Here is a 56,946-nt window from a genome sequence, read left to right as displayed (position 1 = left end):
CTGCAGCACGCCGATCTGTCCTGCCCCCATGTACAGCAGGATCGCCGCCATCAGCGCCATGGCCACGCCCCAGAACGCGCGCAGTGCGGGTTGCGGCTCGTCATGACCGGCGTTGACCACGGAAATCGCATAGCTCATGGAGTCGCCGGTGGTGGCCACGAAGATCGTCGTCAGCACCAGTACCGCCAGCGCCATCAGCTTTCCGCCCGGCAGTGCCTGCGCCACCGTCAGCGTGGCAACATCGAACTGGAAGTTGTTGAGCGCTTCGCCGAGATCGATGGCACCGCTCATCTGGTAGAAGATGCCCGAGCCGCCCAGCAGCGTGAACCACACGGAGGTCGCCAGAGGCGCCATCACCGCCACGGCCACGACCATCTGGCGAATGGTGCGTCCCCGCGAGATACGCGCCACGAAGATCGCCATCAGCGGCGCATAGCCGATGAACCAGGCGAAGAAGAACACCGTCCACCACTTCATCCACCAGTCCGGCGCGGTCTGCGAGGTCATGGTGGCCATGTCGAAGAACGAGCCCACATAGGTCCCGAAGCCCTGGAACCAGCTATCGAACAGGAACTGCGTCGGCCCCAGAAGCAGGATCGTGGCGCCGATCGCCAATGCCAGCATGACATTGAAACGGCTCAGCATCTGGATGCCCCGGTCGACCCCGGTGATCGCCGAGGTCACATAGACACCGCCCAGCACGAGCAGGATCACCAGTTGCGTGCCGTAGCCCTCGGCCACGCCGAACAGCGTATGCAGGCCGAAGCTCATCTGGGTCGCCAGAAAGCCGATGGGGCCCACGGTACCGGCGACCACGGCGATGACGCAGACCGCGTCCACCACGCCGCCGAACACGCCGCGCATGCGCGCCTCGCCCAGCAACGGCGCCAGCAGGGTGCGCGGCTGCAGCGGCAGGCCACGGTCGTAATGGTGATGCGACAGCACGATGGCCGCCAGGGTGCCGAGCACCGCCCAGGCCAGAAAGCCCCAGTGCATGAAGGACTGCGCCAGCGCGTTGGATACCGCCTCCGGCGTACTCGCCTCGCTGGAAAACGCGGGTGGCGTGACCACGAAATGGTAGACCGGCTCACCGGCGGCGAAGAACACACCGCCCCCGGCCAGCAGGGTGCACAGGATGATCGACACCCACTTGAAGGTGCCCATGTCCGGCCGCTCGCGGTTACCGATGCGCGCACGGCCTGCCGGCGAGGCAGCCACGCCCACCGCGATCAGGAAGGTCAGCAGCAGCAACAGCTGGAAATAGGCGCCCAGCGTCTTCGCCGTCCAGGCGAATCCGGCACCGATCACCGCCGTCATGCCCTCGGGATCGGTCAGCGAGAACGCCACGAATAACACGATAAAGCCAATCGTCAGCCCCAGCACCGTCGGGTCGCCATAGCGAATTCCCGAGCGCATGGCACTCGTGTCGTCTTGAGTCATCTGGTCTTGGTTCCGGTCATCGAGTGAGGGGCGCACCCTACCGACCTTGATGGTAGACGGCAAATCGCGATTCTCGACGTCCGATACCGATCTCCCTCCGACGCCTTCGCCATGCCGCGCCGTTCAGGCGCGCGCGATCTTCCAGTAGCGTGCGACGCGCTTGTTCAGTGCCTTGGGTGATTCCGCGAACAGCCGACGCCCGAGCGTCTCGGCCTTGCCCTGCAGGACCTCCCGTCGGCGTTCGACGAGCTCATGCAGGGCCTCGCGTCGCGCGGAATCGACGCGCTGCATGTCCTCGGCGTCGAGGGCGATGGCGAGCATCGCGAGGTCGTGGTCCTCCCCCAGCAGGTCGGAAAGCCGGTGGGCCTGTTGCGCGCGCATCTTGAACGCGGCCGGCCACAGCGGGCGCAGCAACTCGCATTGATGACGGTGATACTTCACGCGCTTGCGCCATTCGTGCAGCGTGGCGGTGGAAGGCAGGCGCCGTGCCGCGCCCAGCGCATCGCGGGCCTGGGCATAGCTGGCCGACCAGCCGCCCGACACGGCGGCATAGCCCTGCGCTGCCAGCGTCCAGTCGGCGACCGCCTCGCGCGCCTCGGACAACGCCGATGCCAACCCCTCCCAGTCCGGGGTATCGGCCCCCTCCAGCGTGGCGTCACGACGCACCACCAGCTTGCGGCGAATCGCCGTGTAACGACGACGGTCGAGGTCCGCCTCGTGCAGGCTCATCAGGTGCTCGAACGTCTCGACGAGCACCTGATCGTCGCGGTTCCCGGCCACGCGACGCGCCAGGTCGCGAAAGCGCCGATTCTCCCGGCGGTAGCGCTTTTCGCCCAGCGCCGGACGCACCAGGCGCAACAGCGCCCGCAGCTTCTTGCAGCGCTGGCGCAGCGCATGAATGGCGGTGACCGGGTCCGCCTCGCGATCGCGCAGCGCCGCCTGGGCGTGTTCGATCTGCTGGATGGCGATACGCTGAACGCTCGCCTCGGTCGGCTCCTGCATGGACACGCGATAGGACACGTCGCTCTCCTGAATCGGGACGATATTCCCAGTCTAGACGCCGCCAAGCGAAACCGACCACGTGACGTCCTTCAATGACGCCGATTAGCGTCGCGCGAGCAAGCGCCGCATCGCGGCGGTCGGGGCTTCGATCTGATGGTGGCGACGGCTGGAGGCGTAGCTTTCATTGAAGACTTCGAAGTAGTCGTCGAGTGCGCCAGAGGCATCGAGGTCACCGCTGAGGCGAAGTAGCTCGACGGCGACTTCGGCGGTGCACAGATGCTCGCTGGAGGCCGCCTTGCGCAGTCGATAGCGCGACAGGCGCCGGGTCTTGAGCGGCAGCACCGGCAGGCGGTCGAGGTAGGGGCTGCGACGGAAGATGCGCCGGGCCTGACGCCAGGTACCGTCGAGCAGGAGAAACACCGGAATACGTGAGTCCGCGAGCGCCTCCTCGACGGCATCGGGCCCCACCACGCGCTCGGCGTAGTCGGCCTGATCGTCGGGAAAGATGATGAACGGCGCGAAGCGCGCGTCATCGAGCAGCGCCAGCAGTCGCGGGTCCGGCTCGGTGCGGTACCAGGTGAAGACCTGGGTGTCGGGCAGGATGTCGCCGATCAAGCGGCCGGTATTGGTGGGCTTGTAATGCTCGAGCGGGTGCGTCAACAGCCAGAAGCGCACGCGGCTCTCGGCCGTGACACGGTACGGACACAGGCAGTTGAGCCTGGGCAACCGGCACTCCGGGCAACGCGAGACGAAGCTGCCACGCGCGTTGAACGGCTTGCGCGGCGGCGCGTCTTCATCGGGAACCAGCGTGGCGGTATCGGCCGGTGCATCGTGGGATTCATGCATGAGGTATCAGGCTGGGTCGAGAAGGCCGGGCATTCTAGCATGCCCGGCCGGGCGTTCATCCACGTGACGTCGAGGCCGCCGGGGGCGCGTTCGACACATGGCGGCGCTTCCAGTACCCCGCCAGCAGCGAACCGGACACGTTGTGCCACACTGAGAACAGCGCTCCGGGCAGCGCCGCGCCTGCGGTGAAGAACTGATTGGCCAGGGTCACCGCCAGCCCGGAGTTCTGCAGACCGACCTCGAAGGCGATGGTGCGCGCGGTGCGCGTGTCGAAACGCAGCGCCCGCGCCAGGCCGTAGCCCGCGGCCAGGCCGATGCCGTTGTGGGCGATGACCGCCAGCGCGACGACCGGCCCCAGGGTGCTCAGGCGACCGGCATTGAGCGCCACCACGATGGCGATGATCAGCACGATGGCCGCCATGGCCAGCGTCGCCAGCGCCGGCTCCACGCGCTGGATATGCGTGCCCAGCAGATGATGGATCACCACCCCCAGCACGATGGGCGCGACCACCAGCTGGGCGATGCTCAGCAGCATGCCGAGTACCGGCACGTCGATGCTCTGGCCCAGCAGCAGCAAGGTGATCAGCGGCGTGGCGACCACCGAGATCAGAGTCGAGACCATGGTCATCGACACCGACAGCGCCACATGGCCGCCGGCCAGCCAGGTCATCACGTTGGACGAGGTGCCGCCCGCCGTGGCGCCGACCAGCACCATGCCGATGGTCAGTTCGGGCGACAGGCCCAGCACCCGCGAGACCAGCAGCGCCGCCAGCGGCATGACCAGGAACTGCAGCAAGACGCCCACCGCGATCGGCTTGGGTGTCTTCACCACCCGGACGAAGTCCTCCTTGGTGAGCGTCAGCCCCATGGCGAACATGATGATCACCAGCAGCGTCTTGATGTAACCGGCCAGGCCGGTGAAGAACTCGGGCGCAAAGGCGGCGATGACCGCCAGCAGGATGGCCCAGACGGGAAACAAGCGGTTGATGCGTTCGAAAATCGACATGTATGTGTCCTAGCGTGTCGCGTAGGTGCTCGAGCACCTTGTTGTGTCGAGGGTGTGTTGAAGCTTGTATTGGCAATCGGGGCAACGATTGTATTCCACTCAGACCCAGTCCGGCACCCAGAGCGCCCCGACCTGGCGCCAATGCTCGACCAGCGGCGGCACGCCCTGGCTCGCGAACTGCGAAATGGCGCGCACGCCACGCGGCACGAGCGATTCCGCCTGGGGGTCGACGAGCAGGCACGGCGCCTCGATGGGGGCCTGATCGAGCAGCATCGCCGCCGGCATCACCGCCAGCGAAGTGCCGACCACCAGCACCAGGTCCGCCTCGGCGACGATCTCGCATGCCTGGGCGTAGCGCGGCACCGGCTCGCCGAACCACACCACGTCCGGCCGCAGCTGGCTGCCCTTGTCGCATAGATCCCCCAGGCGGATGCCCTTGCGCCCCACCGGATAACGCAGGTTGGGGTCGGCGCTCGAGCGGGACATGAGGATCTCGCCGTGCAGATGCAGGACATCGCGGGACCCCGCACGCTCGTGCAGGTCATCGATGTTCTGCGTGATCACGCTGACCTGAAACCCGGCCTGCTCCAGTTCGGCCAACGCGCGATGCGCGGCGTTGGGCGTCGCCTGGCGCGTCTGCTCGCGACGCGCGTCGTAGAAGCGCAGCACGGTTTCGGGGTCGCGGGCAAAGGCCTCGGGCGTGGCGACATCCTGCACGCGGTGGTTTTCCCACAGCCCGTCGCCGTCGCGAAACGTCTTCAGGCCGCTTTCGGCGCTGATCCCTGCCCCTGTGAGGACGACGAGATGCGGTCCCTGATGTTCGCTCATGCCTACCTCGTGATCTGTGGTTCGAGAAAGTGGTTGTGAGGCTCAACCCAACTGAAATAACACGATTGCGCCCGCCATCACCACCGCGCACGCCAGGCGCTGATAGAACACCCGGCCGCGCTTGAGCGGGTCGGCGAGCCCCAGCCCCAACCGCGTGGCGAGCAGCGCCAGGGCGATCGACAGGATGCCCCGCGACGACTGGATGATGTTGCCATGGACCGCGCCCAGAATGCTGAAGGCGATGAACATCAGCAGCATCGAGACCAGCCAGGCGCTCGCCACCGGCCATGTCTTGAAGGCCTTGCGCCACTGGCGCCTGGACAGCCCGATGCCCACCGGGGCCACCAGCAGCCCGGCCACGCTATACGCCAGGAACACCGACAGCAACGCCCCATGCAGGCCCGGCACCTCGATGCCGCGGGTCAGCGCGACCACGCCCAGGTCGCAGCCCGAATAACCGGCCACCGCGAGCAGGATCCACCCCGCCGCCGAGGGCTTGAGCCGTCCGCCCGCCAGACTCATGGCCAGCGCCGCGCCGCCGCACAGGATCACCGCCGTCCACTGCAGAACGCTCAACGTCTCCTCCGCCGCCAGCGCCGTCACCCCGGCCAGCAGCACGACCTTGAGCCCCAGCAGCGGCGAGACGCGTGATGCCACGTCGCGCCGCAGCGCGCGAAACAGCGCCGCCTGGCCCCCGAGGTAGCACACGTTCATCGCCAGCAGCGGCATCCACACCGCCTCCAGGCGCGCGCCGCTGCCCGGCAGCAGCAGCGCCACCCCCAGCAACGAGGCACCGCCCATCAGCAGGTGGGAAAACACCAGCATGGCCCGCGTGGAAAGCGTGTAACGGCTGCCCACGTAGGCGGCCACGAAATAATAAATCGCCTGGCACAAGGCCCCCAGCAGGCCCGTGACGACACCCAGGATCATCGGCTGTACATCCTATGTGGCAAGGTCGACAATAGGCGCCCTTCGAGCTGGCCGAAGGTTCCCCTCATGTCGTTGGAATTGCCCGTACTTTATCAGGACGAGCGCATGGTTGCCGTGCAAAAACCGTCGGGGATGCTCGTTCACCGCAGTCCGATCGCCCGTGACGCGCGGGTGTTCGCCCTGCAGACCCTGCGCAACCAACTGGGGCGCCACGTCTATCCGGTCCACCGGCTCGACCGGCCGACCTCGGGACTTCTGCTGTTCGCCCTCGACCCGGAGATGGCCCAGGCGCTGGGCGAGGAATTCACCGCGCACCGCGTGCACAAGCGCTACCTGGCGGTGGTCCGCGGCGTCGGCCCGGAGCAGGACCTGCTCGATTATGGCCTGCGCGAGGAAGATGGCTCGCGGCCCAAGGCGGAAATGCCCGAACTCGAGGCCTGGACGGCCGTGCGCCGCCTGGACAGCGTCGAACTGCCGGTGCGCATCGACCGTTATCCCCAGGTACGCTATTCCTTGATGGAGGCCCGGCCATGGACCGGGCGGCGGCATCAGATTCGCCGCCACCTGGCGCGGCGTGGCTATCCGATCATCGGCGACGCCAAGCATGGCAAGGGCGCCCACAATCGCTTCTTCCGCGAGCAACTGGACAGCCCGCGCCTGCTGCTCGCGGCCGTGGGCATGACGGTCTGGCACCCCGAGCAGGCGCGCACGCTGCAGCTCGATGCGCCCCTGGCCGACGACATGCAGGCGCTGTTCGCGCGCTTCGGCTGGCAGGGTCACGCCCCGGCGGCCCGCGTCGCCTGGCACGCAGAACGCCCCGCCGCGTTGTTGTCACCCGGCCACGACCGGTAACGAGGAACGATCACATGCAAGACGATTACGATTTCCGCTTCGGCGGCATCCGCCGACTGTACGGCGCTCAGGCCGCCGCGTTCTTCCGCCGCGCCCACGTGGTGGTCATCGGCGTGGGCGGCGTGGGCAGCTGGGCCGTGGAGGCCCTGGCCCGCGCCGGCGTCGGCACCCTGACGCTGATCGACCTCGACGATGTCTGCGTGTCCAACGTCAACCGCCAGCTTCACGCGCTGGACGGCACCATCGGCCGGCCCAAGGTCGAGGTGCTGGCCGAGCGCTGCCGCGCCATCCAGCCCGGGATCACCGTGCATGCGGACACCGCCTTCGTGACGCCGACCAACCTCGCCGAGCGCCTGCCCGAGGACGCCGATCACGTCATCGACGCCATCGACAGCGTCGTCGCCAAGAGCGCGTTGATCGCCTGGTGCAAGCGCCGCAAGATCGGCCTGACCGTCACCGGCGCGGCAGGCGGCCAGACCGACCCGACGCGGATCCGCGTCGCCGACCTGACACGCACCGAGCACGACCCGCTGCTCGCCAAGGTACGCGCGCGCCTGCGCCGTGACTTCGGCTTCTCGCGCAATCCCAAGCGGCGCTTCGGCGTCGAATGCGTGTACTCCGACGAGCAGCTGGTCTACCCCGGCGCCGACGGCGAGGTCTGCCGGCAGAAGCCCGGCGACGGCGAGGCCACCCGCCTCGACTGCGCCTCCGGCTTCGGCGCGGCGACCTTCGTCACCGGCAGCTTCGGTTTCGTGGCCGCCTCGCGCACGCTGGCACGGCTCGCCGCCCGAGCCGCACGCGAGGCCGCCCCCACCCCTTCCACGGAGACTTCCTCATGAGCCACGACACCCGTCCGGTGCCCGGCATCTACCGTCATTACAAGGGCGCCAGCTACGAAGTGCTGGGCGTCGCCCACCACAGCGAGACCGAGGAACCGCTGGTGGTCTATCGCGCGCTCTACGGCGACTACGGCCTCTGGGTACGCCCCCTGACGATGTTCTGCGAGACCGTCGAGGTCGCCGGCGAACCGGTCGCGCGCTTCGAGCTCGAGGCCGCCTTCCGCTGAGCGGCGTGCGTCGCTGAGCGAGGGCGCTGATGCTATAATGCCGCGCTTCTCGTTTCGCGCGACGCCACGACGTTGCCACAACGGCGTTGCCACACACACGAAGGGGAGAAAGCATGAGCGCACTGGTTGGTGTCATCATGGGCTCGAAGTCCGACTGGGCGACCTTGTGCCATACCGTCGACACGCTCGAGGCACTCGGCATCGAGCACGAGGTCAAGGTCGTCTCGGCGCACCGCACGCCGGATCTGCTGTTCGACTACGCCGCCGGCGCTGCCGATCGCGGCCTGGAAGTCATCATCGCCGGTGCCGGCGGTGCCGCGCATCTGCCCGGGATGGCCGCCGCCAAGACGCCCCTGCCGGTGCTCGGGGTGCCCGTGCAATCGAGCATGCTCAGCGGGGTCGACTCGCTGCTCTCCATCGTGCAGATGCCGGCGGGCATTCCCACCGGTACCCTGGCCATCGGCCGAGCCGGCGCCATCAACGCCGCCCTGCTCGCCGCCGCCATGCTGGGCAACAAGTACCCGGCGATCCGCGAAGCGCTTGAAGCCTACCGCGCCGAGCAGACGCAAAAAGTGCTCGACGCGCCCGACCCTCGCCCCACCGACTCCCAGGAGACATGAGCATGCATATCGGTATCGTGGGCGGCGGCCAATTGGGCCGGATGCTGGCCCAAGCGGGGGCGCCGCTGGACATGCGCTTCACCTTCCTCGATCCCTCGACCCAGGCGTGCGCCGCCTCACAGGGCGTGCACCTCTGCGCCGACTGGGACGACGAAGAAGCGCACCAGGCACTCATCGAAGCCAGCGACGTGATCACCTTCGAGTTCGAGAACGTCTCGACCATGGCGCTGACGCAGCTCGCCGAGCAGCGCCCGGCCTTCCCGCCGGCCAAGGCACTGGAAACCGCGCGCGACCGTGGCGCCGAGAAATCGCTGTTCCAGTCGCTGGACATCGCCATTGCCCCCATCGCGCTGATCGAGAGTCAGGACGACCTGGACCGCGCGGTAGCCGAGATCGGCCTGCCGGCGGTGCTCAAGACGCGCACCCTAGGCTACGACGGCAAGGGCCAGAAGGTGCTGCGCAGCGCCGACGACGTGCCCGGCAGCGTCGCCGAGCTGGGCGACGTGCCCTTGATCCTGGAAGGCTTCATCGATTTCGATCATGAAGTCTCTGCCATCGCCGTGCGCGGCCGCGACGGCGAGGTGCGGGTGTGGCCGCTGTCACGCAACGAGCACCGCCAGGGCATCCTGCATCGTGCCGAGCCGCAGCCCGACCACCCGCTGTACGCCCGCGCCGCCGACTACGCCACCCGCGTACTCGACGCACTGGGGTACGTCGGGGTCATGGCCTTCGAGTTCTTCGTCACCCGCGACGGCGAGCTGCTTGCCAACGAAATCGCCCCCCGCGTGCACAACTCCGGGCACTGGAGCATCGAAGGCGCGACGACCAGCCAGTTCGAGAATCACCTGCGCGCCGTCGCCGGGCTGCCACTGGGCGACACGACACGCCTCGTGCCCTGCGCCATGCTCAACATCATCGGCGCCTTCCCCGACCGCGACGCCGTGCTCAGTGTCGCCGGCGCACGTCTGCACGACTACGACAAGGCCCCGCGCCCCGGCCGCAAGATCGGCCATGTCACGGTTCTCGCACCCGACGAGGCCACGCTGGCCGAGCGCGTCGCCGCCGTCGAGGCCCTGCTGGTCAACGACCTGGGCTGAGCCCCCGCCCCGCGCCATCCGTCGTAACGCAAGATGCCCGCCAATTGGCGGGCATCTGGTATCGGCATGGCAGCGACGCGATCACTCGTCGTCGGCGCTCATCTGCTGCTGCAGGTAGTTCTGGATACCCACCTTGTCGATCAGGCCGAGTTCAGTCTCGATCGTGTCGATGTGCTCTTCTTCATCGTTGAGGATGCGGCGGAACAGGTCACGGCTGACGTAGTCGCGCACTTCCTCGCAATAGGCGATGGCGTCGACCAGGTCCTGCCAGCCGGTCTTCTCGATGGCGAGGTCGCACTCGAGCATTTCCTTGGTGTTCTCGCCGATGTGCAGCTTGCCCAGATCCTGCAGGTTGGGAATGCCCTCGAGGAACAGGATGCGCTCGATCAGCTCGTCGGCATGGCGCATCTCTTCGATGGATTCGTCGTATTCCCACTTGGCCAGCTTGGCCAGTCCCCAGTCCTTGTACATCTTGGCGTGCAAGAAGTACTGGTTGATGGCGACCAGCTCATTGCCCAGTGCGGTGTTGAGGTGCTGAACGACCTTGGCATCACCTTTCATCGTCACGTCTCCCTTGCAGATTAATGTGGTTGTACGGCGATGGCGATTCGCGAATCATAGCTCGCCATCGCCGTCATGGGATACAGGGAGTATCGACTATTTCGCCGAAAAAGTCGAATAAAGACAGGATCTTGCCGCGAAAACGGCGCATTTGTTAAGGATTGGAAATAACAGGCGAGAACGATTGCCACTCCGCTCTCGCCCCACGCACGCCGCAACGCCCCGTCCGGACACGAAAACGCCGCCATCCAACGGGATGGCGGCGCAGAAAAACGGAGCGCGCGATGCAGCTTTTGCCCGAGGCAGGTCTCGCTTCTCGGCTGAAAAGCGCCTAGACGGCGTAGGCGAGATCCTCGCTCGGCATCATTTCCTGGGTGATGGCATCACGCGTGATGGCCTTGGCCGTGCAGGCGCAGCGGCCACACTGAGTCGCACACTCGGTGCGCTCGCGCACTTCACGCCAGCTACGCGCGCCGTCTTCCACGGCCTCGCGAATGGCATTGTCGGTCACGCCTCGGCATATGCACACGTACATTCCATCACCTCGCTGATCGCCCTGATAGGGAATGTAAATGATTCGCATAAAGACTTTCAACCCCCAATCACTATCTTTTCGCTCGGGGGGGCTCGACTTTCGGCTAACGTGAAGCCAAGTGGCTGAAAAGTGGGACTAAACGGAGAATTGCCGGGTGGGCTGGGATGGAAGGGATTGGCTTTACGATGGACAGGAACGCAGCGCCGGCGCATCCGACGGTGCTGATGGGTACATGAGAGACGGGCGATTGTCCGTGTGAGCCCTACGGATCACTTCGTAAAGTCATCGACTTCATCGTATACCGTGACGGAAATGCGCTCGCCTATCTCCCGCATGCCCACCATCTCTGACGGGTTCTCCGCCCCCCAGAACGCTTTCCAGCTTTCAAGCGAGTCCCACTTAGCGACCGTAAGCACTTCGGTTTTATCTTCTGGGCTACGGAGCAAAAAGCTCCCCAATGCCCCTGGCACTGCCTCATGTATGCTATTCGTCGTACGAGTCCAGATCTCTTTGAACGCGATAAAATCCTCTTCCTCTACCCTCCATTTGTATATCACCCGAATCACTATACCCCCTCCTCAAACGTCGCATTCACTGCCCTGCCCGGTTCAATGGTTCACGAAGCAAGAACTCCGATGCCAGCATCGAATAGATGGCATGATCGACATACCTGCCGTATAGGTACTCGCGCTCGCGGAGCACCCCTTCAAGCGTAAAGCTCAAGCGCTCTGGGATGGCACGGCTGCTTCCGTTACCCGTGGCGCATGCCACCTCGATTCGATTCAAGCCGTACTCCTGGAAACCCGTGCCGATCAGCGCCTTCACTGACGAGGTCATGATCCCTTTGCCCATATAGGCTTGGCTTAACCAATACCCGATGCCACCGATCTTGTTCGTAACGTCAAAGGGGTGAAACCCGCACACACCACACATGGTTGCCTCATAGAAAACCGCATACTGCGGTCCCTTGCCGGATTCACGCTGGCTGATAGCCGAGTTAACGAAGGATTCGGTATCCGTCGGAGACGTGTTCGCATCGATCCAGGGCAACCACTCCCGTAGGTGCTCTCGGTTCGTATCCACGAGCCGAAACAGCTCATCCACGTGCTTCTTGTCGAGAAGTTGCAGCTCAATGGCTTCGCTAATAAACAATTCGTTCTCCATATGGCATCGTGAAGAGCACCGGTGATCTTATAAAGAGAACCGACGAGCCGTCAGGGACGTTCGCCTTATGCGACTGGCTAGTTCACGCACGACGCGCCAGTAGCAGCCCAATCCCCGCACTTCCAAGAAACCCAGCACAGATTCTATTGAACAGTTGACGCATAGCCGGACGAGAAAACCAGTGGCGCAACACCTTTCCGAAAACGGCGTAGGTACCTATCGCGATCCATAAAAGTTTATTCAGGCCAGGCTCCATATTTAAAGCAAAGCTCGCTGGCATGAACAAAAGGATCGTCGACAAGGCCATGGTTGGCTCTCTTTCAAGAGCTAAAGTTCAACATGAAAAGCGACTTCCGGCGGGCGAAATCCGCCAGCAATACGCGTCCGCTCAATGGATAAATTAGGCGTCCCTCAGTTCGCCTGGAGCTGCGTCTCGATAGCCGCCTTGTCGATGGCGGACCATACCAGCACGATCTTTTCGTCGCGGAACTCATAGAAGACGTTCTCGACAAAGGACACCGTTCTTCCGTAAACACTCAGGCCAAAAATCTTCCCTTTGGTGTGCAGTTGAAGCCGAGTCGGCTGGCTATGTAGGGGGGATCGGAAACCAGCAATTCAACATTGAAAGATAGATCAGGGATCTCGGCGAAGTCTCTCTCCAGCATGCGCCGGTAACCTGATACCCCGAGTTGCTCGCCGTTATGCTTAACGTCTTCATGAACGAAGCGCGCCAACGATGGCCAATCCTGCCTGTTCAAGCAGGCGATGTAGTCTCGATAGACGTTCGATAGTTCGGACTTCGTCATCTACGACCTCCTCTGTGTGGCAAGGCTCGACCATCGTTTGGAAGGCTGCGTCGACGCTTAACGACTACATAACGGGCCGGTTTGGAGCGCAGCGAAAAAACCGGTCCCGTTGATGCGCTGGTTAAATCATTTTCGGCGCCGGTTCTTTCGCCTTGCGCCCTTCTGACTGTTTCTTTTCTTTTTTCGTTCTTTTTCTTTTTGTCGCTTTGCGTGGTTATCATTGCTTTTCCTTTCTACCGGATATTGGTAGTGCCTCTCGCTTTTCTCTATTACATTACTTTCTTTAAACAGCCCAAGTTTTTCACGCACATCTCGTGCTTCCGCGTAGTCATCCTCAGACCAAGTATCTGCATCAATGTATATCATATCTTCACTACTGCCATTTGAACCGGGCGGATCGATGGCAACTCCAACCACAATTCTCCGTTCAGGCTTTAGCAGCTTTGCGGACCGACAGTATGCGATTAAAAGCCCAGCTCGAAATTCTCGGTATTCCTGGTAGGACTCGAAATGTCCGGAAACAGGTAGTATTAGCCAGACATACATGGTCTCAGGATTGGTTGGGGATAGCAGGAGACGGACGCCCCTCTCGTCCGGACTTAAAGACCTAATTTTTTCGTGTATTGAATCTGCTAAGATTCGACGTCCAACTCTCGACTCGGAAGCAAATTCCCTAATGCCAAGGGTAACCGAGTCGAAGTCTTCAGCGTTACTGAAGTGCCACGTATTGTTTTTCGCGTGCTGACCAAAATATTCAATGAATTTATCGATAAAATAGTAAGAGGCGTCAAGCTCCTTGCCTCTCTTATATTGAGGTAAATTTTTTATTCCGTCATAGACGCCCTCATCGACAACAATAAGGTCCTCGCCATTAATATAGAAACCGGGATCACGATCCTTGTTTGATTGCGACAAATAATACCCTAAAAGTTCCTCTTCGCCTGCCGAAACACCTAAGCGGCCCGATGAAACCAATGCCTCCTTATCGGATAGATAGCTAGTAAAATCGTAAACCGTATCAAGCTCTCGCATCAAAGTATCTAGTGCTAAATCATCAAGCACATGAACAAAACCTTTTTCAGGATTTACCGACCCCACTTGAAAAGGAGTTTTCTCCATTTCTTTACCAACTATTGTCGGGTTGAGCATCAGTGATCCTGATCCCGAAGCATGTTTTCTGAACCTTTCTACTGCGTTTCTTGCAACCAATACTCGATGAATTCTTATTTTGTCCTTGGAAGGGATTGCAACCGGAAAGGGTCGAGTACATTTACGATCTAGAAATATTCGATCAGGGTGCTCGTAAATAAATTTTTCGGCACCAAACACTTGCGGAGCGGATTTCAATACTGCTTTTCTTACCCAGCGTCCCCAGTCTACTTCCAAGTTTCCGGTATCTTTGAAGGCAACATCTTTGTCAGAAAAAATGATTACGTGTTCTTTGAAAACAACAAGAAGGTCACAAAGTTCTTTACCATCGCCACCCTCGGCTTTCTTCCCTTCGTCTGTGTACAGATTGGGAAAACACCAGGGACTTAGGAAAGTATTTTTACCTAGCCAAGCGAGATAACGCTCTGAGGCTGTCACGCCCTGTGCTTCTTCTTGCTCTGCACTCATTGTTTTCCTTCGACTTAACGCTCAAAGCAGCGGCGCGTTTACGCGTCCGACTGCCTTTGCTTGTTAAATTCAATGTCATCACAGTTGAGGAGCAACAACGATAGTGGTTCGCTCATGAACTCCCCGTCATACTCTGAATCAATTTGACTAAGTAAGTCTCTCGCCAATTCAGAGTTATTATCAGTCATTTCTAGGTGACTATATAAAACCGTGCACAACCAACCCCTAAAAATACTTCTGTAGTCCTCATCCTTTTTACTTGTAACATTTTGCGGCTCAATAGGGGTGCCTATTTCCAGCTCATATAGTGCTCTTGCAAATGTAGGCAAACAGCACGCGTAAGTGCATTCTGTGTACCCATGTAAATTTCTATAACTTGTAGTTGTCTTGGTTTTCAATTTTGCGTGTTTTCGCTTTGGAGAGCTTAGAGGCTCAGCCGAATCCGCAGACATGTAAAAGAAACCATAGTTTTTACCTGAGTATCTGTGAAAGACGCCTAGAGAACCAATTGATGGCAGTATCGCCCCACTTAGAATCTCGGGATGACAATCAAAAGGCGGGTACGGAAGCACATTTGGCCGACGAGATAATAAGTCCCACTGCTCTAGGTTCGCTTTAAAGTCTGTATAAGGAACAGAGTGAGCGAGACCATCACACAAACTTGCGTGCTTTTCGTTTGATTTCTTTGCTTGCAATAACGTGACTCTAGCCTGAAATTCAGGGTTCTTCTTATACGACACGATAAGCAAGTCAGAAATTTCGCATCTTGCGGATGGACGCCCCCAACTACCTTTACCATTAAAAACAACTTGATGTTTCATTCCGTGAAACTCTTCGATGTTGAATGGCCCACGTAACGTAGCAAAGCTTCTCATTAATGCTCTGAACTGCTGAACCTCGGAAAAGTTGGATTTATTAGATTCAGTGCTCCAGGCTCTTGCTAGCTTCTTTGCGAATATTACAGACTGCACTCGGTACTCCCTTAGAATTTAACGCCAATGTTCAGCGACCGGTTTGGAGTGCAACGGAAAAACCGGTCCGGTGGCGGCCCGCCAGGGCCGGAACGAACTGCAACTACTTATTAGGGGGTCAGACTAGTTGCTTGAATTCCCAAAGGTGACCATACACTTCCGCAATTTCACGTGCATATTCTTCAGAAAACCCCTCTTTGCGGAGCAAACGAGCCATATCTTCTTCAGAAAGCGGTTTACGCATACGAATGTTGCGAACAAATCCATAAAATCGTTGCCAATCTAACGGATGCAAAGCAGTTTTATTTGCCAAGTTTGTAAAGCGCTTGAACAATTTTTGGCTTTGAGGTGGCAGTTTAGGTTCAAGCTTCTCTTTGGTTGGAATCGTCAGACGAAAACGCGTGCCTACACCCCGGTTATATTCTGACAGCAAATGGCCAATCAGGGCCTTTGCCTCTTTAACATATATTTCGTAAGTGGGTGGAGTTTGAGGGCTCCAACGGTCAGCTCTGATTTCAACAGCTATTTTTTTTGAGTCTGGCTGAATGATTAATTGGCCACCCAGACCTTTGTGTTGCTTGGGCTTCTTGAGCCGTAAGTTTGCTACGCTGAATCCATCGATGCCCATAGCGTCATGCTCGGTTTCGACATCAAATCTTCCAGACTTATCAGCAATATCAGCCATTTTCTCCAGAAAATCGGTCAAAGATCCACTGACATTTATGTGGACTGGAGGCAAATAGTCGCGCATGGAACCTTTCCCCTAACGCCCGCATTTGCGGCTGGTTTGTAGCGCAGCGAAAACCAGTCCGACAACATGCGCTTGTTACATGCTGTTTTCGTGAACGACATTGTACGCCCATTCGGTGAATAGCCGCTCAGTGGCATATCGTTTTTGTATTTCGTCACTTAAAGATTTAATGTCGTCAGATTTATTTTTTACTTTAAGAAAATCATCATAGTTATCAACTAACTTTTTGCATACCATTCTTAAGCTTTCTTCTGAATCCAAAATTAAAAAAGGTAATTTAATGATTCGAGGCTTTATTTGCGTCTCTATCGGCGTAGAGAATGATTTGCTCGTTACCTCAGAAACCTCCAGCGCTCTAATGTGTTTAAACAAGCTATACTCTATTGTATTTTCTAGGTAGTAAAATAGGTCACAATATACCTCTGCTTCACAACCATCGTTCTTTTCCGTATGAGCTATATATTCAATATTTGGAAACGGAATTTCGAGATTTTCACTTCTAAACCTCACTACCAGTAATTTATGTAGCTCAACGCCCTTGTACTTGAGGTGGTAGTAAAACCGATCAGGCTTTTCAAACAACCCTTCTTCCCACCAGAACTTCCCTCCAGAGCCTTCGTCACCAACTATCTCTATCGTGTAATCTGGGTCAATATCGTAGAATGCCTTACTGATACCATCATATTTCCAATTTTTGAAATCGACCAGCACATTAATAAAACGTTCGGAAGCCTTCTTATCCAAGCCGAACCGTTGACGCCACATGGCTTCAACCTCATAGGGGTTTGCACTTCCATCCTTTGGTGTATTTGAATCACCCATGCGAGAGTATACTGTGCCAGCGCGGACTGTAGTTCCTTGCTTGGTCTCATCTCTGGTCAAAAAATAAGGCTTATGATCCTCATTTTTTATTGTAAGAATATCCAAATCTTTCCCATCAATTAGAATTGAGTCCAACTTTACATTTGGTATTTTGTGATATGCAAAACTCTTAGTTCTCAAGAAATTAAAAATATCCGCCTGTGTATAGCGCACATCTGTTTCGCTCAGGCCGGTTATCTCATAATCGTCACTCACTCCAAATATGATAAAACGGTCGCCGTCATAGATGATATTTGCCAAACACAAAAGATCATGAAGAAGATCATGAAGGTTGGAATGGTGTTGTTTTTTAAAGTCCCACCAATCACCTTCTCTCTTTTGCTTCACTAACTGTTCAACTAATTCTTGCATATAACCTCAGAGCCAAGCATGTAACAGGTATTAGATAGCGCGCTCGTTTTGCCACTTGAACGAGCGCGCGCGTTCAAGAAATCTTATCAAGCCCGCCTTTTCACACCTAACCCATTGATTTCAAATTGTGCTAAGCATAATTCGGCGCGTTATGCAGGATTCGCATGCTTACGCATTTCGTTTAATCTGATAACACTGTATAAAAATACACTAATGCGAGGGCTCATGGATACTCACAACCAACCGCCAAAACTGATGGATCGCGTGAAAGCCATCATGAGGGTGAAACGCTACAGCCCGCGCACCGTGAAGACCTACTGCTACTGGATACGTTATTTCATTCGCTTCAATGGCTTGCGTCACCCCGCCAGCATGGGTGGCTCCGAGGTGAAGGCTTTTCTGGAGTATCTTGCGCTACAGCGCTATGTGACAGCGGCCACGCAGAATCAGCCCCCGATGCTCTTGTTTCCTCTATCGGCATGTACTGGGAGAAGCTTTACCGGAGTGCGGGGCCTATTGGGATGAGGGCAAGCCCCTTCAGAAACGCTACCGCCCCTACCTGTGCATGGGGCGATGAGCGGCTGTCATCCATGCGGTAGTCACAGCGTAATGGTTTATCACCGGCTTTCTTAAGTAGCCTTTGCTGTACCGTAACCAGCCGTTACAGGGAGAGCAATGCCCACGAAAGCATTACGCTTTGCCTGAAAAATGCCTGCGCTCGCCTATACGGCGTTAAAAATCGCCTCAAAATGCTCATTTACACCGCGTAAACTCTGCTTTCTCACCGATTTTTGCCTTGTCTAGCCATCGCTCGCCGATTTTTCAGACAAAGCTTGGGGGAAAAAACATTTCACACTGTGGGTACTGGAGCTACTGGCTGACGTCGCCCAGCATGCTGTCCAGTTCGTCCTGGTCGACGCCGAGCATCTGCAGGATGTTGCGCTGGGCGGCTTCGAGGATGTGCTGGCGCTCTTGCTCGCCGGGCAGGCTCTTGGCGAGGGCCACGGCGCCCACCAGGGAGGCGAGAATGACGCGGGACTTGTCGGCGATGACGTCGCGGTCGGGTTCGAAGGGGAGTTTCTTGAGGCGGCTGAGGGCGATGAGGCGGGTTTCCAGCATCTTCTTCATGCGCAGGTAGGAGGCTTCGAAGAGCGTGCGAACCTCGGCGTTCTCGTTGCCGATTTCGTTGAACAGCACAGTCTCCGGCCCGGGCTGGTGCTTGCGTTCCAGCTCCTGAAGATTCCAGCAGTTGGAGACCAGTTCCGTGAGGTGCTTCACCGAAAGCGGCCCTTTGACCAATCTGGCCGCGCGGCTGCTTTCCAGGGTTTCTCGCACCGAGGCGTGGTAGAGCGCTTCCTTGGAGGCGAAGTGGGCATAGAAGGCGCCGTGGGTCATCTTGGCCAGTTTCATGATCTGGCCGATGGAGACCTTCTCGAACCCTTGGCGGCTGAACAGCTCGACGGCCGAGTTGAGGATTCGCTCACGCGATCTGGCCTTGCGATTCGTCGAGTCGGACATGGCGACCTCACGCTGCTACTCAAAAATACGTGCTGAATGCACGTTGAATATTATCTTGATCATATCAAGCCCGGTGCTAGCTTGGCGTAAATTCAGGCCGTACAGGACACTCGCATGTCATCACCGCTCGTCATCACCGGCATGGGCATGGTCAGCCCCCTCGGTTGCGGCGTCAACGCCAGTTGGGAGCGCCTTCTGGCGGGCCGCTCCGGTGTTTCCTCTATCACGCGCTTCGAGACCGGCGAGCTGCCGATCAAGGTCGCGGGTACGGTCCCCGGCAGGGAAAGCGACCCGGAAGCGGGCTTCGACCCCGACCGCGTGGCCGATGCCAAGGAACGTCGCAAGATGGAGCTGTTCAGCCTTTATGCCATGGCCGCCGCCGAAGAGGCGCTGACCCAGGCGAACTGGTTTCCATCGAGCGATGAGGACCGGTTGGCCACCGCCACCATCGTGGGCTCCGGCATCGGCGGCTTCCCGACCATCACCCAGGCGCAGAACACGCTTTCGACGCGCGGCTATCGCCGACTCTCGCCGTTCACTGTGCCGGCCTTTTTGGCCAACCTGGCGGCGGGCAATGTGTCGATTCGTTATGGCCTGCGCGGGCCGCTGGGCTGTCCGGTCACGGCCTGCGCGGCGGGGGTGCAGGCCATCGGCGACGGCATGCGCCTGATCCGCAGCGGCGAGGCCGAGGTGGCCCTGGTGGGTGGCGCCGAGGCCTGTATCGACCCGCTCTCGCTGGCCAGCTTCCATGCCATGAAGGCGCTCTCCACCGAGCAGGCGGCGCCCGCCAAGGCGTCGCGGCCTTTCGATCAGGCCCGCAACGGCTTCGTCATGGGCGAAGGCGCGGGGCTCCTGGTGATCGAGACCCTGGCCCACGCCGAGGCCCGCGGGGCGACGCCACTGGCCTTTCTCAGCGGCTATGGCACCAGCGCGGATGCCCACCACATCACGGCCGGACCGGAAGATGGCGCCGGGGCCGCGGCGGCCATTCGGGCCGCGCTGCGGATGGCGGGACTCGCCCCCGAGGCCATCGATCACATCAACGCTCACGCCACCTCGACCCCGGTCGGCGACCGGGCGGAAATCGCCGCGCTGCGCAACGCGTTCGGTGACGCTCTGCCTGGCATTCCGATCTCCGCCACCAAGTCGGCCACCGGCCATCTGCTCGGCGCCGCCGGCGGCGTGGAGAGCATCTTCTCGGCCCTGGCGGCCATCCAGGATCGCCTGCCCCCGACCCTGAACCTGGAACACGCCGACGCGGACCTGAGCGATCTGGACCTCGTCCCCGGCGAGGCGCGCGAGCACCGCTGCCGGCACGTGCTGTGCAACGGGTTCGGCTTCGGCGGGGTGAATGCCGCGCTGATCGTCAGCAAGGCCTGAGCGCTTTTCGGACTCGGTCCAGGTACTTGTCGGATCAGGCTCAGCCATCACCCACAAAAATGCCGCTTCCGAGGAAGCGGCAAAGCATGAGTCGGACGCGACTCAGTTACGTAAAAGCCAGTACGTGGCAGCGGTCTCGAAACGTGGCGGCTCAGCCCGTCATGTCCAGCACGATCCGCCCTTCGATCTTGCCGTCGAGCATGCGCTGGAAGACGTCATTGATGTTTTCCAGCTTCTCGGTGGCGATGGTGGCCTCGACCTTGCCTTGACCGGCGAAATCAAGCGCTTCCTGAAGGTCTTGTCGAGTGCCGACGATGGAGCCGCGCACGGTGATGCCGTTGAGCACCGTATCGAAGATCGGCAGCGGGAAGTCGCCCGGCGGCAGGCCATTGAGCACCAGGGTGCCGCCGCGACGCAGCATGCGCTGGGCCTGATCGAAGGCCTTGGGCGACACCGCAGTGACCAGCGCGCCATGAGCCCCGCCGATCTCGCGCTTGAGGGTCTCGGCCGGATCGGCCTTCGAGGCATTGACGACGACGGTGGCTCCCAGGCGCTCGGCCAGCGCCAGCTTGCCGTCATCGATATCCACTGCGGCCACATTGAAGCCCATGGCCCTGGCGTATTGCACCGCCATGTGGCCGAGACCGCCGATCCCCGAGATCACCACCCACTGCCCGGGACGGGCGTCGGTCATCTTGAGCCCCTTGTAGACCGTCACGCCGGCACACAGCACCGGCGCGATTTCCAGGAAGTCGACGTTGTCCGGCAGCCGCCCCACGTAGTTGGCATCGGCCAGGGTGTAGTCGGCGAAACCGCCGTTCACCGAGTAGCCGGTGTTCTGCTGCGACTCGCACAGGGTCTCCCAGCCCCCCAGGCAGTGCTCGCAATGGCCGCAGGTAGAATAGAGCCATGGCACGCCGACACGGTCGCCTTCCTTGACGTGCTTGACGCCCTCGCCCACCGCCACGATATGGCCGACGCCCTCGTGGCCGGGGATGAAGGGTGGGCTGGGCTTGACCGGCCAGTCGCCGTGGGCGGCATGCAGATCGGTGTGGCACACGCCCGAGGCGGCCACCTCGACCAGAATTTCTCCCTGCTGCGGTCGCGGGGTCGCAACTTCCTCGATCACCAGCGGTTCGCCGAATTGGCGGACCACGGCAGCTTTCATCGTCTTGTCCATTGTCGTTTCTCCTCGGTCGGCGGGCAGCCGAACGCCGCGCGCCTTCGAGTTCGCCGAAGCCGTGATGGAGCGATGACTCCACTATTGATGAAACGGGAATGCCGTTCGGGGCAGTGCCCCGAACGGCTCAGGCTCAATAAAGCCCCATCGGGTCGTGGCTGTAGGAGACCAGCACGCACTTCACCTGCTGATAGTGGTCGAGCATCAGCTTGTGGGTCTCGCGGCCGATGCCTGATTTCTTGTAGCCCCCGAAGGCGGCATGCGCAGGGTACTGGTGGTAGCAGTTGGTCCACACGCGCCCGGCCTGAATGCCGCGTCCCAGGCGGTAGGCGCGGTTCATGTCCTGCGTCCAGACCCCGGCGCCCAGCCCGAACTGAGTATCGTTGGCGATGGCCAGCGCTTCTTCCTCGTCACGGAAGGTGGTGATGGCGAGCGTCGGGCCGAAGATCTCCTCCTGGAAGACGCGCATGTCGTTGCGGCCCTTGAGCATGGTCGGCTGCACATAGAAGCCTCCCGCCAGCTCGCCCTCGAGCGTGGCCTTGCCACCGCCCAGCAGGCACTCGGCACCCTCTTCGCGGCCGATGTCCATGTACGAGAGGATCTTGTCGAACTGCTCCTTGGAGACCTGGGCGCCGATCTGCGTCTCGGTGTCCAGCGGATTGCCCTGGCGGATAGTCTTGGCGCGTTCGATGGCGCGGGCCATGAACTCGTCGTAGATCGACTCGTGGACCAGTGCGCGGGAGGGGCAGGTGCACACTTCGCCCTGGTTGAAGAAGGTCATCAACAGGCCTTCGATGCATTTCTCGGCGAAGGCTTCGCCGTGCGAGAGCACATCCTCGAAGTACAGGTTGGGCGACTTGCCGCCCAGTTCCAGCGTCGCCGGAACGATCCGCTTGGCGGCGTTGGCCATGATCTTGCTGCCCACCGGGGTCGAGCCGGTGAAGGCGAGCTTGGCGATGCCCTCGTGGGTCGCCAGGGCTTCGCCGGCCTCCTCGCCCAGACCGTGCACCACGTTGATCACGCCCGCCGGCACCAGATCGGCGATGAGCTCGAGGAAGACATTGATCGAGGCCGGTGTCTGCTCGGCGGGCTTGAGCACCGTGCAGTTGCCGGCGGCCAGTGCGGGCGCCAGCTTCCACGCCGCCATGAGGATGGGGAAGTTCCAGGGGATGATCTGGCCCACCACGCCGTAGGGCTCGTGGTAGTGATAGGCGACGGTGTGCTCGTCGATCTCGCTGATGGTGCCTTCCTGGGCACGCAGGCACCCGGCGAAATAGCGGAAGTGATCGGCCACCAGCGGGATGTCGGCGCCGCTGGTTTCGCGGATCGGCTTGCCGTTGTCCCAGGTTTCGGCCACAGCGAGCTTCTCGATGTTCTGCTCGACCCGGTCGGCGATCTTGAGCAGCACATTGGCGCGCTCGGCGGGCGGCGTCTTGCCCCAGGCGGGTGCGGCCTTCTGCGCGGCTTTCACCGCACGGTCGATATCCGCCGCGGAGGAACGCGGCACCTGGCAGAAGACCTCGCCGGTCACCGGCGTGATGTTGTCCAGATAGCGGCCGTCGGCGGGGGCGACCCACTCGCCGCCGATGAAGTTCTCGTAACGCGACTTGAAGTCGACGACGGCACCCGGGGTGCCGGGACGTGCGTGAATCATGGCGTGTCTCCTTGAGCGAATGCGCATGGCCCCGCCGTCTCATTCGCTGCGGCGCTGGGCCGCGTGGAATGGGCGGGTGTCATGAATGGGTGGGCATCATGTAATGAGTGCCCGCGCATCGCTTTCAGCATGGCGCGTCCCAGCGGCGCCGACTTGCCTGCCAGTCTCCGACGTTTGTCTGCCAGTCTCAGACCTCGACTTTGCCTACACTGCAGGGTAGGCGTGATCGTCACGCCCCTGCCGTCGGTACCGTCGAGGAGTTCGCCATGCATGCCGTTCCGCCGTCCGATTCCCTGACGCCTCGCGTCCCGTCGCCCGGCACGCTCGAGCGTCTGACGGACACGCCGCGCACGCGGCGCCTGATCGAGAACCGCATCTGCTATGCCGGCCCGCATGCGGAACTGTCGGTCTACGACACCTGGTGGCCCGCGCGGGACGTCGCGCTGAGCGCCGAGCGCGTGCTGTATTGCGGCATGCTCAAAGGACGCAAGGTGATGCATGGCGCGACCGAGGAACCGGAGACCTTTCTGCCGGGCGAGAGCTTCGTCCTGGCGCCGTACCAGGAAGTGCGCATCGATTTCCCCGAGGCACGCCCGGATGCGCCCACCACCTGCATGACCATCGACCTCGATCCGGCGCGCGTGCACGCCCTCAGCGAACGCCTCAACCAGTCGCATCCCCGCGATAAAGAGCTCGGCGAATGGCATTACGCGCCGCGCGCCCTGCACGTACCGCATGGCCCGTCCACGCAGTCCCTCATCGAGCGCCTGATGGGACTGTTCCGCGAAAACCATCCCGACCGCGATGCCCTGATCGGCCTGGGCATCGACGAACTCATCGTGCGCCTCCTGCGCACCCAGTCACGCGAACTGCTGCTCGCCGACGCCCGGCAGACCCCGCCGCGCCATGGCCTGGCGGCCGCGCTGGCGTGGCTGGAACGCCATCCCGAGCAGCCGCTCGACGGCGCCCAGTTGGCCCGCGAAGCCTGCATGAGCAAGGCGCGTCTGTACCGGCTGTTCCAGCGCGAGGTCGGCTGCACACCGGGGGAATATCAGCAGCGCCTGCGCCTGGCGCGTGCCCGTCAGTGGCTGCGCGACGCCGACGCGCCCATCACCGAGATCTGCTATTCGCTCGGTTATCGCAGCCTCAGCCACTTCACGCGGCGCTTCAAGGCCGCCTACGGCCTGACGCCCGGCGACTACCGGCGTCTGCTCATTGCCTGAGCCCGGTGAGTGCCCCCTGTATCGGCACTCGCTTGGTCAAGGGACTTGCATTTCCATGCACGGCCGCTAGGATAGATAACGTTTTATTATCCCATCCCCGGTAATAAAAAATTCCTCGTGATACCCCGCACGTGGTAATCAAAGGGTGTCACGCGGAATTCGTCGACGGGGGGAACCGTTCGCGCCGTGAGGCGCAATGCCCATGCGCGCATAAGCACGCACACAGCAAGAGAGACCCCATGACGTTACGTCACGCCGAAAGCGGCGATGCTTCACGCCTCGACCTTGATCTCACGCCTTTTCAGAAAGACGGCCAGTGCTATGGCGATTACCACCGCCTGCCGCTCGACCCGATGCTCAAGCGCCTTCATGTCCAGGCGCGTCGCGCCGGCCTGGCGGATGCCTCGCTGGAAACCCGCGACCTGATGAGCCACATGGCGCTGGACGAGGACCATATCGTCACCCAGGAAATCTCCGGACGCGTGTGGCGCTACAACGTCGGCTACTCCGAGACGCCGAGCCAGCTCGAACCGGCGCTCGATGCCTTCAACGAGCGCATGCTCGAGGAACCGCTGCCCAGCGCGCTGGCACGCCTCACCGAGTCCTGGGTCTACATGCCCGGCCAGCTCGATGCCGGCAACGCCCAGCGTACCGAAGTGCTGTGGATGGACAAGCCCGCCCGGGCGCGCTATCGCCTCGAACAGGTCCAGCACTGGTTTCGCACGCTGCGCGACAACTCAGAGCGCCTGGAGGGCGATTGGCTGGCCTGGCACTTGACCCATCTGCCGCTGACCCAGGCCCCGGTCATCGACAGCGTGGATGCCTTCGGCAAGCTCGCACGTCTCGACCTCGGCGAGCGTCAGGCACTCGGCCCGCTGGACTTCACCCGCTATCAACATGGCGTGTGCCAGGAAGGCATGGGGCTGGCGATCACCCACCTGCCCCGTCGCCTGGATGCCCTCGCGACGCTCGACGACGCCCTGGTGATGCATCGCGGCCAGGTGGAGAACGTGCTGGCACGGCTCGACCGCGCGCTCGCGGACTGAGCGCTTTTCGACGAGCGCCGTCTGAAACGTCGCAAGCGCGATACACCTCACTGAACGCACAACGCCCCCGGCGCCGAATACGGCACCGGGGGCGTTGCGTCATGTCGCGCGGTTGGTGTCGAACGAGTCGACGGCCGGGCGATCAGCCGGTGCGTCGGAGCAGGACGATCCCCAGCACGTAGCACGCCACGGTGGGCACCAGCACCGCGAAGATCGGGGAGAAGCCGAACAGCATCGAGGCCGGGGCCAGCAGATCCTGCAGGTACTTGAACGAGACCCCCACGATGATGCCGTAGAAGACGCGCGTGCCGGCGGCGACGGTGCGCAGCGGGCCGAACACGAACGACGCGGCGACCAGCATCAGGCCCGCCAGGGTGAACGGCAGCAGCATCTTCTGCCAGAAGTACAGCAGCGGCTGCGTGGCCTCGAGCCCCTGGTTGCCCAGGTAACTGGCGTAGCGCCACAGGTCGCTGGGCGACTGGCTCTCCAGAGGGCGCAGCAGGCGATTGAGCTGGGCGGGGGTAAACGAGGTCTCCCAGGCCTGGCGCGGCTGGCTGTCGACCACGGTACGGCCGTCCTCGAAGCGGGTCGTGTCGACATTGACCCACTGCCAGCTGCCGTCCTCCCAGACCGCGCGGTCGGCATGCGAGGCGCTGACCAGCTGCGTTCCGTCGAAATGGTAGCGGGTGACATCGATGACCACGTCGTCCGCGCGGATGGTGCCGAAGCGATAGAAGTCATCGCCCTCGCGCTGCCAGCCGCCGCGTTCGGAGAGGATCGCGCCCTCGCCCTCGAGCTGCTCCAGACGCCAGGCTTCCGCGTACTGCTCGGTCACCGGGCTGACCCATTCGCTGATCGCCATGGTCACGATGATCACCAGCCCCAGCGGCTTCATGGCCCCCCACAGGATACGCGCCAGCGAGCGCCCGGAGGCGCGCATCACCGTCAGCTCGTTGCTGGAGGCCATGCTGCCCAGGCCGATCAACGCACCGATCAACACCCCCACCGGGGCGTACTGATAGAACCGCCACGGCAGGCGCATCAGCAGATACAGCAGGACGTCCAGCGCCCCGTAGTCTCCCTCGACGTCGCCGAGATCGTTGATGTAGGAAATGACCAGGTCCAGCCCCAGGATCATCACCTGCACGACCAGCATGGCCGACAGCACGTTGCGGGCGATGTAGCGATCGAAGCGGTCGAAGATCATGTCCGGCCTCCCCGGCGCTGGTCACGGCGTGTCATCCAGACTCCCAACAGCAGGTATCCCAGGTGAATCGGCCACATGCCGATGGTCGGCGCCAGCGAGCCACGCGCGATGGCGTCCTGGGCCGCCAGCAACAGGCTCAAGTAACTGATGTGCAGGAAGATCGCCGGCAGCAGCTTGGCGAAGCGCCCCTGCCGTGGGTTGACCCGCGACAGCGGCAGGGCCAGCAGGGTGAGAATCGGCACCATCAACGGCATCGACAGCCGCCACTGCAGGTTCGCCCAGGCCTCGCTGCCGCCACGTTCGAGCAGTTGAGGCGTCGAGGTCAGCTCGGCCGCCTGCAGATCGACCCGTTCGCTGGCCTGCGACAGACGCACCGCGTAGGTGTCGAACTGCACGCGCTCGGCGACGTGATTGCCCGGCTCGACGCTGTAGCGCTCGCCGTCGGTGAGTACCAGAAAGCGGCTGCCGGTGTCGTCGTCGACGGTCTGATAGCCCCCGTCGGCGCGCGTGACCACCGTCTCCGGCGTGCCGTCGCTGCGCGGCTGACGCTCGCTGATGAACACGCTTTCCATGCGCGAGCGGTCGTCGTTGAGGCTCTCGGTGTAGGCGGTGCGTCCGCTGCCGAACTCCTGGAAGCGCCCCGGCTGCAGCACCGAGAAGTCGAGCCGGCTCTTCTGCTCCTCGAGCACCATTTCGTTGTGGCGAGCGCCGTTCGGCGTCAGCCACAGGCTGCACAACGCCACCAGCAGGGCAACGAGCAACGCCGGCCACAGCGTCACCCGCAGCAGGCGGTTGGGGCTGATCCCGCAGGCGACCAGCACGGTGATTTCGCTGTTCAGATACAGCTGCCCGAACGCCAGCAGAATGCCCAGAAAGAACGACAGCGGCAGCACCAGCTCCATGAAGCCGGGCAGGTGATAGAGCATCAGGGTGCCCAGGATGCTGGCGGGAATGTCCCCCTGGGCGGCATCGCCGAAGTAGCGGATGAAGCGACTGCCCATGATCACCAGCAGCAGCACGCCGGCCACGGCGGCCATGGTGGCGAGGATCTCGCGTGTCAGATAGCGGAATACGATCAAACGTCTTCTCCCGGGTCGGCTCCCTGGTCCACGCGGCCCCTTGGCGAACCGCGTGCAGCCTTCGACCACCCTCCCCATGCATTGCGTTCCGGCTTTGCGTACACTGGAGTACGTTCAGCGCCGGCATCCTTGTCGGCATTATCCAGAATCCCCGGACACTTGTCTCGCCACGAGACAGGTCATGTCAGCCCAGTCGTTTGGAGACGCCATGGAATTCCCCGTACTCACCGTCAATCCGGCCAAAATCGAAACGGCATGTCTGGTCGTGCCGGTCTTCAAGGATGGTGACCTGCTACCCGCGGCGGACAAGCTCGACGACGCCAGCGAACGCCTGATCGGCCAACTGCTCGACCGGGGCGACTTCGAGCCCAGCCTCGGCAACGTGCAGCTGATCCCGTTCGCGCCCGGCCTCGGCGCCGAGCGCCTGCTGCTCGTCGGCCTCGGCGAGCGCGCCAAGTGCAGCGAGAGCCAGCTCATCAAGGCCCTGGATGCCGCGTTCGGTGCCATCGCCAAGCTGCCGCTGGATGACGTGGCGGCGACCTTCACCGACGTGCCCGTCGGCGAGCGCGACACCGCCTGGAAGGCCCGCGTGACGCTGGAGGCCGCGCACCGTGCCTGCTACCGCTTCGACGAGTTCAAGTCGGAGCCCGCACCGGCGCCCCGCCTCTCCAGCCTGACGCTGCTGGTCGGCGACGAGGACCAGGCCGCCCAGGCCGAGCTCGGCGCGCGCGTGGGCGCGGCCGTCGGCGAAGGGGTCTCCCTGACCCGTACGCTGGGCAACCTGCCCGGCAATGTCTGCACGCCGCGCTATCTCGCCGACCAGGCCCAGCGTCTGGCCGATGGCGCAGACGGTGCGCTGAACGTCGAGATCCTCGACGAGGATGCGCTGGAAGCACTGGGCGCCAATGCCCTGCTCGCGGTCGGCCAGGGCAGCGCGGAGCCCTCGCGGCTGATCGTCATGGAATATCGCGGCGCCGAGGACCCGGAAGAAGCGCCGCATATCCTGGTCGGCAAGGGCATCACCTTCGACTCCGGCGGCATCTCGCTCAAGCCGGGGGCCGGCATGGACGAGATGAAGTTCGACATGTGCGGCGCCGCCAGCGTCTTCGGCACCATGAAGACGGTGCTCGCGCTCAAGCCCAGGATCAATGTCATCGGCGTGGTGGCAAGTGCCGAGAACATGCCCGACGGCCGCGCCATCAAGCCCGGCGACATCGTCAAGACACTCAAGGGGCTCAACGTCGAGATCCTCAACACCGACGCCGAAGGACGGATGGTGCTGTGCGACGCGCTGAGCTATGTCGAGCGTTTCAAGCCCGCCAGCGTGGTGGACATCGCCACCCTGACCGGTGCCGCGATCATCGCGCTTGGTCATCATGCCTCTGGGCTTCTGTCCAACGACGACGACCTGGCGCTCGACCTGCTCGACGCCGGCGAGAACGCCTGGGACCGCGCCTGGCACCTGCCGCTGTGGGACGAGTACCAGAGCCAGCTGGATTCCAACTTCGCCGACCTGGCCCACATCGGCGGCCGCCCCGCCGGTACCATCACGGCAGCCTGCTTCCTGTCGCGCTTCGCCGATGCCTATCCGTGGGCGCACCTGGACATCGCCGGCACCGCCTGGGCCTCGGGCGACAAGAAAGGCGCCAGCGGGCGGCCGGTGGGTCTGCTGACCCAGTACTTGCTCGACCGCGAAACCGAAGCCGCCGAGACGCGTCCCAGCGTCGAGTGATGCTTCGCAGGCAACTATTTGCATGCTAACGTAAACCTCAGGCGTGTCGGACTTTCCCCCTCCGACGCGCCTGTGTCATTCTCGGCGTCCGTGCGGCCGCCGGAGGTGACGATTTTTGCACCCGCGTTCTTCGCCGATGGCGCGCAACGTCAACGCGGTATTGCCCAGCGCAGGCATTTTGTAGACCCCCTCTTGGATGCAACGGAGAACTTCAGTGACCACTTCAGGCTTCGACCTACGGCCTAACGCCCACCCCACGGATGCCGCCCTGCGCGAGACGATTCTCGAGAATCCCGGCTTCGGGCGTCACTTCAGCGACCACATGGCCCACATTCGCTGGACGGTCGATGCCGGCTGGCACGGCCACGAAGTCCGCCCCTACGGGCCGCTGACGCTGGACCCCGCGGCGGCCGTGCTGCACTACGCCCAGGAGATCTTCGAAGGCATCAAGGCCTATCGGCATGCCGACGGCTCGGTGTGGACCTTCCGCCCCGAGAAGAACGCCGAGCGTTTCCGTGCCTCCGCGCGTCGCCTGGCGCTGCCGGAACTCTCCGACGAGGACTTCATCGGGTCGCTCAGGGCGCTGCTCGCCCAGGACAACGCCTGGGTGCCGACGCCGGCCAGCGCCACCGAGGAATCCAGCCTCTACCTGCGTCCGTTCATGATCGCCAGCGAGACCTTCCTGGGCGTGCGTCCCTCCCACGAGGTCGACTACTACGTCATCGCCTCGCCGGCGGCGGCCTACTTCAAGGGCGGGGTCGACCCGGTCTCCATCTGGCTGTCCTCGCATTACAAGCGGGCCGCGCCGGGGGGCACGGGCTATGCCAAGTGTGGCGGCAACTACGCGGCTTCGCTGGCGGCCCAGAAGGAAGCCGAGGCCCACGGCTGCGCCCAGGTGGCCTTCCTCGACGCCGCCGAGAACAAGTGGATCGAGGAACTCGGCGGCATGAACCTGTTCTTCGTGTTCAAGGACGGGCGAATCGTCACGCCCAAGCTGACCGGCACCATCCTCGAAGGCGTCACCCGCGACTCCATCCTGGAGCTCGCCAAGGACCAGGGCCTGACGCCCGAGGAACGCCACATCAGCATCGACGAGTGGCGTGCCGGCGCAGCCTCCGGCGAGATCACCGAGGTCTTCGCCTGCGGGACCGCCGCCGTCATCACCCCGGTCGGCGAGCTGCGCAGCGAAGACGAGAACATTCGCCTCAAGGCGGACAGCGGTGGCGAGGTCGGCAAGCGCCTGCGCAAGGAACTCCTCGACCTGCAGTACGGCCGCAGCGAGGACACGCGCAACTGGCTGACGCGTCTGGCCTAACGCACCCGCGCACGACGGCCCGGCCCGGCCGTGCCGTCCCCTTTTCCACGGCAAGGAGGTCACGATGACGAAAGTGATGCTGATTACCGGCGCCGGTCGCGGCATCGGTGCCGCCACCGCCAAGCACGCCGCGCAAGCGGGCTATGCCGTTGCCATCAACTACCGCAGCGACAAGGCGTCGGCCGAGGGGGTCGTGAGTGACATCGAAGCCTCGGGCGGACGCGCCATCGCCATTCAGGCCGATGTTGCCGACGAGGCGGACATCGTCGCCATGTTCGAGACCGTCGACCGCGAGTTCGGGCGTCTCGACGTGCTGGTCAACAACGCCGGCATCGTCGACCAGATCAGCCGCGTCGACGAGATGAGCTTCGAGCGTGTCGACCGCATGATGCGCATCAACGTGACCGGTCCGTTCATCTGCGCCCGCGAGGCGATCAAGCGCATGTCCACCCGCCATGGCGGCCAGGGCGGCGCCATCGTCAACGTCGGGTCGGCCGCCTCGCACCTCGGCGGTGCCAGCGAATACGTCGATTACGCCGCCTCCAAGGGCGCCATCGACACCATGACCGAAGGTCTCGCCAAGGAAGTCGCCGGCGAAGGCATCCGGGTCAACGGCGTGCGCCCCGGCGTGATTCGCACCACCATTCACGCCAGTGGCGGCAACCCCGACAAGCCCGATGTCGCCGGCTCGGTGATTCCCATGGGGCGCATCGGCGAGCCCGAGGAAATCGCCAACGGCGTGCTGTGGCTGGCCGAGGCCGGCTTCACCACCGGGGCGTTGATCGATATCGACGGCGGCGTTTAGTCGCCATCGATTGGCTGCGCGTCGCCCAGGCGGCGTTGAATCCAGCGCCCAGGCGCGTAGCGCCGCTCTTACCACTGACGACTCCCCGAAGGGGCCCATGACTCAAGTCGATTTCTACATCTTGCCCGATACCACGCTGGACGCGCGGCTGGCCTTCGCCTGCCGCCTGGCGGAGACCATTCATCGCAAGGGCTATCGGCTGCATATCCACACCGAGGACGAGACCATGGCGCGCGAGCTCGACGAGCGGCTGTGGACCTTCAAGCCCGAGAGCTACCTGCCCCACGCGGTGCTGGGCGACGATGTCTCGCCCGAGCCGCCCGTGACCCTCGGCTGGGAAGCGCCGCCCGCGCCCGGTGTGGAGGCGATGCTCAACCTGCATCCCGAGATCCCCGAGTGGTTCTCGCGCTTCGAGCGCGTCGCCGAGATCATCAACCAGCATCAGGACGTGCTGACCGCCAAGCGCGCCTGCTGGCAGACCTATAAAAAGCGCGGCTACCCCGTCAAGGCCAACGACCTCACCGGCTCGTCGCGCCACGCGACGGGCTGAGCGCGCCATGACGCCACCCCGCTTGCGGGGTTATACTTGCCGGCATTTTTCGCCACGGCCGCGGGCCGTGTTGACGTCATTTCGAGAGCCGACCGACGCCCATGGACAAGACCTACCACCCCGATCAGATCGAAGCGCGCTGGTATCAGCGCTGGGAAGACGCCAACCGTTTCGCCCCCTCGGGCCAGGGCGAACCCTACTCGATCATGATTCCGCCGCCCAACGTGACCGGCAGCCTGCACATGGGCCACGCCTTTCAGGACACCATCATGGACACCCTGATTCGCTGGCGGCGCATGCAGCAGCGCAACACGCTGTGGCAGGTGGGCACCGACCACGCCGGCATCGCCACGCAGATGCTGGTGGAACGCAAGGTCGCGGCGGAAGACGGCAAGAGCCGCCACGAGCTGGGGCGCGAGGCCTTCACCGACAAGATCTGGGAGTGGAAGCACGAATCCGGCGGCCATATCACCCGTCAGCTGCGCCGCATGGGCGCCAGCGTCGACTGGTCCCGCGAGCGCTTCACCATGGACGACGGCTTCTACAAGGCAGTGCAGGAAGTCTTCGTGCGGCTGTTCGACGAGGGCCTGATCTACCGCGGCAAGCGCCTGGTCAACTGGGACCCGACGCTGCATACCGCGATCTCCGACCTGGAGGTCGAGAACAAGGACCAGCAAGGCCAGTTCTGGCATTTCCGGTATCCGCTGGCCGACGGCGTAACCACCGATGACGGTCAGGATCACCTCATCGTCGCCACCACGCGTCCCGAGACCCTGCTCGGCGACACCGGTGTGGCCGTCAACCCCGAGGACCCGCGCTACGCCTCGCTGATCGGCAAGTTCGTCGAGCTGCCGCTGGTGGGCCGGCGGATTCCCATCGTCGCCGACGAGCATGCCGACATGGACAAGGGCTCGGGCTGCGTGAAGATCACCCCCGCCCACGACTTCAACGACTACGAGGTCGGTCGCCGCCAGCAGCTGCCGCTGATCAACGTCTTCACCCCGGACGCCAGCATCCTGCCCCGCGCCGAGGTCTTCGACATCCAGGGCCGTCCGCTCGCCGACATCGACACCTCGCTGCCCTCCGCCTATGTCGGGCTCGACCGCTTCGCGGCGCGCCAGGCCATCGTCGACGACATGCAGGCCGCCGGGCTGCTGGCGCAGATCGAAACCGTCAACAACACCCTGCCGTTCGGCGACCGCTCCGGCGACGTCATCGAGCCGCTGTTGACCGATCAGTGGTTCGTGGCGGTCGAGGAACTGGCCAAGCCGGCCATCGCCGCGGTGGAGAACGGCGATATCGAGTTCGTGCCCAAGAACTACGAGAACATGTACTTCGCCTGGATGCGCGACCTCCAGGACTGGTGCATCTCGCGCCAGCTGTGGTGGGGGCATCGCATTCCGGCCTGGTACGACGCGGATGGTAACGTCTTCGTGGCGCGCAGCGCCGAGGAAGCCCGCGACAAGTACGGCCTCGCCGCCGACGTGGCCCTCACCCAGGACGAAGACGTGCTGGACACCTGGTTCAGCTCCGGGCTGTGGACCTTCGCCACCCTCGGCTGGCCCGAGCAGACGCCGGAACTCGAGACCTTCCACCCGTCCAGCGTGCTGGTCACCGGTTTCGACATCATCTTCTTCTGGGTCGCGCGGATGATCATGATGACCCTGAAGTTCACCGGCGAGGTGCCCTTCAAGAAGGTCTACGTGCATGGCCTGGTGCGCGATGCCCAGGGCCAGAAGATGTCCAAGTCCAAGGGCAACGTGCTCGACCCCATCGACCTGATCGACGGCATCGACCTGGACGCGCTGATCGACAAGCGCACCGGCAACATGATGCAGCCGCAGAAGGCCAAGGCCATCGCCAAGGCCACCCGTGACGAGTTTCCCGACGGCATCGAGCCCCACGGCACCGACGCGCTGCGCTTCACCTTCCTCTCGCAGGCGACCACCGGGCGCGACATCAAGTTCGACATGGGCCGCCTGGATGGCTACCGCAACTTCTGCAACAAGCTATGGAACGCCTCGCGCTACGTGCTGATGAACGCCGAGGGCGAGGACTGCGGCCTCGAGGGGGAAGTGGAGCTGTCGCTGGCCGACCGCTGGATCGTCTCGCGCCTGCAGCAGACCGAGGCGCAGGTGACCCGCGCGATGGAAGAGTTCCGCTTCGACCACGCCTCGCAGGCGCTCTACGACTTCGTCTGGAACGAGTATTGCGACTGGTACCTGGAACTCTCCAAGCCGGTGCTGTGGGACGACAACGCCACCGCCGCCGCCAAGCGCGGCACACGTCGCACGCTGGTGCGGGTGCTGGAGACCATCCTGCGGCTGGCGCATCCGATGATGCCGTTCATCAGCGAGGAAATCTGGCAGCGTGTCGCCCCCCTGGCCGGCACCCACGCCGGCGGCGACGACTCGATCATGGCTCAGCCCTGGCCCCAGGCCGACGACAGCCGGATCGACACCCAGGCGACCCGCGACATCGAATGGCTCAAGGGGGTGATCGTCGCCGTGCGCAACATCCGCGCCGAGATGAACATCGCCCCCGGCAAGCCGCTCGAGGTGCTGCTCACCAAGGGCGACGAGACCGACCGGGCGCGCCTGGAAGCCAACCGGCTGTTCCTCTCCAAGCTGGCCAAGCTCGACAGCGTCACCTGGCTCGACGATCCCGACCAGGCTCCCCTGTGCGCGACGCAACTAGTCGGCGACATGGAAGTCCTGGTGCCCATGGCGGGGCTGATCGACAAGGACACCGAGCTTGCGCGCCTGGCCAAGGAAATCGACAAGCAGGACAAGTTCATCGGCGGCATCGAGAAGAAGCTCGGCAACGAGGGCTTCATCAGCAAGGCCCCCGCCGAGGTGGTCGACAAGGAACGCGCCAAGCTGGCCGAGGCCCAGGCACACCGCGCCACCCTCGCCGAACAGCGCGACAAGATCGCAGCACTGTAAGCGCTGACATATCCACCGGCGCCACGATCACGCCCATGCGGTTCACGCCGCATGGGCGTTTTCGTGTTATCGGGCGCCAAGCGCCCCACGTCAAAAGGGCCCTGTCTCAGACGCGCGGCGACGTCAAAAGCCCGCCGTAAAACGGTATGAAAGATGCTTCGGAAGGCATAAAAAAACCCGCGCCTGGGGCAGGGCGCGGGTCGAGGCAGGGTACTACTAGGGGTTTGCATCGCGAACCGATGCAGGAATGAAACGCCTGGTGAGCACCAGACGCTGCCTACTTTATCGCCGGGCGCGGCTAGCCACCAATAATTTGTTAGCATGATAGCGATAGCGCGATTCAATGGCTCGGCTCAATCCTCGCGAGACGGCGCCTGCTGCCCCGCTGCATGACGCTCGGCCGCTTCCGCGTCACGGGTCTCGAGGGTGCGCTTCAGCGCCGCGACTTCACCGTGCAGGCTTTCGATCTGCCGGGAAAGATGCCGCATCATCTCGCGGTCCGCCTTGTGCTGGCGCGACTCATGCTCGCTCTCATCGGAGATCACCAGCGAGCCGATGTACGCCGCGAAACTCCCGAACAGCCCCACGCCGCCGACCATGAGCAGGACCGCCACGACACGGCCCAGGGTGGTGATCGGGTAGTAATCGCCATACCCCACCGTGGTCACCGTCACGAACGCCCACCACAGCGCCTCCTCGGCGGTGTCGATGGGACTTTCCGGGTGCGGCGACTCGACCAGCAGCATGGTGATCGCCCCGAACGCCACCAGCAGCAGCGTGGCGGTGGCCGCCGAGGCGAACATGCCCTCGGCCCGATTGCGGAACAGCAGTCGCCAGATCAGGCTCAGCGACTTCACCGCGCGGATCACCCGCAGCATCTGCACGACGCGAAACAGCCGCGCTCCCTGGAAGGGCCCCGGTGGAATGCAGGCCAGCAGGTCCAGCCAGCCCCAGCGCATGTAGCGCCACTTGTCGGGAGCGGCGCGAAAGCGCAGGCAGAAATCCGCGAAGAAGAACACGCACACCACCCAGTCCATGTACGTCAGCAGGCGCGAGACTTCTTCGGGCAGCGTCAGGAACAGGTCCGCCAGCAAGGCGCCGATCACGTAGAAGGACAGGACCAGCACGACCAGCTGGAACGGTGTGATACGTTCTTGGGTGACCGCCATGCGCTTCCCCTTCTCGCCTCTTTTCGCTTCGCCGCGTTTCACGCCCACGATGTTTCAGGCAGAGCTCAACGGGCAAGCGGCGCCGTGCGCTGCTCGAGCCAATCGCGCGCCGGCCCCTCGACCCTGGGCAACAGGCGCCGACGAACCTCGTCATGATAGGCATCCAGCCAGGCGATTTCCGCCGCGTCCAGCAGGGACATGTCGAGGGCCCGGGTGTCGATGGGGCACAGGGTGAGCGTCTCGAAACGCAGGAAGTCGCCGAAGTCGCTGGCCTCGTCCGGGCGATTGACCACCAGGTTCTCGATGCGCACGCCCCACTGCCCCGGCCGATAGACGCCCGGCTCGATCGAGGTGATCATGCCGGGCTGCATGGCCGTCTGCGGCGTCACCGGCGCGTACCACGCGATGACCTGAGGCCCCTCGTGGACGTTCAGGAAATAGCCCACGCCATGCCCCGTGCCATGGCCGTAGTCGAGCCCCGCGGCCCACAGCGGCGCACGGGCGATGGCGTCCAGCTGCGGCGAGGGAATGCCGCGCGGAAAGCGGGCGCGCGACAGCGCGATGGTGCCCTTGAGCACGCGGGTGAAATCGCGCCGGTGCGCGGCATCGATCTGGCCCACCGGTACCACGCGCGTGATGTCGGTGGTCCCGCCCAGGTACTGGGCGCCCGAATCGATCAGCAGCAGGCCATCGCCCTCGATGACCGAATGCGCCGCCGGGGTGGCGTGATAATGCGGCAGCGCGCCATTGGCGTTGAAGGCCGCGATGGTCGCGAAACTGCGCGAGACGAAGCCGTCGCGTCGCGCGCGCTCGGCGGTGAGCCGCTCGTCGACGGTCAACTCGGTCACCGTCTCGCCGTCGGCCAGCGCCGCTTCCAGCCAGGCGAAGAAGGCGCACAGCGCAGCGCCGTCTTCCTCCATGGCGTGGCGCACGTGCTCGATGTCGCGGTCGCTCTTGCGGCTCTTGGCGAGCGTGCTCGGCTGCATGGCCTCGACGAAGGACACGCCCGCCGGCACCGCCTCCGTCAACGCCAGGCTGACCCGCGCCGGATCGATGAGCAGGCGCGCGTCATGGGGCAACGCCGCGAGGGCCGACGCCACCTCGGTGTAGTCGGCCACCTCGATGCCGTCCTCGGCGAGTGCTTTGATCAGCGCCGTGCCCAGCTTGTCCGGCGCGACGAACAGCGTGGCGCGTGCCTGCTCGACGAGCAGGTGGGCCAGGAACACCGGATTGAAGTCGACATCCGCTCCGCGCAGGTTGGTGAGCCAGGCGACATCGTCGAGGGTCGAGACCAGGTGGGTGTCGGCGCCCTGCTCCTCCATTTTCTCGCGCAACGCCGCCAGCTTTTCGCGCCGCGCGGTATCCACGTAATCGCTCGGGTGGGCGCGCACCGGCGCCTCGGGCAACGCCGGCCGATTCGGCCAGATGGCATCGAGCAGATCCCGATGGCCTTCCCAGCGAATGTCGGCCGGCGCCAGGTGGGCCTGCAGCTGGCGCACCGTGGCCAGCGACACCACCGCGCCGTCGAATCCGACGGTGGCGCCGGGCGCCAGTTGCTCGACGAGCCACGCCATGGGCCGCTGCGCCTGGCCGGGCTGGAGCTTCATCAGCTCGATGCCGCTGCCCGCCAGCTGCTGCTCGGCCTGGACCCAGTAGCGGCTGTCCACCCACAGCCCGGCCGCCTGCTGGGTGACCACCAGCGTGCCCACCGAGCCGTCGAAACCCGACAGCCAGGCTCGCCCCTGCCAATGCTCGGGCAGGTATTCGGAACTATGCGGATCGGAAGACGGCAGCCACCAGGCATCGACGGCGTTCTCGCGCATGGTCTCGCGAAGCGCGGCCAGGCGTTCGGCAGGTGTCCGGGGATGTTCACTCAACGACATGCGTCAGGCTCCGGTGTTGGTTTGGGCAGATGCATCGGCACCCGCGGGATCGACGGTAGGATTGCCTTTCAGCATACGCTTGATGACCGGCGTTAGCAGCGCCAGCAGGACCGCGCAGGTGACCAGCGCCACCGCGCAGCGCGCGAACAGCTCCGGCAACTGCTCCAGTTCCTCGGCGTTGACGTGCCCACCGATCAGGCCGGCGACCAGGTTGCCCAGCGCCGAGGCGGTGAACCACAGCCCCATCAACTGGCCTCGCAGCTTGACGGGGGCCAGCGCGCTCATGGTCGACAGCCCGACCGGGCTCAGGCACAGCTCGCCGATGGTCAGCAGCAGCAGGCTCCCGGTGATCCACAGCGGCGAGACCTGCGCCGCGCCGCCGGCCACGCGCATGGCCGCGAGCATCATCAGGGCGAAACCGCCGGCCGCGAACAGCAGTCCCAGCACGAATTTCACCGGGCTGCCGGGTTCCAGGCGACGCCGCCCCAGCGCCGGCCACAGCCAGCCGAAGAGCGGCCCCAGCAGGATGATGAACACCGGATTGAACGACTGGAACCACACTGCCGGCACTTCCCAGCCGAACAGCATGCGGTCGGTATAGTCATGCGCGAACAGGTTGTAGGACGTCGGCTGCTGCTCGAAGGACGCCCAGAAGAACGCCGCCGCCATGATCAGGATGAAGCACACGACGATGCGCGCCCGTTCCTGCTTGTCGAGCCCGCTGAAGGCGAAGAGATAGACGAAATAGCCCAGCGCGCAGACGATGATCACGGTGGTCATGGCCTCGGCGATCGCCACCGCGTCGAGCACGATCGCGCCATTGGCGACCAGGGCGATGAACAGCGCGCATGCCACCGCCAGGGCAGCCACGTAATACCCCACGCCCCGCCGATGCACCGCCGGTGCGTCCCAGCTGGCGGCACGTCCCCGCAGGCTGTCGGCGCGGCGCATGGCGGGAATCGCCGACAAGCGAAAGATCAGCAGCGCCAGCAGCATGCCCAGGCCACCGATGCCGAAGCCCCAGTGCCAGCCGTACTCCCGCATCAAGAGACCGGTGAACAGCGGCGCCATCAGTCCGCCGATGTTGATGCCCATGTAGAAGATCGCGAAGCCGCCGTCGCGGCGCACGTCGCCCTGATCGTACAGGCTGCCCACCATGACCGAGATGCACGACTTGAACAGCCCCGAGCCGAGCACGATCAGCACCAGGCCAATGAAGAACCAGGTCGCGCCCCACACGGCGGAGAAGGCGATCGACAGATGGCCCAGGGCAATCAGGACCGAGCCATACCAGACGGCGCGTCGCTGCCCCAGCCAGTTGTCCGCCAGCCAGCCGCCGGGCAGCGCCGACAGATAGACGGCACCGGCGTAGATGCCCACGATGGCCGAGGCCGTCTCGCGCGAGAAACCCAGGCCGCCCTCGAATACCGTGGCGGCCATGAACAGCACCAGCAGCGGGCGGATGCCGTAGTAGGAGAAGCGCTCCCACATTTCGGTGAAGAATAGCGGTCCCAGCGCACGCGGGTGGCCCGCGAAGCCCCGATCCTCGCCGGATCGGAGCGATGCTGCATCATCCGTGGTAGAGCGCATTGGAGTGTCTGCCTCGTTGAGAACTTTCAGGTTGTGCCCGACGATCGCCACGCCTTGTGAGCGTGCGGCGAAACAAAACGGCGATGGCACGCATGCCATCGCCGGAGGCGGACTATAAAGTTTACACGCGAATGATCAACACCCAACTTTTGTCGTACTAACGATTCCCCCGCTCATCATGAGACAGAAAACCAACACGGCGTGACACGATGAAACGCCGGCGCTCAGCGCGAGGCATCGTCCTCCTGCATCCACTGGGCCCAGATGGCGCGCACCCGCTGCCGATGGGCGTCGATGTCCGCGATCTCGACCTGGCTGCCGGCCTTGGCCAGCGACGCGCGATGGCTGAGGCCACGATAGGTGAGATACGCCTCGCGCAGCTCGCGTGCCTGATCGGCGGGCAGACGACCGACACTTTCCAGCGTCTCGAGGATGCGCATGTTGTCGCTGTACGTCAGCATCTCGGGCGTCTCGGCGCCCAGGGCCAGGACGGCGTACTGGCAAAGGAATTCGATGTCCACCATGCCGCCCGGGTCCTGCTTGAGGTGAAACACGCCCTGACGTCCGGCCTGGTCGCTGCTGCCCAGGTGCGTGCGCATCTTGCGGCGCATCGCCACCACCTCCTCGCGCAGCGCCTCGACCTCGCGGGTCTGGCCCAGCACCTCGCGCCGCAGCGCCTCGAAGCGCTCGCAGAGCGCCGGGTTGCCGGCGATGGCACGCGCGCGCACCAGCGCCTGGTGTTCCCACGTCCAGGCCTGCTGGCGCTGGTAATCGGCGAACGCCTCGAGCGTCGTCACCAGCAGCCCGGCATTGCCTGACGGCCGCAGTCGCATGTCGACCTCGTACAGCGAGCCGCTGGGCGTGACGGCGGTCAGCAGGTGAATGATGCGCTGCCCCAGCCGCGTGAAGAACACCGCGTTGTCGAGGGATTTGGCGCCATCGGTACTCCCCCGGGGGTCGGCGTCGTGCAGGAACACCAGGTCCAGGTCCGAACCGTAGCCCAGTTCGATGCCGCCCAGCTTGCCGTAGCCGACGATGGCAAAACTGGCGTCATCGCTCGTGCGTTCGCCATCACGGCGCGCCGGATAACCGTACTTGCGCGTGACATGGGTCCAGGCCATCGCCAGCACCTGCTCCAGCACCACCTCGGCGATGAAGGTGAGATAGTCGCTGACCTTCATCAACGGCCGTGCGCCGACGATGTCGGAGGCCGCCACGTGCAGCACCTGGGCATGCTTGAAGATGCGCAGCGCCTCGAGCTGGGCTTCCTCGTCGTCCGCGGGAATGCGCGACAACGCCTGGCGCAGTTCATCGGCCAGCTGCTCCTTGTCGGCGGGGGAGTACAGCGTGGCGGGATGCAGCAGTTCATCGAGCAGCACCGGGTGCCGCGCCAGTTGCTCGGCGATCCACGGGCTGGCGGCGCACAGGCGGATCAGTTGACGCAACGCATCGGGGTTTTCACGCAGCAGCGCCAGGTAGGCGGTGCGTCGCAGGACCGCCTCGATCAACGGCAGCACGCGCTCGAGGGCCATGTCCGGCGCCTCGCTTTCCGCGACCGCATCGAGCAGCAGCGGCATCAGGGCGTCGAGACGTGCGAATCCGATACGCTGCATGCTCGCCACGGCGCGCGATTGCCACAGCTTGCCGAGACGCTCATGCGCCGCCGCGGGCGTGGCGAATCCCAGGCTGTCCAGCGTTTCCCGGGCTTCCTCGTCGGTCAGCTCGAGCCGCCACAGCGCGCCCAGTTCCTCGCGGGAGGCGTCCTCGCATGCCACGGCCGCGTCCTCCTCCTCGGGCGGCGCGATGACCGCGTCGAAATGCTCGCGCACTCGCCCGCGCGCCTCCTCGAGGCGCGCCACGAGCGCGGGCCAGTCCTCCATGTCGAGCGCCAGAGCCAGGCGCTCGCGGCCCAGCACCGTGTCGGGCAGGGTCTGGGTCTGGCGATCCTTCTGCGCCTGCAGGGCATGCTCGAGATCGCGCAGGAAGGCGTAGTCGACACGCAGCGTCTCGGTGACCTCGGGCGGCAACAGCTCCAGCGTGGCCAGACAGTGCAAGGCCGCGGCCAGCGAGGTGAGCTGCAACTCGGTATCGCGGCCGCCGCGAATCAGCTGGAACGCCTGGACCACGAACTCCACCTCGCGGATGCCGCCGGGGCCGAGCTTGATGTTGTCGGCCATGCCCTTGCGTTTCACTTCGCGGTTGATGAGGCGCTTCATTTCGCGCAACGACTCGATGGCGCCGAAATCCAGATACTTGCGATACACGAAGGGGCGCAGCGCGGCGAGCAGCTCGTCGCCGGCCTCGCGGTCGCCGGCCACCGGCCGTGCCTTGAGCATGGCGTAGCGCTCCCACTCGCGTCCCTGGTCCTGATAATAGCTGGCCAGGGTAGCGAAACTGCCGACCAGCGGACCGCCATCGCCGAGCGGACGCAGGCGCATGTCGACCCGGAAGGCAAAGCCCTCGTCGGTGACCGCATCCAGAGCGGCGATCAGTTTCTGTCCCAGCTTGGTGAAATACTCCTGGTGCGAGAGCTCGCGGCGACCGCCCTGCGTCTCGCCGTCTTCGGCGTAGGCGAAGATCAAATCGATATCCGAGGACAGGTTGAGCTCGCCGGCGCCCAGCTTGCCCATGCCCAGCACCACCAGCCGCTGGGGCGATCCATCGCCACGCGGCGCGGGCGTCCCCCAGCGCGGCGCGTAGTGGCGCTCCAGCCAGCCCAGCGCGCCCTCCAGGCAAATCTCCGCCAGCTCGCTGACGGCACGCGCCGTGGCCCACATGCCGGCCTCGCCGGCCTGACCGCGCGGCGCACGGCACAGGTCGCGCCACACGATGCCCAGCATGCGCAGACGCCGGAAGCGCCGCACCGCGGCCTGCATGGCGGCCTCGTCCTCGGCGCCATCGAGGCGTTCGGCGAGCTCCGCTTCCAAGGCCTCGCGCGACGGCGGCGCATCCAGCTCGCCATCGGCGTCCAGGGCCGGCAGCCAGGAGGGATCTCGGGCCAGGGTCTCGGTGGCAAAATCGGACAGCGCCACGACGCGCGCCAATTCGGCGCGGCGCGGCTCGGCAAGCGCCTGCCAGGCGGCACTCGGCATGTCTTCCTGGGCGCTCTCGTCGTCGCCGGCCTTGGCCGCCGCGACGCGGTCGGCCATGGCCAGGGCGTCATGCAAGCGCTCACCGGCCTCGGCCAGGGCATCATGCAGGGGCGCGGGGATATCGGCCTGGGGCAGCAAACCGTTGAGCAGGGCCATGCCATTCTCCTATCGACGTTCCTGTGCCGTCCCGGTCAAGCGCCGGGGGGCGGCGTGATAGGCCCAGCTTAGGGAAACACTGCATAAATGTCTGCACGGATGAATCGCCGCGTTACGCGGTACTCGAAGGCTCGCCCGACCCCATGTCGTGTCTCGCCTTCTGTGCACCGAACGCCTTGCGCTTCCTGCTGTTCGGCTATTTATCCAGCGCCCCTGGCGGAGCGGGTCGCTCGGCAGAAACCACCCGCCCGGTCATCTCAACGTCGCCACGGCAAGGCCCGCTCGGCGGTCGCGATGAAGGTGTCGGCGGTATGCCGCGGCGCGGCCGTGCAGAGGCTGACCGCCACGAACAGGGCCGCCGCCACGGGCAGCGCCCAGATGCCCGGCGGCCACCCCAGCGGCGTGGCACCGGTCGCGTAGAGCCCCAGCACCCAGACGCCCCCGCCCAGCATGCTGGCCAGTGCCCCCGCCGCGGTGCCTCTCCGCCAGAAGAAGGCACCGATCAGGGCCGGCACGGTGACCACCAGCCCGGTCGAGGCGGCCACCGAGAGCACGGCGATCAGGTCAAGACGCAGCTCGGCGAAGCCCAGTGCCAGCAGCGCGATCACCGGCAACACCATCTTGCCGGCACGCAGCTGGCGTCGCTCGTCGCCACCGTCCCGAGTCATGGCATAGACGTCGCGCGACAGCATCGACGACAACGTCAGCATGATCGAATCGATGGTCGAGACCGCCGCCGCCAGGATGCCCACCATCACCACGACGCCCAGCACGGGTGGCACGTGGGCGGAGGCCAGCAGCGTCGGCGTGGCCAGGTCCGAACTCGCCAGGTCGGGAAACGCGATCAGCGCCGAGAAGCCCCACATCACCGAGACGACGGTGTACACCAGACCGAAGCACAGGAAGCCGATCAGCATCCGGCGCATGGCGGGCAGCGACGCCGGCATGAACAGTCGCTGGCTGACCTGCGGATTGGAAAGGCTGAAGAAGAACCACGGAATCGTCAGACCCAGGAACGTCGCCGGCGTGAAGAGCCCCGAGCCGGGCACCGTCAGGGCCTCGGGATGCTCGCGGGCGAGCGTCTCGAACACGGCGGCGAAGCCGCCCAGTGACGCCACCACCAGCAGCGCGACCAGCGTGGCGGCGACGATCATCAACAGCGCCTGCAGCGCATCGGTCCACATCACCGACCGGATGCCGGCAATGAAGGTGAAGAGCAGCGCCAGGGCCGTGGCGACCGCCACGCCCGTGGTGAAGCCGATCGCGCCATCGGTCATCCCGCTGAGCAGGTACCCCACCCCGGCCAGCTGCACGGCGGCGTAGGGAATCAAGAAGAGGCTGCTGACCAGCGCCATGACGACGGCCACGGCGCGATTCGCGTAGCGGTGGCCCAGCATCTCGCTGGGCGTGACGAAACCGAACGCCTTGCCCACCGCCCAGAAGCGCGGCCCGAAGATCGCCACCAGCGACACGCCGGCGAAGTAGACGATCTCGAATCCCAGCGCCCCCACGCCGCCGGCATAGGTCAGCCCCGCCAGTCCGACCATCATGAACGCGCTGTAGGTGGTCGCGCTGTAGCTCAGCGCCGAGACCAGCCCGCCCATCCGGCGTCCGCCGAGGAAATAGTGTGCCATGTCGGGCGTCTGCGAGCCGCGCTCCCGCGACCGCCAGGCCACCCCCAGCGCAATCAGCGTGTACAGGATCACCGCTCCCCAGACGAGCGTCGGCGTCATGCTCATTTCTCCTTGAACGCGGCGGTGACGAGCAGATTGAGCAGCACCACGGCGACCCCGACCAGCAGCCAGAACAGCAGGCTGCCGTACCAGGCCTGAACGTGGCTCAGCAAGGTGTAAGGGACGATCACGGCGGCCAGGACGAGCGCGCCGAGCAATGCAAATCCTAGGCGTCGGGACATGACGATCCTCATGCGCGGCGAGCCGGAGCCGCCGCATGGTGGAAACACTGACGCACAGGCATCAGCCGAAGAATTTCTGCCAGGCCAGCAATACCCAGGTCAATCCCGCCATGATCAGCGAGATCATCACCGCGGCGGAACCGATGTCCTTGGCGCGCCCGGACAGTTCATGGTGCTCGGGACCGATACGGTCGACCACATTCTCCACCGCGCTGTTGAGCAACTCCACCATCAGCACCAGGGCGCAGCTGCCCACCAGCAGCAACCACTCCACGGGCGAGCTCCCGATCCACCAGGCCAGGGGCAGCAGGATCACGCAGATGCCGACTTCCTGGCGGAACGCCGTCTCGTTGCGAAACGCGGCGCGCAGCCCTTTCAGGGAGTAGTGCGTGGAATCGATCAGGTGGCGAAAACCGCTTTGGCGGGGTTTCATCGTGCGCGGTCCTCACGCGTGGGGTTATCGAACGCCGGGCATGGCGGCTCTCTTCCGGCGGCGCGGGCGAGGGCAGCAACGCGCACGACCAGCCGCCGATGGTAACAGAGGGGCGACGACAGGCAACGCCGACGATGCACCTCGCCATGCCGCCAAGGTCGCGTTGTCGACACGCCGGGGCCGGAGCTAGGCTGAGCCTAACGCCTGCGTTGCCGCTGCCAACGCTGTCCAGCACGTCATTCGATCAGCAAGGAGTTCCCATGCCACGTGCCCTCATGCTCCACGACGAATCCCCGCGCGCCCGTCTCGAGACGCTCGACGAAGACCGGTTGCCGGAGCGTGCGGTTCGCGTCGCCATCGACTATTCGGATCTCAACTACAAGGATGCCATGGCGGTCACCGGCCAGGGCAAGATCGTGCGCGACTATCCCCTGGTGCCGGGCATCGACTTCGCCGGCACGGTGACGGCGTCAACAGATGCGCGATTCGATGCCGACGACCGTGTCATCCTGACCGGCTGGGGCGTCGGCGAACGCTACTGGGGCGGGTTCGCCGAGGCCATGCGCGTCGATGCCGACTGGCTGGTGCCCTGCCCGCGTCCGTTGAGCACGCGCGAGGCGATGCTGTTCGGCACGGCGGGGCTTACCGCGATGCTCAGCGTCATGCGTCTGCAGGAGGCGGGCCTCAGTCCCGGCGACGGCCCCGTCGCGGTCAGTGGCGCCAGCGGCGGCGTGGGCAGCTGGGCGGTCTCGATCCTCGCCCATGAGGGCTTCGAGGTGCATGCCATCACCGGCAAGCCCGACCAGGGCGACTGGCTGACCCGGCTCGGCGCCGCGCAGGTGCTGGCACGCGACGACTTCACCGAGCGCGGCCGCCCGCTGGCCTCGACCCACTGGGCGGGCGCCGTCGATACCGTCGGCGGCCAGGTCCTGGCCAACTTGCTGGCGCAGATGCGCTATGCCGGCAAGGTCGCCGCCGTCGGCCTGGCCGGCGATGCCGCGCTGCCGACGACGGTGATGCCCTTCATCCTGCGCGGCGTGGCATTGCTGGGGGTGGACAGCGTGTACATTCCCTTCGAGCGACGCCGCGCCGCGTGGCAGCGTATCGCGGCCTTGCCCAATGCCCTGTTGACGCACATGCAGGTCGAGGAGATCGGCCTCGAGGACGTCGAGTCACAGGCGCACGCCATGATCGAGGGGCGCACCCACGGGCGTCTGCTGATCGATCCGCATCGCTAGGCCGCGCCCGAATTGCCGGGCGCCCGGCAACGACCCTCGCCCGCACGCAGAAGGCGACGAGGCCCGAGGCGCGCTCAGTGCGCCTCGATCATCCGCGTCAGGTCCGCCGCGACCAGAGGCAGGACCTGACGCCAGGCCAGGTACGGCGTCTGCGCGGTACCGTTGACCAGTACCGCGAAACTGCCCCAGCGCCCCTGACGGGTACGGAAATACCCGGCCACCGCGCGTACCGTGACCGGCTCGTTGAGGGTGCCGGTCTTGAGCATGACGTTCTGCTGGAAGGTCTCGCTGCCACGGCGGATGAAGTGCATCGGGCCGTTGGTCGGCAATTGCAGACCGGCGACGAAGGTCGGGAACAAGGCCGAACGCCGGTACATGGCCGACAGCAAGGCATTGATGTCTTGTGCCGAGACGCGGTTTTCCGGCGTCAGGCCACTGCCGCTGACCAGCGTCGGCACGCCGTGGCCGGGCAGGTCCCGGGCGAAGCGCATCAAGGCATCGCCGGCATCCCGCAGGCTGGCGCCCGGCTTGGCCACGAGATCCAGCGCCAGCGTATCGGCCATGAAATTGTTCGAGTAATTGAGCATGCGCAGCAGCACTTCCTGAAGCGGCTTGCCGTCCACCGCCGCCAGACGCTTGGCGGTGGTCGGCGGCGGCGTGGTGCTGGTCGCATGTCCGTCGACCTCGATGCCAGCCTGGCCGAGCAGGGCCACCAGGGTCTTGGCGGTTTGCTCGGCGGGGTCGGAACTGGCGCGATAGATCTCCCGGGAGAAGCCGCCATGCGCGATCTGGCCGCTGATGCGCAGCGTATCGCCCTGCGCATCGCTCAACCGCTCGGCACTGAGACGCGTATCGCCGCCCGGCGCCACGGTCGTGACCCGGTTGTCGATTCGGGTCAGCGGCGCCACTGTCGTGCAGTCGCTGATCGTGGCGGCATCTCCCACCGCGGCACCGGGTTTGATCAGATTGCACCAGCTGCCGTAATTCACCGCCGCCGAGGACAACAGGGCGCTGTAGGCGTTGTCCGACCGCGTCCGGGCCTCGCAGCGGTCGGTGGTCACGCAGGTCACCGGACCGAAGCGCCACTGGCTGACCACCAGTTCCCCGTTCACCTTGCGCACGCCGCGCTCGCGCAGGCGCTGCACCAGGCGCCACAGGTTCTCGCTGGTAAGGGCCGGGTCGCCGCCGCCGTCGAAGACCAGGTCGCCCTGCAACACGCCCTGCGCATCGACCTCGCCCGTGGCCATCAACTGGGTGGTGAAACGGTGCTGCGGCCCCCAGCGATCGAGACTCGCCGCGGCGGTATAGAGTTTGGTGACCGAAGCCGGCGACAGCCGCCGCGTGGGCTGAATCGACCCCAGGTTCTCGCCGCTTCCCAGCAGTTGCGCCTGAGCCCCGATCACGAAGCCCTTGTCGGCCAGCGTGGCAAGGTTCGAAAAGCCATCGGCCACCGCCGACAACGGCAGACCCAGCAACACCAGCATGGAGACCATGCGACGCCCGCTGCGGCCCCACGACCGCCGACGGCGAGAACAAAGCACCGTGCTCAACATCGAATATTCCTTTACCTGGATGAACGCACACCGCCCGCCAGGCTAGCAGCCGGCTGCCTTCAGTGCGACGACATGCGCGAGAACGCCTGTATGATCACCACGCCGGCGATGATCAGCCCCAGCCCCAAAAGCGCCGGCAGGTCGGGTTTCTCGCCGTATACGACGATACCGATCAGGGTGACCAGCACGATCCCCAGCCCCGCCCAGAACGCATAGGCAATCCCCACCGGCAAGTCTCGCAGCGCCAGCGTCAGCATGTAGAACGCCAAGGCATACCCCACCACGACGGTCACGCTGGGCCACAGGCGCGTGAACTCCTGGGAAGCCTTCAACGCACTGGTCGCCACGACCTCGGCGATGATCGCGATCGCCAAAAACACATACACCATTTCGGTCTCCTGAAAACGTCGCGTCGCCCCAGCGGTCAGGGCGGCGTCGGCAACAACTGGGGGCGGTGCGCGAGCGTCACCGTCAACCGCCATAATGTCTGACCGCTGGCGTGGTACTTGCGCTCGAAGGGCGTCAAGCCCTCCTCCGACGGCGCGAAAGACTCGAGACGCGCCTCGCGCCCGGTGGCTTGCGCCAGCGCCAGTGCCAGTTCCTCGAGGTAGAGCCGCCAGTTGGAGCGCGCCTCGAATTCGCCGCCGAGCCCGGCCAGGGCGGGAAACACCGGATGCCCGTGCCAGCGCATCTTGAGGTGCGAAGCCTTGGGGTATGGGTTGGGATACAACAGGTAATGTCGCGCCGGCTGCCAACCGGCCCGCAGGGCCAGGCGCCAGAAATCGACCAGGTCCGCCCGTACCAGCAGGGCATTGTCGGGCGGTGCGCCGTACTCGCGCGCGAGACGCTCGGCGCTGCGGTCCACCCCGATCACGGCGTGCTCGGGAAACTGCGCGGCCAGACGACGGGTGGAAAGCCCTACGCCGCAGCCCGAGTCCAGAATCAAGGGCCGGTCTCGCTCGCGCAGCCACGCCTGCGCGTTGTCGAAGGCGGCTTGCGTATGCGCCGCCACCGGCTTGCGCCATGGCGCGTTCAACGCCCGCGACACGCGCCGCGCCAGGTCCTCATGGGGACCGCGCTGCTGGGTGGCGATGGTGCGGGAATTGGCGTGCATGAGCGACTCGAAGACGGCTGGGCGACACGCCATTCTAGGGCCTGTTGCGGTTTCATGCACGGCCGCACGGAAGGAGAGAGCTCGGCGCCGGCACCGGCGTCGCATGACGCCGCTCGCACCCGGGTGCTATCATCACCCCAGACTTATTGAGGCTCCGCGCGTCGCCTGACGCGGGGAGACGCGCCATATCGGCCGACGCGTGCCGGCCACGAATCATGACGCATCGTCATCCACAGCATTACGAGGAACGCGGCTTGTCACAGTTACCGGTGATCGTCGGCATGGGCGGTGTTAACGCCGCCGGCAGAACCTCGGGCCACCAGGCTTTTCGCCGAACGATTCTCGACGCCTTGCCCGACACCCTTCAGGCACAGACCATTCTCGCCCTGGCCGCCATGATGCAGCTTGTGACGCGGCTGGAAGACGGCGCCTGGCAGGATGCCCACGGAGAGATTCTCGACGCCGCCGACGTCGTTTCGCGCTATCGGCAACACGTACTCGACCATACCCTGATCCGCCGCATCGAAGACGAGCGTTTCGGCAGCGAAGGCATTCCCGCCAATCGTGCCGCGCAGCTCGACCTCGACGATGCGCTGACCTTTCGCGTGCGCCGGCGGCAATTGCCCAACGACCTGCCGCCGACCTGGCAGGTGCGCGACATCGACAAGCGCATGGTCGAAGTCGTGGTGCCGCCGGGGTCGCTGAATGTCCTGCTGCCCGAACGGCGCAGCGCGCAGGTGCGCTCGGCGGGCCAGTTGCCCAGCGGATTCGCGCCGGAGACCCTGTACCGGAGCGTGCATCACCCGCGCGGGCTGTCGATGACCATCTTCGGCGCCTCCGACTGCCTCGGCCAGAGCGGCCTGGACTGGTCGGCGCTGCGCAATCGGCTCGACCCGGACGCCATCGCCGTGTATGCCGGCAACTCCATCGGCCAGCTCGACAACGAGGGCTGGGGCGGCCTGCTGCAGAGCTTCGTCGGCGGCGGACGCGCCACGTCCAAGCAGATGCCGCTGGGTTACGGCCAGATGCCCGCCGACTTTCTCAACGCCTACGTGCTGGGAAGCGTCGGCGCCACCGGTGCCGTGCTCGGCGCCTGCGCCAGTTTCCTCTATAACCTGCGCCTGGGGCTGGAGGACATTCGCAGCGGTCGGCGGCGCGTGGTCATGGTGGGCACCAGCGATGCCCCCATCACGCCGGAAATCGTCGAAGGCTTTCGCACCATGGGCGCGCTGGCCGACGACGAGAGCCTCAAGGCGCTCGACGCGCTGACGCTGCTGACCGATAGCGACTATCAGCGGGCCTGCCGACCCTTCGCGCGCAACTGTGGCTTCACCATCGCCGAGTCGACCCAGTTCCTGCTGCTGATGGACGATGCCCTGGCGCTCGAGACCGGCGCCCAGATTCTCGGCGCGGTGCCCGATGTGTTCGTCAACGCCGATGGCTGGAAACGCTCGATCTCCGCGCCGGGCATCGGCAACTACATCACCTTGGCCAAGTCGGTGAGCCTGGCCCGGGACATGCTCGGCGAGGATTCGGTGCGCCACCGCAGCTATCTGCATGCTCACGGCACCAGCACGCCCAAGAATCGCACCACCGAGTCGCACGTGTTCGACATGGTGGCCCGCACGCATGGCATCGAGGCCTGGCCGGTGGCCGCCATCAAGGCCTTCGTCGGCCATTCGCAAGGCGGCGCGGCGGGCGACCAGCTCGCCAGTGCCCTGGGCACCTTCGCCCATGGCGTGATCCCCGGCATCGCCACCCTCGACGCCGTGGCCGACGACGTTCACGCCGAACGCCTGCGTTTCTTTCGCGACCCGCTCCCTTTCGAGGCCGACGCGACCTTCATCAACGCCAAGGGCTTCGGCGGCAACAACGCCACCGGGCTGGTCATCTCGCCCGCCGCGACCGAGCGCCTGCTCGCCAAGCGTCACGGTCAGCGCGCCGTCGATGACTGGAAGCATCGTCGCGAGGCCACGCTGGCGGCGTCCCAGACGTACCTGGAGACGGCCGACAGCGGCCGCTTCGAGGTCACCTATCGCTTCGGCGAGGGCGTGCTGGAAGGCCCCGAGCTGTCCATGACACGCGACGCCCTGCACATCCCCGGCTTCGATCGGCCGGTATCGCTGACGGTCGACAACCCCTACGGTCAGCTGTGAAGGCGGCCCCGGGCGTCGACATTGTCGCCGCCCGGCGCCAACCACTACCCTGATGGTGTCTCGGCACAGGATGCATCCATGAATATCGTGGTCTATCCCGGTACCTTCGACCCCGTGACCAATGGCCATTACGACCTGATTGAGCGCGCCTCGCGCATGTTCGACAAGGTCGTGGTGGCGGTGGCGGCGAGTCCGCGCAAGCAACCCACGCTGTCCCTGGAAACCCGGGTGGCGCTGATCGAGGAAGTCACCGCCGACCTCGACAACGTCACCGTGACCGGCTTCAGCTGCCTGCTGACGCAATTGCTGGCGCAACAGAACGCGCGCATCATCCTGCGCGGTCTGAGAGCGGTATCCGACTTCGAATATGAGTTACAATTGGCCAATATGAACCGGGCCCAGGCACCTGACGTGGAAAGCCTGTTCCTGACGCCCGAGGTCGAGAACTCGTATATTTCTTCCACCATCGTGCGCGAGATCGCGCGTCTGGGGGGAGATGTCTCCAAGCTCGTGCATCCCTGCGTGGTCGATGCGCTGAGCCGGCATTTCGCCCAGGACCCCTCGTCGCCCAAGACGCAATAGAGGACGGACGCTTTATGGCTTTGATGATCACCGACGAGTGCATCAACTGCGACGTCTGCGAACCCGAGTGCCCCAACGGCGCCATTTCCCCGGGTGAGGAGATCTATGTCATCGACCCCAACCTGTGCACCGAGTGCGTCGGCCACTTCGACGAGCCCCAGTGCCAGCAGGTATGTCCGGTGGACTGCATCCCTCTCGATCCCGAGCGCAGCGAAACCCACGATCAACTGATGCACAAATATCGCTTGATCACCGCCGCCTGACCCGCGTGCACGCCACGCCGCCGCGGGCGACGTGGCGCGTGTCGGCCCCACTTTTCCTTCTCACGGGTGTGTGTCACGCGTGAGCGCACACCCAACGACGGAATCCCGTGTCTTCATCACGCCCCGCGACACGCATCTGGCCGCTCGCCTGGCCGATCATCCTTTCCAACATCACCGTCCCGCTGCTGGGACTGGTGGACACCGCGGTGGTCGGCCACCTGCCGGACTCACGCTACATGGCCGCCGTGACCCTGGGTGCCACCCTGTTCAGCTTTCTGTACTGGGGCTTCGGGTTTCTGCGCATGGGCACCACCGGCCTGACCTCTCAGGCCGTGGGCCGCGAGGACGACAGCGACATCCGCAACCTGCTGGGCCAGGCGCTGTTGCTGGCACTCGGCATCGGCGTGCTGCTGATCCTGCTCGCCGAACCGCTGATCGACTTCGGTCTCTACCTGCTCGACGGCAGCCCGGCGGCCATGGCCCTGGCCGACGATTACGCCCACATTCGCATTCTGTCGGCCCCGGCGGTGATGGCGAATTACGCAATTCTCGGCTGGTTTCTGGGCCAGCAGAACTCGCGGGTCACGCTGGCGATCATGGTGTTGACCAACAGCGTCAACATCGTCCTCGATCTGGTGTTCGTGGTCGGGCTGGGCATGACCAGCGACGGCGTGGCCTGGGCCACCGTCATCGCCGACTATACCGCCCTGGGCGCGGGACTGTGGCTCGTGGCACGCCAGCTGGGACGCCTGCAGGGACGCTTCCTGCGTCGGCGCCTGCTGCGATTCGCCGCCTACTCCGAGCTGTTCCAGGTCAATCGGCACCTGTTCGTGCGCACGCTGGGGCTGCTGTTCGCCATGGCCTTCTTCACCGCTCAGGGCGCCGACCAGGGCGACACGGTGCTCGCCGCCAACGCGGTGTTGATGCAGTTCATCATGATCACCTCCTACGCGCTGGACGGCTTCGCCCATGCCGCCGAAGCCTTGACCGGACGCGCCGTGGGGCGTCGCGACTGGCCGCTTTTCTCGAGCGCGGTGCGCGCGGCCGCGCGTTTCTCGCTGGTCACCGCCGGGGTCGCCATGGCCGCGTTCCTGTTCGGCGGCCATGCCCTGATCGCCCTGCTCACCGACCTGCCCGACGTGCGAGCCTCGGCGGCCGACTACCTGCCCTGGATGGTCGTCATGCCGGCCATCGCGGTATGGAGCTATCTGCTCGACGGCGTCTTCATCGGCGCCACCGCGACCCGTGAAATGCGCGACACCATCCTGCTGGCACTCGCCGTCTACCTGCCGGTGTGGTGGCTCGCGCAACCGCTGGGCAACCACGGCCTGTGGCTCGCCTTCACGGCCTTCACCCTGGTGCGCTCGGCAAGTCTCGCCGCCGTCTACCTGCACTATCGGCGCACGCGCTGGACAAGCGCCGCAACGCCCGCCTGCGACCAAGGGATACAGGACCAAGGTTGAGTGATCGGCGCGTCTCCCGAGCGACTATCGTTATCAGCATGACAACGACCTCCTGGAGAGGCTTTCATGCTGAAGCTGCTGTCTCGCCCCGCGGTACGCCTGGTCGAACGCTACCTGCCCGATCCTTACATCTTCGTGCTGATCCTGACCCTGGTGGCGGCCATCGCGGCCATGCTGGTCGAGCGGCAGTCGCCGCTGGCGATCATGCGCTACTGGGGAGACGGCTTCTGGGGACTGCTGTCCTTCTCGATGCAGATGCTGCTGGTGCTGGTCACTGGCTTCATGCTGGCCAGCAGCCCACCCGTCAAGCGCCTGCTCGACAGGATCGCCCGGCTCGCCAAGAGCCCGGCCGGCGCCATCGTGCTGGTGTCGCTGGTCTCGCTGGCCGCCAGCTGGATCAACTGGGGCTTCGGCCTGGTCATCGGCGCCCTGTTCGCCAAGGCCCTCGCACGACAGGTGCGTGTCGACTACCGCCTGTTGATCGCCAGCGCCTATTCGGGCTTCGTGGTATGGCACGGCGGCCTGGCCGGCTCGATTCCCTTGACCATCGCCACCGAGGGGCATTTCACGGCGGGCCAGATCGGTGTCATTCCCACCTCCGAGACCATCTTCGCGTTCTTCAACCTGGCCATCGTGCTGGCGATGTTCGTTGCCGTGCCGCTGGTCAACCGGTTCATGCTTCCCGACGAGCGTGACAGCGTCTACATCGACCCCGCACAACTCGACGACGCCCCGCGCGACCTCGGTCCCGCCACGCGTCCGGCGGAACGCCTGGAAAAGAGCTCCTGGCTGTCATGGCTGGTCGGCATTCCCGGTTTGCTGTTCCTGCTCGACCATTTCGTGTTCCGCGACGGCGGCCTGAACCTCAACGTGGTCAACTTCCTGTTCCTGTCCCTGGCCATCGTGCTGCATCGCACGCCCCGCAGTCTGCTGGACAGCCTCCACGAGGCCATCAAGGGTGGCACCGGTATCGTCATCCAGTTTCCCTTCTACGCCGGCATCATGGCGATCATCATGCAGTCCGGGCTGGCACAGACGCTTTCCGAGGGGTTCGTGGCGATCTCCACCGCCCAGACGCTGCCTTTCTGGTCGTTCATCAGTGCCGGCATCGTCAACCTGTTCGTGCCTTCGGGCGGCGGGCAATGGGCCGTCCAGGCCCCGGTCATGCTGCCCGCCGCCGCCTCCCTGGGCGCGGATATCCCCCGCGTCGCCATGGCGGTCGCCTGGGGCGATGCCTGGACCAACCTGCTGCAGCCGTTCTGGGCGCTTCCCATGCTCGCCATCGCGGGGCTCAAGGCCAAGGACATCATGGGCTTCTGCCTGATCCAGCTGGTGGTGACGGGCGTCATCATCGCGCTCGGGCTGACCTTTCTTTGAACGGTTCCCGCCCGTCCGGCGGGTAAGCAGAGGGGAGCGACAAGACAGGGCAAAACATGATACATCTTGCGCCTCTATCCATTCCCCGGCCTCAGCAGGATTGTGACCCATGGCGCCCGACGACCTTCCCCGCCAGCACGAACTCACCATGACGGTACTGATGACCCCTGACATGGCCAATTTCAGCGGCAAGGTGCATGGCGGGGCGATTCTCAAGAAACTCGACGAAGTCGCCTACGCCTGTGCCAGTCGCTATGCGGGCTCCTATGTCGTCACGTTGTCGGTGGATCAGGTCCTGTTCAAGCAGCCGATCCATGTCGGCGAGCTGGTGACCTTTCTGGCCTCGGTCAATTACGTGGGGCGCTCCTCGATGGAGATCGGCATCAAGGTGGTGGCCGAGTCGATCCAGGACCGCGTGATTCGCCATACCAACAGCTGTTACCTGACCATGGTGGCCGTCGATAGCGAGGGCCGCCCCAACAGCGTGCCGCCGCTGCCGCTCGACACGCCCATGGCCAAGCTTCGCTTCGAGAAGGCCGAACTGCGCAAGAAGATGCGCAAGCAGGCCGAGGAAGAAGAAAAGCGTGCCCAGGCCAGCCTGTCACCGACATCGCAAGCGACCTGACGTCATGCCCGCGTCGCTGCTAACGTGGCGATCTTGCCGGAAGCATCGCGCCGCCCCGGCTCGGCGGCGCCGTCAACGGAGAACGCCATGACCACGCCCCACGCCGCCGAACGCGCCACCCTGCGCGAACGCCTGTACCTGGTCTGGGACATCGCCATGATGGTGCTGATCTCGGCCAACCTGTTGCTGTTGCTCATCGACAGCCTGTTTCTCCTGCCGCCGATCAATGCCGGTCTGGCCGACGTCGCGCCCGCGCTGCATCAGGCGTACGACCAGACCATTCACCAGCGCTTCTTTACCATCGACCTGGTGTTCGTGGCCATTTTCATTACCGACGTGCTGGCCGGCTGGATACTGGCCGTCGTGGAACGTCGCTATGCCCGCTGGTTCTATTACCCGTTCGTGCATTGGTACGACGTGCTGGGGTGCATTCCGGTGGGCGGATTCCGCCTGTTGCGCGTGCTGCGCGTGATCTCGCTGCTGTTGCGCCTGCAGCGCCTGGGAGTGATCGATATCCGTCGCTGGCGCGTGTATGCCTTCTTCGAGCACTACTACCGCATCGTCATGGAGGAGCTGTCGGACCGCGTGGCGACACGCCTGCTGAGCAGCCTGCAGGATGAAGTGAGGCGCAGCGAGGACTTCACCAAGCGCCTTTCGGAAGAAGTCATCCAGCCCCGCAAGGCGGCACTGGTCGACGAGATCGCCAGGCGCCTCGAGGCCACCGTCGACAAGAGCTATGCCGAGAACCATCAGGAAGTGCATCGCTACGTGGCCGCACTGGTCGACCGTACGCTGGAGGAAAACGCCGAGCTCACGCGGCTGCGTCGCCTGCCGCTCGGCGACAACGTCGCGCGTGCCATGCAGCGCAGCTTGAGCGATGTCGCCAGCCGCGTGGTGCATGAAGCCATCGACGGACTGCGTTCGCCGCAGTTCAGAAGCCTCATCGGCGACCTGGCGGAAAGCGGCATCGACGCCTGGCTGTACGTCGACCAGCGTACCGACCGCGTCACCGAGCAGGTGCTGATCGAAACGCTGGAAATGCTCAAGGACGAGATCGCCGTCAAGCGCTGGAAGGACGAACTCAGGTAATGTGCAGCATCGTGTAGGGCGCCTCGCAGGCATGACGCTCGTCGCGTTCGTCGATGCGCCCCAGCGACATGTCGCGGTCGTTGTCGTAGGCCACGAAGAGCCGCTCGCTGTCCAGCACCGCCAGGCCCTCCGCCTTGTGCTCGAACTCCAGGGCGTCGCCCTGCACCGTGCGCACCAGCTCGGGCGCCTGGCCCGCGCTGAAACCGGCCAGCGACACGACCCACAGATACCCGCCGATGCGCGGCTCGCCCGCCTCCTCGACCTCGAAGCTGGTCAACAGGAACAGGCG

The 56,946-nt window shown here is 64.3% G+C and carries 52 protein-coding genes and 1 pseudogene (2 of these 53 only partly in view); 22 read left to right on the top strand and 31 right to left on the bottom strand.

Annotated elements, in window-relative coordinates; all coding sequences use genetic code 11:
- The 6 genes from ABGX75_RS05965 to ABGX75_RS05940 all read right to left on the bottom strand — a co-directional run.
- Window positions 1-1,440: the 5' portion of a BCCT family transporter gene (locus tag ABGX75_RS05965; protein WP_179152995.1), read on the bottom strand. Its footprint begins 114 nt before the window's first position; the window shows 1,440 of its 1,554 coding nt (coding positions 1-1,440); its start codon is at window positions 1,438-1,440; the stop codon falls past the left edge of the window.
- A 123-nt stretch (window positions 1,441-1,563) separates the two neighbouring features.
- Window positions 1,564-2,460, bottom strand: a complete 897-nt coding sequence (locus tag ABGX75_RS05960) for a CHAD domain-containing protein (RefSeq protein WP_347411261.1) — start codon at window positions 2,458-2,460, stop codon at window positions 1,564-1,566.
- An 84-nt stretch (window positions 2,461-2,544) separates the two neighbouring features.
- Window positions 2,545-3,288, bottom strand: coding sequence for a DTW domain-containing protein (locus ABGX75_RS05955; protein ID WP_035413384.1), 744 nt, complete (start codon window positions 3,286-3,288; stop codon window positions 2,545-2,547).
- Window positions 3,289-3,343: 55 nt separating this feature from the next.
- Window positions 3,344-4,294: a bile acid:sodium symporter family protein gene (locus tag ABGX75_RS05950; RefSeq protein ID WP_011508183.1), complete on the bottom strand. Its 951-nt coding sequence runs from the start codon at window positions 4,292-4,294 to the stop codon at window positions 3,344-3,346.
- 99 nt (window positions 4,295-4,393) lie between these two features.
- Window positions 4,394-5,122, bottom strand: a complete 729-nt coding sequence (locus tag ABGX75_RS05945) for a Sir2 family NAD-dependent protein deacetylase (RefSeq protein ID WP_035413381.1) — start codon at window positions 5,120-5,122, stop codon at window positions 4,394-4,396.
- A gap of 42 nt (window positions 5,123-5,164) precedes the next feature.
- Entirely contained in the window at window positions 5,165-6,052 is an 888-nt protein-coding gene (locus ABGX75_RS05940) for an EamA family transporter (RefSeq protein WP_011508185.1), read from the bottom strand.
- Window positions 6,053-6,118: 66 nt separating this feature from the next.
- On the opposite strand from ABGX75_RS05940, the gene ABGX75_RS05935 reads away from it, so the two are divergent.
- The 5 genes from ABGX75_RS05935 (at window position 6,119) to ABGX75_RS05915 (ending at window position 9,687) form a co-directional block, all read left to right on the top strand.
- Window positions 6,119-6,904, top strand: coding sequence for a tRNA pseudouridine(65) synthase TruC (locus ABGX75_RS05935; protein ID WP_347411260.1), 786 nt, complete (start codon window positions 6,119-6,121; stop codon window positions 6,902-6,904).
- A gap of 14 nt (window positions 6,905-6,918) precedes the next feature.
- On the top strand, window positions 6,919-7,743 hold the full coding sequence (tcdA, locus tag ABGX75_RS05930; RefSeq protein ID WP_011508187.1) for a tRNA cyclic N6-threonylcarbamoyladenosine(37) synthase TcdA: 825 nt from the start codon (window positions 6,919-6,921) through the stop codon (window positions 7,741-7,743).
- Window positions 7,740-7,970, top strand: coding sequence for a DUF1653 domain-containing protein (locus ABGX75_RS05925; RefSeq protein ID WP_011508188.1), 231 nt, complete (start codon window positions 7,740-7,742; stop codon window positions 7,968-7,970). The genes tcdA and ABGX75_RS05925 overlap by 4 nt, the downstream gene beginning before the upstream one ends.
- A 113-nt stretch (window positions 7,971-8,083) precedes the next feature.
- A complete protein-coding gene (gene purE / locus ABGX75_RS05920) occupies window positions 8,084-8,590 on the top strand; it encodes a 5-(carboxyamino)imidazole ribonucleotide mutase (RefSeq protein WP_011508189.1) in 507 nt (168 codons plus the stop codon).
- A gap of 2 nt (window positions 8,591-8,592) precedes the next feature.
- The gene (locus tag ABGX75_RS05915; protein ID WP_035413373.1) at window positions 8,593-9,687 is read left to right on the top strand and encodes a 5-(carboxyamino)imidazole ribonucleotide synthase; all 1,095 of its coding nucleotides are present in this window, start codon (window positions 8,593-8,595) and stop codon (window positions 9,685-9,687) included.
- Window positions 9,688-9,768: 81 nt separating this feature from the next.
- Here ABGX75_RS05915 and bfr read toward each other — a convergent pair whose 3' ends face one another.
- The 9 genes and pseudogenes from bfr to ABGX75_RS05870 form a co-directional block, all read right to left on the bottom strand.
- A complete protein-coding gene (bfr, locus tag ABGX75_RS05910; protein WP_011508191.1) occupies window positions 9,769-10,248 on the bottom strand; it encodes a bacterioferritin in 480 nt (159 codons plus the stop codon).
- Between the two features lie 331 nt (window positions 10,249-10,579).
- Window positions 10,580-10,783 (bottom strand): (2Fe-2S)-binding protein, encoded by a 204-nt coding sequence (locus ABGX75_RS05905; protein WP_011508192.1) that lies wholly within the window; start codon window positions 10,781-10,783, stop codon window positions 10,580-10,582.
- Between the two features lie 591 nt (window positions 10,784-11,374).
- Window positions 11,375-11,947, bottom strand: coding sequence for a GNAT family N-acetyltransferase (locus ABGX75_RS05900; protein WP_347411259.1), 573 nt, complete (start codon window positions 11,945-11,947; stop codon window positions 11,375-11,377).
- 82 nt (window positions 11,948-12,029) lie between these two features.
- Window positions 12,030-12,254 carry a hypothetical protein gene (locus ABGX75_RS05895; protein WP_347411258.1) on the bottom strand — a complete coding sequence of 75 codons (225 nt, stop codon included), beginning with the start codon at window positions 12,252-12,254 and terminating at the stop codon, window positions 12,030-12,032.
- 104 nt (window positions 12,255-12,358) lie between these two features.
- Window positions 12,359-12,753: pseudogene (locus ABGX75_RS05890) on the bottom strand (ester cyclase).
- Between the two features lie 126 nt (window positions 12,754-12,879).
- Window positions 12,880-14,370 (bottom strand): hypothetical protein, encoded by a 1,491-nt coding sequence (locus ABGX75_RS05885; RefSeq protein WP_347411257.1) that lies wholly within the window; start codon window positions 14,368-14,370, stop codon window positions 12,880-12,882.
- Between the two features lie 38 nt (window positions 14,371-14,408).
- Window positions 14,409-15,191, bottom strand: coding sequence for a hypothetical protein (locus ABGX75_RS05880; protein ID WP_347411256.1), 783 nt, complete (start codon window positions 15,189-15,191; stop codon window positions 14,409-14,411).
- A 268-nt stretch (window positions 15,192-15,459) separates the two neighbouring features.
- The gene (locus ABGX75_RS05875) at window positions 15,460-16,092 is read right to left on the bottom strand and encodes a hypothetical protein (RefSeq protein WP_347411255.1); all 633 of its coding nucleotides are present in this window, start codon (window positions 16,090-16,092) and stop codon (window positions 15,460-15,462) included.
- Window positions 16,093-16,167: 75 nt separating this feature from the next.
- Window positions 16,168-17,325: an RNA-binding domain-containing protein gene (locus ABGX75_RS05870; protein WP_347411254.1), complete on the bottom strand. Its 1,158-nt coding sequence runs from the start codon at window positions 17,323-17,325 to the stop codon at window positions 16,168-16,170.
- A gap of 225 nt (window positions 17,326-17,550) precedes the next feature.
- Between ABGX75_RS05870 and ABGX75_RS05865 the strand changes: the two genes are divergently transcribed.
- The gene (locus tag ABGX75_RS05865) at window positions 17,551-17,850 is read left to right on the top strand and encodes a phage integrase N-terminal SAM-like domain-containing protein (RefSeq protein WP_347411253.1); all 300 of its coding nucleotides are present in this window, start codon (window positions 17,551-17,553) and stop codon (window positions 17,848-17,850) included.
- Between the two features lie 345 nt (window positions 17,851-18,195).
- On the opposite strand, the gene ABGX75_RS05860 is transcribed toward ABGX75_RS05865, so the two are convergent.
- On the bottom strand, window positions 18,196-18,843 hold the full coding sequence (locus ABGX75_RS05860) for a TetR/AcrR family transcriptional regulator (protein ID WP_110062034.1): 648 nt from the start codon (window positions 18,841-18,843) through the stop codon (window positions 18,196-18,198).
- Window positions 18,844-18,957: 114 nt separating this feature from the next.
- Between ABGX75_RS05860 and fabF the strand changes: the two genes are divergently transcribed.
- Window positions 18,958-20,223: a beta-ketoacyl-ACP synthase II gene (fabF, locus tag ABGX75_RS05855; protein WP_347411252.1), complete on the top strand. Its 1,266-nt coding sequence runs from the start codon at window positions 18,958-18,960 to the stop codon at window positions 20,221-20,223.
- A gap of 151 nt (window positions 20,224-20,374) precedes the next feature.
- Here fabF and adhP read toward each other — a convergent pair whose 3' ends face one another.
- Window positions 20,375-21,403, bottom strand: a complete 1,029-nt coding sequence (gene adhP, locus ABGX75_RS05850) for an alcohol dehydrogenase AdhP (protein ID WP_011508203.1) — start codon at window positions 21,401-21,403, stop codon at window positions 20,375-20,377.
- Between the two features lie 133 nt (window positions 21,404-21,536).
- Window positions 21,537-23,057: an aldehyde dehydrogenase family protein gene (locus ABGX75_RS05845; protein WP_128691384.1), complete on the bottom strand. Its 1,521-nt coding sequence runs from the start codon at window positions 23,055-23,057 to the stop codon at window positions 21,537-21,539.
- Window positions 23,058-23,323: 266 nt separating this feature from the next.
- Here ABGX75_RS05845 and ABGX75_RS05840 point away from each other — a divergent pair, with 266 nt between their 5' ends.
- Entirely contained in the window at window positions 23,324-24,280 is a 957-nt protein-coding gene (locus ABGX75_RS05840) for an AraC family transcriptional regulator (RefSeq protein WP_011508205.1), read from the top strand.
- Window positions 24,281-24,519: 239 nt separating this feature from the next.
- Window positions 24,520-25,326 carry a hypothetical protein gene (locus tag ABGX75_RS05835; protein WP_011508206.1) on the top strand — a complete coding sequence of 269 codons (807 nt, stop codon included), beginning with the start codon at window positions 24,520-24,522 and terminating at the stop codon, window positions 25,324-25,326.
- 142 nt (window positions 25,327-25,468) lie between these two features.
- Here ABGX75_RS05835 and lptG read toward each other — a convergent pair whose 3' ends face one another.
- On the bottom strand, window positions 25,469-26,533 hold the full coding sequence (lptG, locus tag ABGX75_RS05830; protein WP_347411251.1) for an LPS export ABC transporter permease LptG: 1,065 nt from the start codon (window positions 26,531-26,533) through the stop codon (window positions 25,469-25,471).
- A complete protein-coding gene (gene lptF / locus ABGX75_RS05825) occupies window positions 26,530-27,612 on the bottom strand; it encodes an LPS export ABC transporter permease LptF (protein ID WP_110062031.1) in 1,083 nt (360 codons plus the stop codon). Before lptF ends, lptG begins: the two co-directional genes overlap by 4 nt.
- Before the next feature lie 208 nt (window positions 27,613-27,820).
- On the opposite strand from lptF, the gene ABGX75_RS05820 reads away from it, so the two are divergent.
- From ABGX75_RS05820 to ABGX75_RS05800, 5 genes are all read left to right on the top strand, one after another.
- On the top strand, window positions 27,821-29,344 hold the full coding sequence (locus tag ABGX75_RS05820) for a leucyl aminopeptidase (protein WP_347411250.1): 1,524 nt from the start codon (window positions 27,821-27,823) through the stop codon (window positions 29,342-29,344).
- A gap of 214 nt (window positions 29,345-29,558) precedes the next feature.
- On the top strand, window positions 29,559-30,659 hold the full coding sequence (locus ABGX75_RS05815; protein WP_347411249.1) for a branched-chain amino acid aminotransferase: 1,101 nt from the start codon (window positions 29,559-29,561) through the stop codon (window positions 30,657-30,659).
- Between the two features lie 64 nt (window positions 30,660-30,723).
- Entirely contained in the window at window positions 30,724-31,464 is a 741-nt protein-coding gene (locus tag ABGX75_RS05810; RefSeq protein ID WP_011508211.1) for an SDR family oxidoreductase, read from the top strand.
- 97 nt (window positions 31,465-31,561) lie between these two features.
- Window positions 31,562-32,014 carry a DNA polymerase III subunit chi gene (locus ABGX75_RS05805; protein ID WP_011508212.1) on the top strand — a complete coding sequence of 151 codons (453 nt, stop codon included), beginning with the start codon at window positions 31,562-31,564 and terminating at the stop codon, window positions 32,012-32,014.
- A gap of 101 nt (window positions 32,015-32,115) precedes the next feature.
- Window positions 32,116-34,959: a valine--tRNA ligase gene (locus ABGX75_RS05800; RefSeq protein ID WP_347411248.1), complete on the top strand. Its 2,844-nt coding sequence runs from the start codon at window positions 32,116-32,118 to the stop codon at window positions 34,957-34,959.
- 353 nt (window positions 34,960-35,312) lie between these two features.
- On the opposite strand, the gene ABGX75_RS05795 is transcribed toward ABGX75_RS05800, so the two are convergent.
- From ABGX75_RS05795 to ABGX75_RS05765, 7 genes are all read right to left on the bottom strand, one after another.
- Complete coding sequence (locus ABGX75_RS05795) at window positions 35,313-36,128, bottom strand: ion transporter (RefSeq protein ID WP_347411247.1); 816 nt, start codon at window positions 36,126-36,128, stop codon at window positions 35,313-35,315.
- 65 nt (window positions 36,129-36,193) lie between these two features.
- Window positions 36,194-38,011, bottom strand: a complete 1,818-nt coding sequence (locus ABGX75_RS05790; RefSeq protein ID WP_347411246.1) for an aminopeptidase P family protein — start codon at window positions 38,009-38,011, stop codon at window positions 36,194-36,196.
- A 3-nt stretch (window positions 38,012-38,014) separates the two neighbouring features.
- Window positions 38,015-39,601 carry a peptide MFS transporter gene (locus ABGX75_RS05785; RefSeq protein WP_347411245.1) on the bottom strand — a complete coding sequence of 529 codons (1,587 nt, stop codon included), beginning with the start codon at window positions 39,599-39,601 and terminating at the stop codon, window positions 38,015-38,017.
- A 224-nt stretch (window positions 39,602-39,825) separates the two neighbouring features.
- Window positions 39,826-42,849 (bottom strand): bifunctional [glutamate--ammonia ligase]-adenylyl-L-tyrosine phosphorylase/[glutamate--ammonia-ligase] adenylyltransferase, encoded by a 3,024-nt coding sequence (gene glnE / locus ABGX75_RS05780; RefSeq protein ID WP_347411244.1) that lies wholly within the window; start codon window positions 42,847-42,849, stop codon window positions 39,826-39,828.
- Window positions 42,850-43,106: 257 nt separating this feature from the next.
- Window positions 43,107-44,582 carry a sodium:solute symporter family protein gene (locus tag ABGX75_RS05775; protein ID WP_347411243.1) on the bottom strand — a complete coding sequence of 492 codons (1,476 nt, stop codon included), beginning with the start codon at window positions 44,580-44,582 and terminating at the stop codon, window positions 43,107-43,109.
- 2 nt (window positions 44,583-44,584) lie between these two features.
- Window positions 44,585-44,764, bottom strand: a complete 180-nt coding sequence (locus ABGX75_RS05770; protein ID WP_011508219.1) for a hypothetical protein — start codon at window positions 44,762-44,764, stop codon at window positions 44,585-44,587.
- A 61-nt stretch (window positions 44,765-44,825) separates the two neighbouring features.
- Window positions 44,826-45,197 (bottom strand): diacylglycerol kinase, encoded by a 372-nt coding sequence (locus ABGX75_RS05765; RefSeq protein ID WP_011508220.1) that lies wholly within the window; start codon window positions 45,195-45,197, stop codon window positions 44,826-44,828.
- Between the two features lie 260 nt (window positions 45,198-45,457).
- On the opposite strand from ABGX75_RS05765, the gene ABGX75_RS05760 reads away from it, so the two are divergent.
- Window positions 45,458-46,435 (top strand): MDR family oxidoreductase, encoded by a 978-nt coding sequence (locus ABGX75_RS05760; RefSeq protein WP_011508221.1) that lies wholly within the window; start codon window positions 45,458-45,460, stop codon window positions 46,433-46,435.
- Window positions 46,436-46,509: 74 nt separating this feature from the next.
- On the opposite strand, the gene dacB is transcribed toward ABGX75_RS05760, so the two are convergent.
- The 3 genes from dacB to ABGX75_RS05745 are packed head-to-tail and all read right to left on the bottom strand — an operon-like array spanning window position 46,510 to window position 49,102.
- The gene (dacB, locus tag ABGX75_RS05755) at window positions 46,510-47,988 is read right to left on the bottom strand and encodes a D-alanyl-D-alanine carboxypeptidase/D-alanyl-D-alanine-endopeptidase (RefSeq protein WP_011508222.1); all 1,479 of its coding nucleotides are present in this window, start codon (window positions 47,986-47,988) and stop codon (window positions 46,510-46,512) included.
- A 59-nt stretch (window positions 47,989-48,047) separates the two neighbouring features.
- A complete protein-coding gene (locus tag ABGX75_RS05750) occupies window positions 48,048-48,377 on the bottom strand; it encodes an SMR family transporter (protein ID WP_035413326.1) in 330 nt (109 codons plus the stop codon).
- 35 nt (window positions 48,378-48,412) lie between these two features.
- Window positions 48,413-49,102: a methyltransferase domain-containing protein gene (locus tag ABGX75_RS05745; RefSeq protein ID WP_035413324.1), complete on the bottom strand. Its 690-nt coding sequence runs from the start codon at window positions 49,100-49,102 to the stop codon at window positions 48,413-48,415.
- A gap of 281 nt (window positions 49,103-49,383) precedes the next feature.
- Here ABGX75_RS05745 and ABGX75_RS05740 point away from each other — a divergent pair, with 281 nt between their 5' ends.
- From ABGX75_RS05740 to ABGX75_RS05710, 7 genes are all read left to right on the top strand, one after another.
- Window positions 49,384-51,258 (top strand): beta-ketoacyl synthase, encoded by a 1,875-nt coding sequence (locus tag ABGX75_RS05740; protein ID WP_035413855.1) that lies wholly within the window; start codon window positions 49,384-49,386, stop codon window positions 51,256-51,258.
- A 78-nt stretch (window positions 51,259-51,336) separates the two neighbouring features.
- Window positions 51,337-51,840, top strand: a complete 504-nt coding sequence (gene coaD / locus ABGX75_RS05735) for a pantetheine-phosphate adenylyltransferase (protein ID WP_011508226.1) — start codon at window positions 51,337-51,339, stop codon at window positions 51,838-51,840.
- 14 nt (window positions 51,841-51,854) lie between these two features.
- Window positions 51,855-52,103: a YfhL family 4Fe-4S dicluster ferredoxin gene (locus ABGX75_RS05730; RefSeq protein WP_011508227.1), complete on the top strand. Its 249-nt coding sequence runs from the start codon at window positions 51,855-51,857 to the stop codon at window positions 52,101-52,103.
- Between the two features lie 107 nt (window positions 52,104-52,210).
- The gene (locus ABGX75_RS05725) at window positions 52,211-53,566 is read left to right on the top strand and encodes an MATE family efflux transporter (protein ID WP_011508228.1); all 1,356 of its coding nucleotides are present in this window, start codon (window positions 52,211-52,213) and stop codon (window positions 53,564-53,566) included.
- 66 nt (window positions 53,567-53,632) lie between these two features.
- Complete coding sequence (locus tag ABGX75_RS05720) at window positions 53,633-54,943, top strand: short-chain fatty acid transporter (RefSeq protein ID WP_347411242.1); 1,311 nt, start codon at window positions 53,633-53,635, stop codon at window positions 54,941-54,943.
- 109 nt (window positions 54,944-55,052) lie between these two features.
- Complete coding sequence (locus ABGX75_RS05715; protein WP_011508230.1) at window positions 55,053-55,568, top strand: acyl-CoA thioesterase; 516 nt, start codon at window positions 55,053-55,055, stop codon at window positions 55,566-55,568.
- 87 nt (window positions 55,569-55,655) lie between these two features.
- Window positions 55,656-56,657, top strand: coding sequence for an ion transporter (locus ABGX75_RS05710; protein ID WP_128691404.1), 1,002 nt, complete (start codon window positions 55,656-55,658; stop codon window positions 56,655-56,657).
- Here the strand turns inward: ABGX75_RS05710 and ABGX75_RS05705 are convergent.
- A protein-coding gene (locus ABGX75_RS05705; RefSeq protein ID WP_011508232.1) for a hypothetical protein crosses the window boundary here: on the bottom strand, window positions 56,650-56,946 show its 3' portion. 741 nt of this gene lie beyond the right edge of the window; the window shows 297 of its 1,038 coding nt (coding positions 742-1,038); its start codon lies beyond the right edge, outside the window — the gene reads right to left on this strand; its stop codon occupies window positions 56,650-56,652. The genes ABGX75_RS05710 and ABGX75_RS05705 overlap by 8 nt on opposite strands.

The sequence above is a fragment of the Chromohalobacter sp. genome, from assembly GCF_039830575.1.
Classification (GTDB): Bacteria; Pseudomonadota; Gammaproteobacteria; order Pseudomonadales; family Halomonadaceae; genus Chromohalobacter; species Chromohalobacter israelensis.
The sequence above is the reverse complement of the archived record's forward strand: the minus strand, read 5'-3'. Positions and strand labels throughout refer to the sequence as shown.

Excerpts from the sequence above, each read along its gene's own strand:
- ABGX75_RS05955 (WP_035413384.1), bottom strand. The coding sequence starts at position 3,288 with ATGCATGAATCCCACGATGCACCGGCCGATACCGCCACGCTGGTTCCC.
- ABGX75_RS05740 (WP_035413855.1), top strand. The coding sequence starts at position 49,384 with ATGGGCGGTGTTAACGCCGCCGGCAGAACCTCGGGCCACCAGGCTTTT.
- ABGX75_RS05765 (WP_011508220.1), bottom strand. The coding sequence starts at position 45,197 with ATGAAACCCCGCCAAAGCGGTTTTCGCCACCTGATCGATTCCACGCAC.
- purE (WP_011508189.1), top strand. The coding sequence starts at position 8,084 with ATGAGCGCACTGGTTGGTGTCATCATGGGCTCGAAGTCCGACTGGGCG.
- ABGX75_RS05760 (WP_011508221.1), top strand. The coding sequence starts at position 45,458 with ATGCCACGTGCCCTCATGCTCCACGACGAATCCCCGCGCGCCCGTCTC.
- ABGX75_RS05820 (WP_347411250.1), top strand. The coding sequence starts at position 27,821 with ATGGAATTCCCCGTACTCACCGTCAATCCGGCCAAAATCGAAACGGCA.
- ABGX75_RS05790 (WP_347411246.1), bottom strand. The coding sequence starts at position 38,011 with ATGTCGTTGAGTGAACATCCCCGGACACCTGCCGAACGCCTGGCCGCG.
- ABGX75_RS05770 (WP_011508219.1), bottom strand. The coding sequence starts at position 44,764 with ATGTCCCGACGCCTAGGATTTGCATTGCTCGGCGCGCTCGTCCTGGCC.
- ABGX75_RS05835 (WP_011508206.1), top strand. The coding sequence starts at position 24,520 with ATGACGTTACGTCACGCCGAAAGCGGCGATGCTTCACGCCTCGACCTT.
- ABGX75_RS05860 (WP_110062034.1), bottom strand. The coding sequence starts at position 18,843 with ATGTCCGACTCGACGAATCGCAAGGCCAGATCGCGTGAGCGAATCCTC.
- ABGX75_RS05730 (WP_011508227.1), top strand. The coding sequence starts at position 51,855 with ATGGCTTTGATGATCACCGACGAGTGCATCAACTGCGACGTCTGCGAA.
- ABGX75_RS05935 (WP_347411260.1), top strand. The coding sequence starts at position 6,119 with ATGTCGTTGGAATTGCCCGTACTTTATCAGGACGAGCGCATGGTTGCC.
- glnE (WP_347411244.1), bottom strand. The coding sequence starts at position 42,849 with ATGGCCCTGCTCAACGGTTTGCTGCCCCAGGCCGATATCCCCGCGCCC.
- ABGX75_RS05875 (WP_347411255.1), bottom strand. The coding sequence starts at position 16,092 with ATGCGCGACTATTTGCCTCCAGTCCACATAAATGTCAGTGGATCTTTG.
- ABGX75_RS05895 (WP_347411258.1), bottom strand. The coding sequence starts at position 12,254 with ATGGCCTTGTCGACGATCCTTTTGTTCATGCCAGCGAGCTTTGCTTTA.
- dacB (WP_011508222.1), bottom strand. The coding sequence starts at position 47,988 with ATGTTGAGCACGGTGCTTTGTTCTCGCCGTCGGCGGTCGTGGGGCCGC.
- ABGX75_RS05795 (WP_347411247.1), bottom strand. The coding sequence starts at position 36,128 with ATGGCGGTCACCCAAGAACGTATCACACCGTTCCAGCTGGTCGTGCTG.
- fabF (WP_347411252.1), top strand. The coding sequence starts at position 18,958 with ATGTCATCACCGCTCGTCATCACCGGCATGGGCATGGTCAGCCCCCTC.
- lptG (WP_347411251.1), bottom strand. The coding sequence starts at position 26,533 with ATGATCTTCGACCGCTTCGATCGCTACATCGCCCGCAACGTGCTGTCG.
- ABGX75_RS05775 (WP_347411243.1), bottom strand. The coding sequence starts at position 44,582 with ATGACGCCGACGCTCGTCTGGGGAGCGGTGATCCTGTACACGCTGATT.
- ABGX75_RS05715 (WP_011508230.1), top strand. The coding sequence starts at position 55,053 with ATGGCGCCCGACGACCTTCCCCGCCAGCACGAACTCACCATGACGGTA.
- ABGX75_RS05870 (WP_347411254.1), bottom strand. The coding sequence starts at position 17,325 with ATGCAAGAATTAGTTGAACAGTTAGTGAAGCAAAAGAGAGAAGGTGAT.
- ABGX75_RS05915 (WP_035413373.1), top strand. The coding sequence starts at position 8,593 with ATGCATATCGGTATCGTGGGCGGCGGCCAATTGGGCCGGATGCTGGCC.
- ABGX75_RS05745 (WP_035413324.1), bottom strand. The coding sequence starts at position 49,102 with ATGCACGCCAATTCCCGCACCATCGCCACCCAGCAGCGCGGTCCCCAT.
- ABGX75_RS05805 (WP_011508212.1), top strand. The coding sequence starts at position 31,562 with ATGACTCAAGTCGATTTCTACATCTTGCCCGATACCACGCTGGACGCG.
- bfr (WP_011508191.1), bottom strand. The coding sequence starts at position 10,248 with ATGAAAGGTGATGCCAAGGTCGTTCAGCACCTCAACACCGCACTGGGC.
- ABGX75_RS05945 (WP_035413381.1), bottom strand. The coding sequence starts at position 5,122 with ATGAGCGAACATCAGGGACCGCATCTCGTCGTCCTCACAGGGGCAGGG.
- adhP (WP_011508203.1), bottom strand. The coding sequence starts at position 21,403 with ATGGACAAGACGATGAAAGCTGCCGTGGTCCGCCAATTCGGCGAACCG.
- ABGX75_RS05810 (WP_011508211.1), top strand. The coding sequence starts at position 30,724 with ATGACGAAAGTGATGCTGATTACCGGCGCCGGTCGCGGCATCGGTGCC.
- ABGX75_RS05880 (WP_347411256.1), bottom strand. The coding sequence starts at position 15,191 with ATGAAACATCAAGTTGTTTTTAATGGTAAAGGTAGTTGGGGGCGTCCA.
- ABGX75_RS05750 (WP_035413326.1), bottom strand. The coding sequence starts at position 48,377 with ATGGTGTATGTGTTTTTGGCGATCGCGATCATCGCCGAGGTCGTGGCG.
- ABGX75_RS05720 (WP_347411242.1), top strand. The coding sequence starts at position 53,633 with ATGCTGAAGCTGCTGTCTCGCCCCGCGGTACGCCTGGTCGAACGCTAC.
- ABGX75_RS05710 (WP_128691404.1), top strand. The coding sequence starts at position 55,656 with ATGACCACGCCCCACGCCGCCGAACGCGCCACCCTGCGCGAACGCCTG.
- ABGX75_RS05885 (WP_347411257.1), bottom strand. The coding sequence starts at position 14,370 with ATGAGTGCAGAGCAAGAAGAAGCACAGGGCGTGACAGCCTCAGAGCGT.
- ABGX75_RS05925 (WP_011508188.1), top strand. The coding sequence starts at position 7,740 with ATGAGCCACGACACCCGTCCGGTGCCCGGCATCTACCGTCATTACAAG.
- ABGX75_RS05865 (WP_347411253.1), top strand. The coding sequence starts at position 17,551 with ATGGATACTCACAACCAACCGCCAAAACTGATGGATCGCGTGAAAGCC.
- coaD (WP_011508226.1), top strand. The coding sequence starts at position 51,337 with ATGAATATCGTGGTCTATCCCGGTACCTTCGACCCCGTGACCAATGGC.
- ABGX75_RS05940 (WP_011508185.1), bottom strand. The coding sequence starts at position 6,052 with ATGATCCTGGGTGTCGTCACGGGCCTGCTGGGGGCCTTGTGCCAGGCG.
- tcdA (WP_011508187.1), top strand. The coding sequence starts at position 6,919 with ATGCAAGACGATTACGATTTCCGCTTCGGCGGCATCCGCCGACTGTAC.
- ABGX75_RS05900 (WP_347411259.1), bottom strand. The coding sequence starts at position 11,947 with ATGGAGAACGAATTGTTTATTAGCGAAGCCATTGAGCTGCAACTTCTC.
- ABGX75_RS05785 (WP_347411245.1), bottom strand. The coding sequence starts at position 39,601 with ATGCGCTCTACCACGGATGATGCAGCATCGCTCCGATCCGGCGAGGAT.
- ABGX75_RS05950 (WP_011508183.1), bottom strand. The coding sequence starts at position 4,294 with ATGTCGATTTTCGAACGCATCAACCGCTTGTTTCCCGTCTGGGCCATC.
- ABGX75_RS05800 (WP_347411248.1), top strand. The coding sequence starts at position 32,116 with ATGGACAAGACCTACCACCCCGATCAGATCGAAGCGCGCTGGTATCAG.
- ABGX75_RS05905 (WP_011508192.1), bottom strand. The coding sequence starts at position 10,783 with ATGTACGTGTGCATATGCCGAGGCGTGACCGACAATGCCATTCGCGAG.
- ABGX75_RS05845 (WP_128691384.1), bottom strand. The coding sequence starts at position 23,057 with ATGATTCACGCACGTCCCGGCACCCCGGGTGCCGTCGTCGACTTCAAG.
- ABGX75_RS05840 (WP_011508205.1), top strand. The coding sequence starts at position 23,324 with ATGCATGCCGTTCCGCCGTCCGATTCCCTGACGCCTCGCGTCCCGTCG.